58 protein-coding genes (2 of these 58 cut by a window edge) are annotated in these 55,345 nt (G+C 72.4%); 15 read left to right on the top strand and 43 right to left on the bottom strand.

Translation table 11 applies throughout. The features are described 5' to 3' along the window. The 3 genes from ACTG9Q_RS08115 to ACTG9Q_RS08105 form a co-directional block, all read right to left on the bottom strand. Positions 1-580 carry the 5' portion of a SigB/SigF/SigG family RNA polymerase sigma factor gene (locus ACTG9Q_RS08115; protein ID WP_455571997.1) on the bottom strand. The gene continues 173 nt to the left of window position 1, outside the view, so the window shows 580 of its 753 coding nt (coding positions 1-580); the start codon lies at positions 578-580; its stop codon lies off the left edge, out of view. Further along, complete coding sequence (locus ACTG9Q_RS08110; RefSeq protein ID WP_455571996.1) at positions 577-996, bottom strand: ATP-binding protein; 420 nt, start codon at positions 994-996, stop codon at positions 577-579. Before ACTG9Q_RS08110 ends, ACTG9Q_RS08115 begins: the two co-directional genes overlap by 4 nt. A 181-nt stretch (positions 997-1,177) precedes the next feature. Further along, positions 1,178-2,125: a hypothetical protein gene (locus ACTG9Q_RS08105; RefSeq protein WP_455571995.1), complete on the bottom strand. Its 948-nt coding sequence runs from the start codon at positions 2,123-2,125 to the stop codon at positions 1,178-1,180. A 138-nt stretch (positions 2,126-2,263) separates the two neighbouring features. Here ACTG9Q_RS08105 and ACTG9Q_RS08100 point away from each other — a divergent pair, with 138 nt between their 5' ends. Further along, positions 2,264-2,779: an isochorismatase family protein gene (locus ACTG9Q_RS08100; RefSeq protein ID WP_455571994.1), complete on the top strand. Its 516-nt coding sequence runs from the start codon at positions 2,264-2,266 to the stop codon at positions 2,777-2,779. Positions 2,780-2,787: 8 nt separating this feature from the next. On the opposite strand, the gene ACTG9Q_RS08095 is transcribed toward ACTG9Q_RS08100, so the two are convergent. After that, positions 2,788-4,059 carry a DNA polymerase IV gene (locus ACTG9Q_RS08095; RefSeq protein WP_455571993.1) on the bottom strand — a complete coding sequence of 424 codons (1,272 nt, stop codon included), beginning with the start codon at positions 4,057-4,059 and terminating at the stop codon, positions 2,788-2,790. A gap of 210 nt (positions 4,060-4,269) precedes the next feature. Further along, positions 4,270-4,965, bottom strand: a complete 696-nt coding sequence (locus ACTG9Q_RS08090) for a class I SAM-dependent methyltransferase (protein ID WP_455571992.1) — start codon at positions 4,963-4,965, stop codon at positions 4,270-4,272. A gap of 32 nt (positions 4,966-4,997) precedes the next feature. Here ACTG9Q_RS08090 and ACTG9Q_RS08085 point away from each other — a divergent pair, with 32 nt between their 5' ends. Beyond that, entirely contained in the window at positions 4,998-5,846 is an 849-nt protein-coding gene (locus ACTG9Q_RS08085) for a ParA family protein (RefSeq protein ID WP_455571991.1), read from the top strand. Continuing rightward, positions 5,846-6,622, top strand: a complete 777-nt coding sequence (locus tag ACTG9Q_RS08080) for a DNA-formamidopyrimidine glycosylase family protein (protein ID WP_455571990.1) — start codon at positions 5,846-5,848, stop codon at positions 6,620-6,622. Before ACTG9Q_RS08085 ends, ACTG9Q_RS08080 begins: the two co-directional genes overlap by 1 nt. 26 nt (positions 6,623-6,648) lie before the next feature. On the opposite strand, the gene ACTG9Q_RS08075 is transcribed toward ACTG9Q_RS08080, so the two are convergent. Continuing rightward, positions 6,649-7,089: a hypothetical protein gene (locus tag ACTG9Q_RS08075; RefSeq protein WP_455571989.1), complete on the bottom strand. Its 441-nt coding sequence runs from the start codon at positions 7,087-7,089 to the stop codon at positions 6,649-6,651. Between the two features lie 308 nt (positions 7,090-7,397). Then, positions 7,398-8,201 (bottom strand): hypothetical protein, encoded by an 804-nt coding sequence (locus ACTG9Q_RS08070; protein WP_455571988.1) that lies wholly within the window; start codon positions 8,199-8,201, stop codon positions 7,398-7,400. A gap of 37 nt (positions 8,202-8,238) precedes the next feature. Between ACTG9Q_RS08070 and ACTG9Q_RS08065 the strand changes: the two genes are divergently transcribed. Then, on the top strand, positions 8,239-9,252 hold the full coding sequence (locus ACTG9Q_RS08065) for a quinone-dependent dihydroorotate dehydrogenase (protein WP_455571987.1): 1,014 nt from the start codon (positions 8,239-8,241) through the stop codon (positions 9,250-9,252). Here ACTG9Q_RS08065 and ACTG9Q_RS08060 read toward each other — a convergent pair. The 9 genes from ACTG9Q_RS08060 to ACTG9Q_RS08020 all read right to left on the bottom strand — a co-directional run bounded on the left by ACTG9Q_RS08060 (position 9,227) and on the right by ACTG9Q_RS08020 (position 17,746). Beyond that, positions 9,227-10,576 (bottom strand): uracil-xanthine permease family protein, encoded by a 1,350-nt coding sequence (locus tag ACTG9Q_RS08060; protein WP_455571986.1) that lies wholly within the window; start codon positions 10,574-10,576, stop codon positions 9,227-9,229. The genes ACTG9Q_RS08065 and ACTG9Q_RS08060 overlap by 26 nt on opposite strands. A gap of 72 nt (positions 10,577-10,648) precedes the next feature. Continuing rightward, entirely contained in the window at positions 10,649-10,870 is a 222-nt protein-coding gene (locus tag ACTG9Q_RS08055) for a hypothetical protein (RefSeq protein ID WP_455571985.1), read from the bottom strand. Positions 10,871-10,977: 107 nt separating this feature from the next. Continuing rightward, positions 10,978-11,760 (bottom strand): phage shock envelope stress response protein PspM, encoded by a 783-nt coding sequence (pspM, locus tag ACTG9Q_RS08050; protein ID WP_455571984.1) that lies wholly within the window; start codon positions 11,758-11,760, stop codon positions 10,978-10,980. Positions 11,761-11,788: 28 nt separating this feature from the next. Then, on the bottom strand, positions 11,789-12,631 hold the full coding sequence (locus ACTG9Q_RS08045; protein ID WP_455571983.1) for a PspA/IM30 family protein: 843 nt from the start codon (positions 12,629-12,631) through the stop codon (positions 11,789-11,791). Between the two features lie 401 nt (positions 12,632-13,032). Continuing rightward, entirely contained in the window at positions 13,033-13,485 is a 453-nt protein-coding gene (locus tag ACTG9Q_RS08040; RefSeq protein ID WP_455571982.1) for a helix-turn-helix domain-containing protein, read from the bottom strand. A 170-nt stretch (positions 13,486-13,655) separates the two neighbouring features. After that, a complete protein-coding gene (locus tag ACTG9Q_RS08035; RefSeq protein ID WP_455571981.1) occupies positions 13,656-14,165 on the bottom strand; it encodes a CinA family protein in 510 nt (169 codons plus the stop codon). Then, on the bottom strand, positions 14,162-14,800 hold the full coding sequence (gene pgsA / locus ACTG9Q_RS08030; protein ID WP_455571980.1) for a CDP-diacylglycerol--glycerol-3-phosphate 3-phosphatidyltransferase: 639 nt from the start codon (positions 14,798-14,800) through the stop codon (positions 14,162-14,164). The genes ACTG9Q_RS08035 and pgsA overlap by 4 nt, the downstream gene beginning before the upstream one ends. Then, complete coding sequence (gene rimO, locus ACTG9Q_RS08025) at positions 14,797-16,215, bottom strand: 30S ribosomal protein S12 methylthiotransferase RimO (RefSeq protein ID WP_455571979.1); 1,419 nt, start codon at positions 16,213-16,215, stop codon at positions 14,797-14,799. The genes pgsA and rimO overlap by 4 nt, the downstream gene beginning before the upstream one ends. Positions 16,216-16,537: 322 nt before the next feature. Beyond that, positions 16,538-17,746: an acetyl-CoA C-acetyltransferase gene (locus ACTG9Q_RS08020; RefSeq protein WP_455571978.1), complete on the bottom strand. Its 1,209-nt coding sequence runs from the start codon at positions 17,744-17,746 to the stop codon at positions 16,538-16,540. 123 nt (positions 17,747-17,869) lie between these two features. Here ACTG9Q_RS08020 and ACTG9Q_RS08015 point away from each other — a divergent pair, with 123 nt between their 5' ends. Beyond that, positions 17,870-18,364 (top strand): amino-acid N-acetyltransferase, encoded by a 495-nt coding sequence (locus ACTG9Q_RS08015; RefSeq protein WP_455571977.1) that lies wholly within the window; start codon positions 17,870-17,872, stop codon positions 18,362-18,364. Between the two features lie 171 nt (positions 18,365-18,535). Next, entirely contained in the window at positions 18,536-18,982 is a 447-nt protein-coding gene (locus ACTG9Q_RS08010; RefSeq protein WP_455571976.1) for a phospholipase, read from the top strand. A gap of 46 nt (positions 18,983-19,028) precedes the next feature. Here ACTG9Q_RS08010 and ACTG9Q_RS08005 read toward each other — a convergent pair whose 3' ends face one another. Both ACTG9Q_RS08005 and ACTG9Q_RS08000 read right to left on the bottom strand, forming a co-directional pair. Then, positions 19,029-19,706 carry a DUF5684 domain-containing protein gene (locus tag ACTG9Q_RS08005; protein ID WP_455571975.1) on the bottom strand — a complete coding sequence of 226 codons (678 nt, stop codon included), beginning with the start codon at positions 19,704-19,706 and terminating at the stop codon, positions 19,029-19,031. A gap of 124 nt (positions 19,707-19,830) precedes the next feature. Next, positions 19,831-22,254: a DNA translocase FtsK gene (locus tag ACTG9Q_RS08000; RefSeq protein ID WP_455571974.1), complete on the bottom strand. Its 2,424-nt coding sequence runs from the start codon at positions 22,252-22,254 to the stop codon at positions 19,831-19,833. Between the two features lie 100 nt (positions 22,255-22,354). Between ACTG9Q_RS08000 and ACTG9Q_RS07995 the strand changes: the two genes are divergently transcribed. The 4 genes from ACTG9Q_RS07995 (at position 22,355) to ACTG9Q_RS07980 (ending at position 28,448) form a co-directional block, all read left to right on the top strand. After that, complete coding sequence (locus ACTG9Q_RS07995) at positions 22,355-23,182, top strand: lysophospholipid acyltransferase family protein (protein ID WP_455571973.1); 828 nt, start codon at positions 22,355-22,357, stop codon at positions 23,180-23,182. A gap of 20 nt (positions 23,183-23,202) precedes the next feature. After that, a complete protein-coding gene (locus ACTG9Q_RS07990; RefSeq protein ID WP_455571972.1) occupies positions 23,203-24,846 on the top strand; it encodes a glycoside hydrolase family 13 protein in 1,644 nt (547 codons plus the stop codon). A gap of 196 nt (positions 24,847-25,042) precedes the next feature. Continuing rightward, positions 25,043-26,002 (top strand): EamA family transporter, encoded by a 960-nt coding sequence (locus ACTG9Q_RS07985; protein WP_455571971.1) that lies wholly within the window; start codon positions 25,043-25,045, stop codon positions 26,000-26,002. 190 nt (positions 26,003-26,192) lie between these two features. Next, positions 26,193-28,448, top strand: a complete 2,256-nt coding sequence (locus ACTG9Q_RS07980; RefSeq protein WP_455571970.1) for a SulP family inorganic anion transporter — start codon at positions 26,193-26,195, stop codon at positions 28,446-28,448. An 83-nt stretch (positions 28,449-28,531) separates the two neighbouring features. Here ACTG9Q_RS07980 and ACTG9Q_RS07975 read toward each other — a convergent pair whose 3' ends face one another. The 7 genes from ACTG9Q_RS07975 to thyX form a co-directional block, all read right to left on the bottom strand. Then, positions 28,532-28,771, bottom strand: a complete 240-nt coding sequence (locus ACTG9Q_RS07975; protein ID WP_455571969.1) for a DUF6480 family protein — start codon at positions 28,769-28,771, stop codon at positions 28,532-28,534. A gap of 82 nt (positions 28,772-28,853) precedes the next feature. Further along, entirely contained in the window at positions 28,854-30,545 is a 1,692-nt protein-coding gene (locus ACTG9Q_RS07970) for a ribonuclease J (protein ID WP_455571968.1), read from the bottom strand. Next, the gene (gene dapA, locus ACTG9Q_RS07965; protein ID WP_455571967.1) at positions 30,542-31,555 is read right to left on the bottom strand and encodes a 4-hydroxy-tetrahydrodipicolinate synthase; all 1,014 of its coding nucleotides are present in this window, start codon (positions 31,553-31,555) and stop codon (positions 30,542-30,544) included. Before dapA ends, ACTG9Q_RS07970 begins: the two co-directional genes overlap by 4 nt. An 84-nt stretch (positions 31,556-31,639) precedes the next feature. Next, positions 31,640-32,260, bottom strand: coding sequence for a TIGR03085 family metal-binding protein (locus ACTG9Q_RS07960; protein ID WP_455571966.1), 621 nt, complete (start codon positions 32,258-32,260; stop codon positions 31,640-31,642). Between the two features lie 27 nt (positions 32,261-32,287). Then, positions 32,288-33,787 carry a serine/threonine-protein kinase gene (locus ACTG9Q_RS07955; RefSeq protein WP_455571965.1) on the bottom strand — a complete coding sequence of 500 codons (1,500 nt, stop codon included), beginning with the start codon at positions 33,785-33,787 and terminating at the stop codon, positions 32,288-32,290. Positions 33,788-33,854: 67 nt separating this feature from the next. Further along, complete coding sequence (locus ACTG9Q_RS07950) at positions 33,855-34,238, bottom strand: ACT domain-containing protein (RefSeq protein WP_455571964.1); 384 nt, start codon at positions 34,236-34,238, stop codon at positions 33,855-33,857. Then, positions 34,235-34,987: an FAD-dependent thymidylate synthase gene (gene thyX / locus ACTG9Q_RS07945; RefSeq protein ID WP_455571963.1), complete on the bottom strand. Its 753-nt coding sequence runs from the start codon at positions 34,985-34,987 to the stop codon at positions 34,235-34,237. The genes ACTG9Q_RS07950 and thyX overlap by 4 nt, the downstream gene beginning before the upstream one ends. A gap of 125 nt (positions 34,988-35,112) precedes the next feature. On the opposite strand from thyX, the gene ACTG9Q_RS07940 reads away from it, so the two are divergent. Together ACTG9Q_RS07940 and ACTG9Q_RS07935 are read left to right on the top strand one after the other, a co-directional pair. Further along, positions 35,113-35,625, top strand: a complete 513-nt coding sequence (locus tag ACTG9Q_RS07940; protein ID WP_455571962.1) for a toxin-antitoxin system HicB family antitoxin — start codon at positions 35,113-35,115, stop codon at positions 35,623-35,625. A gap of 43 nt (positions 35,626-35,668) precedes the next feature. Then, positions 35,669-36,544, top strand: coding sequence for a DUF4097 family beta strand repeat-containing protein (locus ACTG9Q_RS07935; protein ID WP_455571961.1), 876 nt, complete (start codon positions 35,669-35,671; stop codon positions 36,542-36,544). Between the two features lie 19 nt (positions 36,545-36,563). On the opposite strand, the gene ACTG9Q_RS07930 is transcribed toward ACTG9Q_RS07935, so the two are convergent. Together ACTG9Q_RS07930 and ACTG9Q_RS07925 are read right to left on the bottom strand one after the other, a co-directional pair. Further along, complete coding sequence (locus ACTG9Q_RS07930) at positions 36,564-37,781, bottom strand: winged helix-turn-helix domain-containing protein (RefSeq protein ID WP_455571960.1); 1,218 nt, start codon at positions 37,779-37,781, stop codon at positions 36,564-36,566. Continuing rightward, positions 37,778-38,725 carry an EamA family transporter gene (locus ACTG9Q_RS07925; protein WP_455571959.1) on the bottom strand — a complete coding sequence of 316 codons (948 nt, stop codon included), beginning with the start codon at positions 38,723-38,725 and terminating at the stop codon, positions 37,778-37,780. The genes ACTG9Q_RS07930 and ACTG9Q_RS07925 overlap by 4 nt, the downstream gene beginning before the upstream one ends. Before the next feature lie 72 nt (positions 38,726-38,797). Here ACTG9Q_RS07925 and ACTG9Q_RS07920 point away from each other — a divergent pair, with 72 nt between their 5' ends. Further along, positions 38,798-39,355: an N-acetyltransferase family protein gene (locus ACTG9Q_RS07920; RefSeq protein WP_455571958.1), complete on the top strand. Its 558-nt coding sequence runs from the start codon at positions 38,798-38,800 to the stop codon at positions 39,353-39,355. Positions 39,356-39,441: 86 nt separating this feature from the next. Continuing rightward, on the top strand, positions 39,442-39,957 hold the full coding sequence (locus tag ACTG9Q_RS07915; RefSeq protein ID WP_455571957.1) for a hypothetical protein: 516 nt from the start codon (positions 39,442-39,444) through the stop codon (positions 39,955-39,957). Here ACTG9Q_RS07915 and ACTG9Q_RS07910 read toward each other — a convergent pair. The 13 genes from ACTG9Q_RS07910 to ACTG9Q_RS07850 form a co-directional block, all read right to left on the bottom strand. Next, positions 39,951-40,625, bottom strand: coding sequence for a DNA alkylation repair protein (locus ACTG9Q_RS07910; protein WP_455571956.1), 675 nt, complete (start codon positions 40,623-40,625; stop codon positions 39,951-39,953). The genes ACTG9Q_RS07915 and ACTG9Q_RS07910 overlap by 7 nt on opposite strands. After that, positions 40,622-40,852 (bottom strand): DUF2277 domain-containing protein, encoded by a 231-nt coding sequence (locus ACTG9Q_RS07905; protein WP_455571955.1) that lies wholly within the window; start codon positions 40,850-40,852, stop codon positions 40,622-40,624. The genes ACTG9Q_RS07910 and ACTG9Q_RS07905 overlap by 4 nt, the downstream gene beginning before the upstream one ends. A gap of 38 nt (positions 40,853-40,890) precedes the next feature. Beyond that, positions 40,891-41,367 carry a GyrI-like domain-containing protein gene (locus ACTG9Q_RS07900; RefSeq protein ID WP_455571954.1) on the bottom strand — a complete coding sequence of 159 codons (477 nt, stop codon included), beginning with the start codon at positions 41,365-41,367 and terminating at the stop codon, positions 40,891-40,893. 81 nt (positions 41,368-41,448) lie between these two features. Further along, complete coding sequence (locus tag ACTG9Q_RS07895; protein WP_455571953.1) at positions 41,449-41,886, bottom strand: hypothetical protein; 438 nt, start codon at positions 41,884-41,886, stop codon at positions 41,449-41,451. Then, complete coding sequence (gene dapB / locus ACTG9Q_RS07890) at positions 41,887-42,594, bottom strand: 4-hydroxy-tetrahydrodipicolinate reductase (protein ID WP_455572041.1); 708 nt, start codon at positions 42,592-42,594, stop codon at positions 41,887-41,889. 53 nt (positions 42,595-42,647) lie between these two features. Next, a complete protein-coding gene (locus ACTG9Q_RS07885) occupies positions 42,648-44,039 on the bottom strand; it encodes a M16 family metallopeptidase (protein WP_455571952.1) in 1,392 nt (463 codons plus the stop codon). Beyond that, on the bottom strand, positions 44,036-46,297 hold the full coding sequence (locus tag ACTG9Q_RS07880) for a polyribonucleotide nucleotidyltransferase (RefSeq protein WP_455571951.1): 2,262 nt from the start codon (positions 46,295-46,297) through the stop codon (positions 44,036-44,038). The genes ACTG9Q_RS07885 and ACTG9Q_RS07880 overlap by 4 nt, the downstream gene beginning before the upstream one ends. Positions 46,298-46,498: 201 nt before the next feature. Next, positions 46,499-46,768 (bottom strand): 30S ribosomal protein S15, encoded by a 270-nt coding sequence (gene rpsO / locus ACTG9Q_RS07875; protein WP_455571950.1) that lies wholly within the window; start codon positions 46,766-46,768, stop codon positions 46,499-46,501. A gap of 296 nt (positions 46,769-47,064) precedes the next feature. Continuing rightward, positions 47,065-47,538 carry an XRE family transcriptional regulator gene (locus tag ACTG9Q_RS07870; RefSeq protein WP_455571949.1) on the bottom strand — a complete coding sequence of 158 codons (474 nt, stop codon included), beginning with the start codon at positions 47,536-47,538 and terminating at the stop codon, positions 47,065-47,067. A gap of 71 nt (positions 47,539-47,609) precedes the next feature. Beyond that, positions 47,610-48,542: a bifunctional riboflavin kinase/FAD synthetase gene (locus ACTG9Q_RS07865; protein ID WP_455571948.1), complete on the bottom strand. Its 933-nt coding sequence runs from the start codon at positions 48,540-48,542 to the stop codon at positions 47,610-47,612. 172 nt (positions 48,543-48,714) lie between these two features. Further along, the gene (gene truB / locus ACTG9Q_RS07860) at positions 48,715-49,620 is read right to left on the bottom strand and encodes a tRNA pseudouridine(55) synthase TruB (RefSeq protein WP_455571947.1); all 906 of its coding nucleotides are present in this window, start codon (positions 49,618-49,620) and stop codon (positions 48,715-48,717) included. 2 nt (positions 49,621-49,622) lie between these two features. Continuing rightward, positions 49,623-50,933, bottom strand: a complete 1,311-nt coding sequence (locus ACTG9Q_RS07855) for an MFS transporter (protein WP_455571946.1) — start codon at positions 50,931-50,933, stop codon at positions 49,623-49,625. An 84-nt stretch (positions 50,934-51,017) separates the two neighbouring features. Further along, positions 51,018-52,292 carry an MATE family efflux transporter gene (locus ACTG9Q_RS07850; RefSeq protein ID WP_455571945.1) on the bottom strand — a complete coding sequence of 425 codons (1,275 nt, stop codon included), beginning with the start codon at positions 52,290-52,292 and terminating at the stop codon, positions 51,018-51,020. 62 nt (positions 52,293-52,354) lie between these two features. Between ACTG9Q_RS07850 and ACTG9Q_RS07845 the strand changes: the two genes are divergently transcribed. Continuing rightward, positions 52,355-52,870, top strand: coding sequence for a CGNR zinc finger domain-containing protein (locus ACTG9Q_RS07845; RefSeq protein WP_455571944.1), 516 nt, complete (start codon positions 52,355-52,357; stop codon positions 52,868-52,870). A gap of 56 nt (positions 52,871-52,926) precedes the next feature. On the opposite strand, the gene ACTG9Q_RS07840 is transcribed toward ACTG9Q_RS07845, so the two are convergent. The 3 genes in view from ACTG9Q_RS07840 to ACTG9Q_RS07830 are tightly spaced (at most 22 nt apart) and all read right to left on the bottom strand, a layout consistent with a single transcriptional unit that may run on beyond the window. Beyond that, positions 52,927-54,042: an ABC transporter ATP-binding protein gene (locus tag ACTG9Q_RS07840; RefSeq protein ID WP_455571943.1), complete on the bottom strand. Its 1,116-nt coding sequence runs from the start codon at positions 54,040-54,042 to the stop codon at positions 52,927-52,929. A gap of 22 nt (positions 54,043-54,064) precedes the next feature. Next, positions 54,065-54,994: a carbohydrate ABC transporter permease gene (locus tag ACTG9Q_RS07835; RefSeq protein ID WP_455571942.1), complete on the bottom strand. Its 930-nt coding sequence runs from the start codon at positions 54,992-54,994 to the stop codon at positions 54,065-54,067. Between the two features lie 10 nt (positions 54,995-55,004). After that, positions 55,005-55,345 carry the end of a carbohydrate ABC transporter permease gene (locus tag ACTG9Q_RS07830; RefSeq protein ID WP_455571941.1) on the bottom strand. It continues 604 nt past the right edge of the window, so only the last 341 of its 945 coding nucleotides appear in the window; its start codon lies beyond the right edge, outside the window; the stop codon is at positions 55,005-55,007.

Below are 55,345 nucleotides of genomic sequence, written 5' to 3'. Positions count from 1 at the left end.
CTTCCAGGAGCGGAGCCAGGGCCCGGCGGTTGTCGACCTCGTCGAACTGCTCGTCCTCGTAGCCGAAGCGGTCCCCCGTCGGCTCGGCGAGCCGGGCGTCGAGGGACGTGCCCTGCTTCCCGGCGCCCGCGACCAGGGCCTCGTAGACCTGTTCGCGGTCCAGGCCGAGGTGGTCGGCGAGTTCTGAGGGCTTGGGCGCCCTGCCAAGTGCCTGGCTGAGTTCCGCGCTGGCGGAGGCGACCGTCACGTGGAGTTCCTTGAGCTGCCTCGGGACGCGGACGGCCCAGGCGGTGTCGCGGAAGTGGCGGCGGAGCTCACCCATGATCGTGGGGACGGCGAAGGCGTAGAAGTTGCCCCGGGTGACGTCGAAGCGGTCGATCGCCTTGATCAGCCCGATGGTGGCGACCTGCACGAGGTCCTCGAGGGCCTCGCCGCGGCGGTCGAACTTGCGGGCGAGGTTGTGGGCCAGGTCCAGGTAGGCCGCGACGGCCTCCGAGCGCAGGACGGCACGTCTGGGATCGCCCACCGGGAGGGTGGCCAGTTCGGCGAACCTCGGGTCGATGTCTGTGTTGTCGCTCACGGGTGGTCCGCAAGGGTTGGCCGGGCCACCAGTTCCACGGTGATCCGGTGCACGGCCACGTCCACGGCGGCCACCGGCTCGACGAGCTCGGTGACGGACTCGGCGAGGGCGGTCAGGATCTGCCAGGCCAGCGGGTCCATCGATGGGGGCCTGGAGTCCACGGCGTTGACCTGCACGCGCACGCGCAGGGCCTGCGGCTCCGGCTCGAAGACGCAGTGCAGGCGGCTCTCGGGCGCCGCGGCCCGGACCAGCAGCGAGCACGCCTCGTCAACCGCCATGCGCAGGTCCTCGATCGCGTCGAGGTCGAAGTCCAGTCGCATCGCTATGTCGGCGGCGAACGAGCGGACCAGTGGCACCTGGTCGGCGTCCGCTCCCACCTGCACGTCCACGGCCTTGACCCGAGTAGCTCTGGTCACCGTCTCGGTTTCCACCTCTGACACCCTGCTTCCTCCGCTTCTCTGGCTACCCCCCGCCAGACGTAAGTGTGGAGCGGGGTGGGATTCGCTGTCCAAGTTTGGACGCCATTCTCCACCCCGCCCCACGGCGGCGAAGTCCGCCAGGTCAGTACCCAGGACTTACCGGGTTCAAACCCCTCAATCAGCGAAAGTTGTTCCGGGTGTAGGCGAGGCTGAAGGCGCCCTCCCCCGCGAAGTACTGGGCGACCAGGTAGGCGGGATCGGTGGCCAGCGTCCCGCGCGGGATGTCGGAGCCGTCGTTGCCGTCGTCCCAACCCCACGGCGCGTTGGCGGAGTTGGCCTTGCCGTTGTCGCCGCGGAAGGTGCCATAGCCTGCGAACGTGGTCGCACTGTGCCGCCGGGCCCACATGCCATTCGCGTCGAACACGCTGACCAGGCGGTAGCCGACCGAGCTGTCGCTGCCCCCGGAGGGCACCTCGCTCGTCCCCGACGGGTAGTAGACGACGCCGTCGCCGCCGGGGAACGCCGCGCCGTTCCAGGCGTAGAGGCCGTGGCCCTTGGCCTCCTGGCGGGTGGTCGGGCGGGCGAAGCCGCCGTAGGACTGGGTGATCAGCGTGCCGTCGACGTTCTCCCGGCCCGCGGTGTACGGGCTGCCCGCGGGCACGTAGGAGTAGAAGTCGCTGTGGGCGACGGTGACCATCGCCTCCAGCCGCCCGTGCGACGAGCCGTCACGGCGCACGGTCAGGACCATGCCCTCCAGGTCGTTCTCGTGCGTGAACTGGCGAAACGGGTCAGGGAAATCTTCCCAGTCGCGCGGGTGGTAGAAGGAGTAGCCGATGAACCAGTGCGTCGAGGTCTCGACCACCGAGTAGTAGGCGGCGCCGGTGAGCCTGCCGGGGTTGTCGTCCTGGTGCTCCCAGTTGTTCAGCGTGTCCCACTCTCCGTCGTAGTCGACGGCGGTGACGTAGTCGGCGTCGTAGTCGCTGGAGTCGGTGTCCTGGTAGTGGATGGGCGCCCAGCGCGTGGCCAGTTCCAGGTCGGTCACCGCGGCGGCGGGGGCGCCCAGGGCAACGGTCGTCGTGGCGGTCAGGGCGGCCAGCAGAGCGGCGGCTCGGCGGGGAGTGGGCATCGACGGTCCTTTCCGGAAGTCGGTGATGTCTGACTACCGGAGGGGATCGACGCGCGGATGACATCTGCCGGAACCGGTACCGGGTCTTGGATGATCTTCAAGTGTCCGCGCTCGAACAGCCGTGCTAGCGTCGCGGATATGGCCGACGTGCTCGTACTCGTTGACGTACAACGAAACATGGTCCGGCCGCCCACCCCGGTGCCCGACGCCGAGGCTGTGGAGACCGCGGTGGCCGAACTGCTGACCCGCGCCCGGATCGCCGGGGTGCCGGTGGTGCACGTGCGCAACAACGGCGGCACCGGCGACCCCGACGAGACCGGCACCCCCGGCTGGGAGCTGATCCACGACGTGATCGGCGGCGAGCCGATCATCGACAAGAACGACAGCGACGCGTTCACGGGCACCCAGATGGCCGACGTCGTGCCCCCGGGCACGCGGCTGATCATCGCCGGGATGCAGAGCGAGTACTGCGTGCGCGCCACCGCCCTGTCCGCGCTGCGCCGGGGCCACCAGGTCGTCCTGGCCAGCGGCGCGCACGCCACCTACGACGGCGAGGCCGACGCGGCCACCATCTCCCTGGGCGTCGAGACCGACCTGGCCGCGGCCGGGGTCGCGGTGCAGGGCCACGCCGAGATCGTCTTCCGGCGCGACTGAGGCACGCCCTACTCCGGTTTGGGCTCCGTGGCGCCCGCGCGCTCGGGCCGCTCCCCCAGCAGCGCGGCGGGCCGGACCGCGGCCTTGCCGAACTTCAGGCGCGCCTTGTCCGCGGCCTGGTCCGCCTCGCGCCACCCGTGGTCCGGCGTGTCGATGGCGAGCTGGTCGCGGCCCGCCGGTCCGAGCTGCTCCATCCGCACCCCGATCAGGCGGACCGCGCCCGGCGGGGCGTGCTCGGTGAGCAGGCGCACGGCGGTGCGGTAGATCTCCTGGGTGACGTCGGTGGCCACCGGGACGGTGCGCGAGCGGCTGATGGTGGTGAAGTCGGCGTAGCGCACCTTGATCGACACCGTGCGCCCGGCGAGGCCGCGGGCGCGCAGGGTGGCGGCCGTGCGCTCGCAGAGGCGCAGCAGCTCGCGGGCGAGCAGGACGCGGTCGTGGTGGTCGACCTCGAAGGTCTCCTCCGCCCCGATGGACTTCTCCGCCGTCTCCGGGACCACCCCGCGCCCGTCATGCCCGCGGGCCAGGGCGTACAGGTGCTCGGCCACGGCGGCCCCGACCGCGCGGCGCAGGCGCGGCAGGGACGTGGCCGCCACGTCGGCGACCCGCTCGAGCCCGATCGCCGCCAGCCGGTCGGCGGTGGCCTTCCCCACGCCCCACAGCGCCGAGACGGGCAGCGGATACAGGAACTCGGTGATCTCCCCGCGCGGCACGACCAGCATGCCGTCGGGCTTGGCCAGCCCGGAGGCCAGCTTCGCGGTGAACTTCGTCGGCCCCACCCCCACCGAGCAGTCGATCCCGTACTCGGCCCGCACCCGGGCCCTGATCCGCTCCCCGATCTGCGCGGGCGTCGCCCGCATCCGCCGCAGGGCCCCCGCGACGTCCAGGAACGCCTCGTCCAGGCTCAGCGGCTCCACCAGCGGCGTGATGTCGCGGAAGATCGCGAGCACCCCGGCCGAGACCTGCTGGTAGAGCTCGAAGGTCGGCGGCAGGAACACCGCCTGCGGGCACAGCCGCCGCGCCTGCCCGGTGGGCATCGCCGAGCGCACCCCGTACTCCCGCGCCAGGTAGTTCGCCGAGGACACCACCCCCCGGACCCCCACCCCGCCCACCACGACCGGCCGCGGCGCCAGCTCCGGCCGCTCCCGGATCTCCACCGAGGCGTAGAAGGCGTCCATGTCCACGTGCAGGATCGGGCAGCCGGTGTCATCGGGCCAGACACCGTCACGAGCGCGGTACCGCTCCACCAACCCCCGCGGCAACTCCCCGCTGCGCCCCATGCCCGCCAGACAACCACAGCCGACCGACAACCGCCCCACCCGGCCGACCGGCTCCGGCAGACCAGGTCAGGACCTTCCAATCACCCAGGGCCGATCACCCCAGGGCCACTCACCTCAGCGGTCCGCCATCTCAGCGGCCAATCAGCTCGGCGGCCAATCAGCTCAGCGGCCGGCCACCTCAACGGCCAATCACCTCAGCGGTCGATCAGCTCAGCGGCGGGCCACCGCGTGCAGCCGGGTGGCGATGTCCCGCAGCGGAGCCATCGTCGCCGCCGCTGCCTCCAGCTCGGCGAGGGCGTCGACCGCGCCGGGGCTGTTCTCCAGCACCGACCCCGGCACCAGGTCCGCCAGCACGCCCAGGCCCTGCATGACGTGCACGGTCAGGCCCGCGTCGTCCAGCAGCGCGCGCAGGCCCACCGTGTCGAACCGGCGGGATTCGCCCTCCATCGGGCCCGCCAGGAGCTTGCGCGCCTCGGCCAGCTTGCCCGACACCGCGCGCTGGATGACCGCGGCGAAGCGGTTCGCCACGACCACCGAGACCGCGCCGCCCGGGGCGACCGCGGCGGCCAGGGCGCTCATCGTGACCTTGGGGTCGTCCACGACCTCCAGCAGGCCGTGGGCCAGCACCAGGTCGAAGCCGGGCTCGACCAGCTGGTCAAGGGCATCGCTGTCACCCTGGACAGCGGTCACCCGCACCCCGGCGTCCTCGGCCCTGCGGTGCAGGGTGGCCAGGGCGTTGGGGCTGGGCTCGACGACGGTCACCTCGGCGCCCGCGGCGGCCAGGGGGACGGCGAGGACGCCACTGCCGCCCCCGACGTCGAGCAGCCGCGGCGGCTGCCCGCCCCGGCGCTCCCGGGCGGCGGTCAGCTCGGCGTCCAGCACGCGGCGAACAGGATCGGGGCGCATGAATCGAAGCGTAGAGACCTTAAGGTGGCAGCGTGCAGACGGTGGCAGTGCTCAGCCTCAAGGGCGGCGTCGGCAAGACCACGGTGGTGCTCGGGCTGGCCTCGGCCGCGCTGCGCCGCGGGGCCCGCACCCTGGTGGTCGACCTGGACCCGCAGTGCAACGCCACGACGACGCTGGACCCCGCCGAGACCGAGTCCACCCTGGCCGACGTGCTGGAGACCCCGCACCCGGCGGTGATCAGGAAGGCCATCGCCCCCAGCGCCTGGAGTGACGAGGTCGACGTCCTGGTCGGCTCCGAGGACGTCGAGTCGCTCAACGACCCGGACCCCGGCCCGCGCAGGCTGGAGAAGCTGGGCCGGGCCCTCTCGGAGCTGAAGACGATGCTCACCGAGGACGAGCTGCCCTACCAGCTGGTGCTGATGGACTGCCCGCCGTCGCTGGGCAGGCTGACCCGCTCGGCGCTGGTCGCCGCGCAGGGCGCGCTGCTGGTGACCGAGCCCACGGTGTACGCGGTCTCCGGCGCGCAGCGGGCCTTCGAGGCGGTCTCGGACACCCGCGAGGAGCACAACCTGAACCTGGTCACGCTGGGGGTCGTGGTGAACAAGGTGCGCTCGCACTCCTACGAGCACCAGTTCCGCATAGCCGAGCTGCGGGAGAGCTTCGGCTCGCTGGTGATGCCGGTCGCCCTGCCCGACCGGCTGGCCGTGCAGCAGGCCCAGGGCGCGTGCATGCCGATCCACCAGTGGCACACCCCCGGCGCGCGGGAGGTGGCGCTGGCGTTCAACCTGCTGCTGGCGCGGGTGCTGCGCAGCGGCCGCCGGGGCAGGCACCAGGCCATCGACTGGCCGGATGACGACGACGCCGAGGCAGCCGAGGTCTGATGCCCGAGGGTGACACCGTCTTCCGCGCCGCCGCGGCCCTGACCGCGGCGCTGGATGGCCAGCGCCTGGTCCGCGGCGAACTGCGCCACCCCCGGCTGTCCACAGTGGATCTCGCGGGCCGGGTCGTGGTCGGGGTGCGGCCGGTGGGCAAACACCTGTTCGTGCGCTTCGACCGGGACCTGAGCCTGCGCAGCCACCTGGGCATGGACGGCGCGTGGCAGGTCGGCGGCCGGTGGCGGCGCCCGGCGCACCAGGTCCGCGCGATCCTGGCGACGGCGACGACCCAGGCGGTGGGCTTCTCGCTGCACGAGATGGCGCTGGTGCCCACCGGCCAGGAGGACACGCTGGTCGGACACCTGGGCCCGGACCTGCTCGACCCGCGGTGGGGTCCCGACCTGGCCGAGCAGGCGGCCCGGCGGCTGGGCGCCGAACCGGGGCGCGCGCTCGGCGAGGCGCTGCTGGACCAGCGCGTCATGGCCGGGCTGGGCAACGTGTACAAGTCCGAGGTGTGCGCGGTGCTCGGCGTGACGCCGTGGACGCCGGTCTCGGAGGTGGACACCGCCCGCGTCGTGGAGGTCGGCCGGGACCTGATCTACCGCAACCGCTTGCGCGTCACGCGGTGCACGACAGGCGACCCGCGTCGGCCCACCTGGGTGTACAACCGGACCCGTTACCCCTGCCTGCGCTGCGGCGGGCCGATCCGGCGCGCGGACCAGGCGGAACGGGTGTCCTACTACTGCCCGGCCTGCCAGTCAGGACCAAAGCCCGAGGCTTAGGCCGTGTTCCAGATGTGGAGCACGGCCTAGGGGCACCAGAGGATGCCGCACGGCCTGCGGGTCGTGGTGGTGGTCCGTCGAGTCGTCGTGGTGGTGGTCGTGACGGGCGGCGGCGGGGGCGTCGTCGTGGTGACGACGGTCGTGGTGGGGGGCTGCTCCCCGGGCACGGTCGTGGTCGTCGTCGTTGTGGTGCTGGTCATGGTGGTCGTCGTGCTGGTCCCCGACGTCGACGTGGCGCCGGGGAGCGGCATGCCCGCCGAGGTGGCCGAGACGAGCGTGCCGGAGATCTCGACGACCTGTTGGCCCACCTCAGCAGGGTCTTGACCGGGCTCGGCGGGGGTGTCCACGCCGGGCTGGGGCGTGGGGAGCCCGCGGAGCTGCGGTCCCCCGCTCAGGCCCTCGAAGAACAGCGCCGCGGTCGCCGCTCCGATCAGGGCGCCTACGGCGACACGTCCGACCCCGGCCACCAGGAGTCCCTCCGACCTGTCAAGTGAGTAAGTTTCCGCATACGCTGTGTATTCGGGGAACGACCCTAGCATCCCCCATAAGTGTGGTGCCGAAAATACGTTGAACTGGACCGCGACCTCGACATAGCTTGTGCGTACACAGGAGAGGAGGTGGTCCAGAAGTGAATTCCCTTCGGACTCGTGAGGTGGCTGTCCGCTAAGGACATCCACGGCGAATACCAGGCAGTCACCCGGCCCTCGGGCTCTCGGGGCACAGTCCACCCCGAGCCTTCGCGCGTCAGCGCGGGGGAAGCAGCCCGGGGGCTGCCCTATTCCTCCAGCTGCTGCCTGCGCCGCCACGCCGCGGCCGTGGCCCGCTCGGTCTCCTTGGCCTCCCGGCGGGCCAGCTGCAGCCCCCGGCGCGCGTCCAGCTCCGCGGCTTCGGCGGCGTCGAGCTGGGCGTTGACCTCCCGGACCCGCGCCTCGGCCTTGGCCACGGCCTTCTCCGCGTCGGCGACCTTCCGGTCGGCCTTGGTGCGCTCGGCCTCCGCGGCCTTGACCGCCGCCTTGGCCTCGGCGATCTCCGCCCGCCGCGCCTCGGCGGCGGACTTGCGCGGCTCCTCCGCCCGCGTCTTCTGAGCCTTCTCCGGCCGGGGCCCCGGCGTGACCTCCAGGCCCGGCCACGCCGGGGCGCCGGAGAGGTCGCGCACCGAGGCGATCCGTCCGGTCCGCAGCCGCTCCCCCGCCGACTCGTCCAGCAGCGCGGTCGTGAACATCTCCTCCAGCTCGCGCGTGATGGACTCGCTCAGCTGCTCCCCGCGGCCCGCCCGGCCGACGAGGCCGCGGAGGACCTCGGTGCGCTTGCCGGTCAGCTCGCGCAGGGCGGGACCGTCGGCGGCGGAGTGCGCCGCGCGCAGGTCGGTGCCCAGATCGGTGAGGCCGGCGACCGCGTCGGGGTCCTCGCGGACCAGCTGGTTGAGCAGCCAGGCCGCCGTCGTCGGCTTGGCGAGCTTGTCGATCTGGGCCGCCGCCGCCGCGTCCCCGGCGTCGCGGGCGCTCTTGGCCAGGGCCTTGCGGGCCGCGGTGAACTCCTCGCGGGGCAACGCGTACAGCTCGTCCGGATCACGGGTCACCCGACCATCATCTCGCCCGGATGACACGATGGGCCACGTGGTCTACCAGCAGCTGATCCGTCGCGCCCTGTTCTCCCTCGGCGGCGGCGATCCCGAGATCGCCCACGAGCGCACGCTGGCGGCGCTGTCCCGCCTGGCCCCCGCGCTGGGCCCGCTGCGCCGCGCGTTCGGCCCGCACACCGAGACCACGGCGTTCGGCCTGCGCTTCCCCGGGCAGGTCGGGCTGGCCGCGGGCATGGACAAGGACGGCAGGGCCCTGCGCGCCTGGCCCGCGCTGGGCTTCGGCTTCGTCGAGGCGGGCACCGTCACCCGCCACGCGCAGCCGGGCAACCCGAGGCCGCGGCTGTACCGCCTGCCGGACACCTCGGCGATCATCAACCGCATGGGCTTCAACAACGCGGGCGCCGAGGCCCTCGCCGCGCGGCTGCGCGCGACCGGGCCCATCGGGGTCCCGATCGGGGTCAGCATCGGCAAGTCCAAGGCCACCCCGGTCGAGCGCGCCGTGGAGGACTACCTGCACTCGCTGCGCGTGCTCAAGCCGCACGCGGACTACTTCGCCGTCAACGTCAGCTCCCCCAACACCCCGGGCCTGCGCGGCCTGCAGGACCGCGGCGCGCTCGACGAGCTGGTCGGCGCGCTGGCCGCGGAGGCCGACGGCACCCCGCTGCTGGTCAAGATCGCCCCCGACCTGGCCGACGCCGCCGTCGGCGAGGTCCTGCAGGTCTGCGCCGACCACGACGTCGACGGCCTGATCGCCACCAACACCACGCTCTCGCGGGAGGGCGTCGCCGCCGCCGACGCCGGTGTCGGCGCCCAGGCGGGCGGCCTGAGCGGGCGCCCGCTGACCGAGCGCGCCCGCGAGATCGTCGCCCTGGTGACCAAGGAGACCGGCGGCGACCTGCCGGTCATCGGCGTCGGCGGGATCATGGCCCCCGACGACGCGCTGCGCCTGTTCGACGCGGGCGCGCGGCTGGTCCAGCTCTACACCGGGTTCGTCTACTCGGGACCGGGCCTGGTCCGCGCGGTCAATCGCGCGATCGCCGCCCGCTGACCTCGCGCAGCTTGCGCAGCAGCGGGTACATCACCACGACGAACATCGAGCCCCACGCGATGCCCTCCAGCCGCATCCCGCCGATGTCCAGCGTCAGGTTGCCGATCCCGGCGACGATGGCCGCGCCGACGACCATCAGCGCGACCGGGTCGGCGAAGTCGACCTGGTTGTCCTGCCAGATCCGCACGCCGAGCAGGCCGATCATCCCGTAGAGCAGGATCGTCGCGCCGCCGAGCACGCCCTCGGGCACGGTGTTGACCAGCGCGCCGAACTTCGGGACCAGCGAGAGCACCAGCGCCACCAGCGCGGCGACGGCGTAAGCGGCGGTGGAGTAGACCTTCGTGGCCGCCATGACGCCGATGTTCTCGGCGTAGGTCGTGGTGCCGGAGCCGCCGCCCGCGCCCGCGAGCGAGGTGGCCAGCCCGTCGGCGATCAGCGCGTCGCCGACGCTGCCGTCCAGGTTGCGCCCGGTGACCGCGCCGACGGCCTTGACGTGCCCGACGTTCTCCGCGACCAGCACGATCACCACCGGGATGACCAGCAGCATCTCCGAGGGACGCAGGATCGGCGCGCTGAACTGGGGCAGGCCGAACCAGGGCGCGGCGGCGAGCGCGGCCAGCCGCTCGTCGTCCAGGCCCCCGCTCAGCGCCGCGGCGACCCAGCCCGCCAGCACACCGGCCAGGATGGACATCCGCGAGAGCAGCCCGCGCGAGGCCACCGCGCAGACCAGCACCACCGACAGGGTCAGCAGCGCGATCAGCGGCTGGCGGGCGAAGGACGCGGTGGCCACCGGGGCCAGGTTCAGCCCGATCAGCAGCACCACGGCGCCGGTCACCACCGGCGGCATGACCGAGTCGAGCAGCCGCACGCCCAGCGCCTTGACCGCCACGCCGACGCCGATGAGCAGCAGCCCGGCGGTGAGCACGATGCCCAGCTGCACCGCGATCCCGTCCTGCTTGGCGGCCAGCAGCGGCGCGATGAACGCGAACGACGAGCCGAGGTAGCTGGGCACGCGGTTGCGGGTGATGACGAGGAAGAGCAGTGTGCCCACGCCGGAGAACAGCAGCGTGGTCGTGACCGGGAACCCGGTGAGCGCGGGCACGAGCACGGTGGCGCTGAACATCGCGGCGACGTGCTGCAGCCCCAGCCCGATCGTCAGCGGCCAGCTCAGCCGCTCGTTCGGGGCGACGACCTCACCGTCACGGACACGCCGACCGTCTCCGTGCACGGACCACAAAGTCAACGTCGACCCTCCACCGCCCATGGTGCCCGACCAGTTCGGAGCATGGTGCCACAGCACGTAGTCGACGGGTCGATACGACACCGTGATATTCATACGAATGCGCCAGTAGAAGCCGGGGAGAGTGCCGGATTGCGGCATTCCGGCTACCTGTGGTCACGGGCAGGCCCAGGACAAGGCCAGCCGGTACGGGTCGTGGTCGTCGGCCAGCCCCGATCCGATCCACTCGACGGCCGTGTCCAGCAGCCGGGCCGCCCACCCCCTGTCCACCAGGGCGGCGTCGACGGCGGCCCAGTAGCGGTCCTCGCGCTCGGGCATGGTGACGACGCGGGCGCGCACGACCTGGCGCAGCTCGACGGGGTTGGTGCCTGCGATCATGGCGGCGTCCTCTCCGGTGGGGTCCTGGAGTGAGACGCGCGGGGGCGGTGGCCGTGACGACCCCGGCCTGTGAGCCGTGCCTCAGCGGATGTCCCCAGCGGGTGTCTTCAGCGGGTGTGGGGGGACAGCTCCCGCAGGGCGACCGCGAGCGCGGCCAGGTGGTCGGTGGCGTCGGCCAGGTCGTGCCGGGGGCCCGCGGCGCTCGACGCGGCGAGGACGCGGCCCGCGGCGGCGACGAGGGCGCAGTAGCCCTCCAGACCTTCGTTCAGCTGCGTCCGCAACCCGCCCACGCCCGCAGTCAGCGCGCCGCGGTCGGCGGCGGGCGCGTGGTCGCGGGCCCGCTCGACGGCCTGCAGCTGCGCCGAGACCTCCCGCAGCGCGGCCGCGGCCTCCGCTCCCGTGCGGCGCGAGTGCTCCACCGAGTCCGGCGGCACCAGCGCGCCCCTGGCCAGCTGGGTGAGCAGCTCGCGCAGCGTGTCCTCGGCGTCGGCCAGCCGTCGCATCGGCTCGCGGGCCTGGGAGTCGGCGGGCGGCAGCGCCGTGGGCACCCTGACCGCCTCGGGCAGGGGTTCGCGATGCAGGCGCCAGGTGCGCACCCCGGAGGCGATGGCCGAGACCCCGGTCACCACGGCGGCGCCGATCAGGATCGGCACCGAGGCGCCCGGGCTGACCATGGCCGCGTCCACCACGACCGCGCCGGTGCCGGAGGCCACCCCGGCCCCCGTCCACACGGTGGTGGAGCGGACCGCGCGCTTGCGCTTGCGCAGGGCGCGGGCGCGGGGGTCGCGCCACTGGGCGATGCGGCCGCGGATCTGGGTGACCGCGTCCGAGCGCAGGTGGCGAGTGGCGAGGTCGGCCATGCGGATCAGCTCGTCGCGCCGGGAACTCATGACCGCCTCCCCCTCAGCCGTGCGCGGCTTAGTTGTTGGACTGCGGGTTCGCCTGGCGGTCCTGGGCGACCCGCTGGGCGATCTCGGCCTCGATGTTGCCCGGCGTCGGCGCGGGCGCCGCCTGGCCGCTGGTCACCTGGGGGGCCTTGCCGCCCGCCATCGACGCGCGGATCTGGTCCAGCCGGGACTGGCCCGCCATCTCGGTGGTGCTGGCCTGGACCTCCATCATCCGGCCCTGCACCGAGTTCTGCGCCAGCTCGGCCGAGCCGAGGGCGGTGGCGTAGCGCTTCTCGATCTTGTCCCGGACCTCCTCCAGCGACGGGGTGTTGCCCGGCGCGGCGAGTTCGCTCATCTGGTTGAGCGAGCGGGAGACCTGCTCCTGCATCTTGGCCTGCTCGAGCTGGCTGAGCAGCTTGGTGCGCTCGGCGAGCTTGTTCTGCAGGACCATGGCGTTGCGCTCGACGGCCTGCTTGGCCTGGGCCGCTGCCTGCAGGGCCTGGTCGTGCAGCGTCTTGAGGTCCTCGATGCCCTGCTCGGCGGTGACCAGCTGGGTGGCGAAGGACTGGGCGGCGTTCTCGAACTGGGTCGCCTTCTGCTCGTCGCCCTTGGCGCGGGCCTCGTCGGCGAGCACCAGCGCCTGGCGGGCGGAGGCCTGGAGCTTCTCCACGTCGCCGAGCTGGCGGTTGAGCTTCATCTCCAGCTGCCGCTGGTTGCCGATCACGGCCGCGGCCTGCTGGGACAGGGCCTGGTGCTGACGCTGGGCGTCCTCGATGGCCTGCTGGATCTGCACCTTCGGGTCCGCGTGCTCGTCGATCTTCGACGAGAACGAGGCCATCAGGTACTTCCAGAACTTCACGAACGGGTTGGCCATCTCCTCCGCCTGCCTTCTTGGGAACTGTCGGTTCACTCGGACCGATCGCCGCCTGACCTTGGTGATGAAACGGCAACGTCCAGGCACCCTGCTGGGTTCCATCGTGTCAGGTGGTCCGGGGCCGTTCCACCGGACCCGGACAATTTCCGGGTTGATCCCGGGGGCACCCTGGCCCCGACCCGGGTCATCCCTTACTCCTCACCCACGGTAACCGACGGCGGCCCCGAATGCGCGCGTCCGCCGGAAGCGGCGGGTCGCTCCGGCGGAGGCAAGTGCGCAAGGAGAGAGGGGGAACAGGCAGCTTCGTTCGGCCAGGACGGATCGCGGCGTGACGGTCGAGGTGGTGCGACGGCCGGATCAGCGCGCGCCAAGGGCGCCTGGGACCGCGCAGGGCTTCGCCGTCAGGCGGCGACGAAGGCCCCGGCTCGGGCGCCGCCGAGGGCGGTCTCGATGCGGTGCGCCAGCGCGGGCTGCAGGCGCAGGTCGGCCAGGTTGTCGCCGACGACGGCGGGCACCAGCCTGCCGCCCTCCATCGAGGCGTGCGCGCCGGTCTCGGCGGGCTCGACCTCGGGGAGCGCCTCGTGCGGCACCCGCTCGGGCACGCCGTGGTCCACCGAGCTGAACGCGCCGATATCGGAGGCGACGTGGTGCAGCAGCTCGGCCAGCGGCAGGTCCAGCGCACCGCAGATGGCGGCGAGCAGCTCGCTCGACGCCTCCTTGCGGCCGCGTTCGACCTCGGAGAGGTACCCGAGGCTGACCCGCGCCGATTTGGACACTTCTCGCAGCGTACGGCGCTGGTTGGTGCGTGCGTGCCGGAGCCGGTCACCGATGGCCTCGCGCAGTAGCACGGTCATCGCACACCTCCCTTCCTCCGACGGATACTGACAACGTTACCCAGAGGCACTGACATGACGCACTGTCTTCTCGGGCCGTCCGCCAAGAGCGAACGACGGGGCCTGCTCCGATGTTCCCAGTTCGGGGGCTTGACCGGCCCACAGGCTCGACACCCAGAGTGACAACAACCTCACTCGATGAGCGTACCCAAGTCGTGGCGAATCAACTCAAGCGCCGCGCGAACTGCCGCGCATCTCACCGCCTCCCGGTCCCCCCGGTCCCGCAGCGTCGCCGCCAGGGGCCCGCGCGGGCCGTCCAGCGCGACGTGCACCGTGCCCGCCGCGACCCCGTCCTGCGGTCCCGGGCCCGCCACCCCGGTCAGCCCGATCCCGATGGTCGACCCGCACCGCCGCCGCGCCCCGGCCGCCAGCGCCGCGGCCACGTCCGGGTCCACCGCACCCCGCTCGGCCAGCAGCCCGGCGTCCACCCCGGCCAGCTCGGCCTTCAGGTCCGTCGCGTACACCACCAGCCCGCCGCGCACCACGGCACTGGACCCCGGCACGCTGGTCAGCACGGCGGTGAACAGCCCCGCCGTCAGCGACTCGGCCGCGGCCACGGTCTCCCCCCGCGCGCGGAGCAGGTCGACCACCTCTGTCACCGCGTCCGCGCACAGGCCGGGAGCCAGCCGCAGCGGCCTCACGCGACCGCGCGCTTGCCGCGGGCCCGCAGCTTGACCGCCCGCACCGCGTAGTCGACCCCGGTGACGACGGTCAGCACCACCGCGGCGCCCATCACCACCCACGCCACGACGAGCAGCCAGCCCGGCAGCGGCAGCAGGAACAGCCCGATGGCCACCACCTGCAGCAGCGTCTTGAGCTTGCCGCCGCGGCTGGCCGGGATCACCCCGTGGCGGATGACCCAGAACCGCAGCAGCGTCACCGCGACCTCGCGCACCGCGATGACCACGGTGACCCACCACGGCAGCTCGCCGAGCACGCTGAGCCCGACCAGCGCGGCCCCGGTGAGGGCCTTGTCCGCGATCGGGTCGGCGATCTTGCCGAAGTCGGTGATCAGGCCGTGGCGGCGGGCGAGCTTGCCGTCGATGTGGTCGGTGATCGAGGCGACGGCGAAGACGAAGGCGCTCGTCCAGCGCCAGAACACCTCGGTCCCGTCCCCGGCGAACAGGGCCAGCAGGAACACCGGCACGAGGGCCAGCCTGCTCATCGTGAGCAGGTTGGCGATGTTGAGCAGGGGGACGTGCGTCGGCACCGGCGTGGGCACCGGGCGCGGGGGGACCACCGCGGGCTCGTCGTCCTCGGTGGGCACGGCACTCACCGTCGGGGTACCAGCGCGCGGGCGCGCACGATCAGGTCGACGCCCTCGCTGTCGATGACCTCGCCGACGACGAGGTCGCCGACGGCCAGGTCGGTGGCGCCGAGCTCGCCGTCGACCAGCACGCACTCGCCGTCGACCTCGGGGGCCTGGTGCGCGGCGCGCCCGGCGCAGTCGTCCTCGTCGGACTCGGCGCGCTCGACCAGCACCACGACCTCGTCGCCGAGGCGGTCCTCCGCGCGCTGGGCGGTCAGCTCCTCGGCCAGGACGCTGATGCGGGCGACCCGCTCGGTGATGACGTCGGCGGGCAGCTTGCCGTCGAGGTCGGCGGCCTCGGTGCCGTCCTCGTCGGAGTAGCCGAAGACGCCGACGGCGTCGAGCCGGGCCTCGGTGAGGAAGCGGGCCAGCTCGTCGACGTCGGCGTCGGTCTCGCCGGGGAAGCCGACGATGACGTTGCTGCGGATGCCCGCGTCGGGCGCGTGCTGCCGGATGCGCGCGACGAGGTCGAGGAAGGACTCGGTGTTGCCGAAGCGGCGCATCCGGCGCAGCACGCGCTCGCTGGAGTGCTGGAAGGACATGTCGAAGTAGGGGGCGACGCCCGGGGTGGTGGCGATCGCGCTGACCAGGCTCGGCTTGGTCTCGGCGGGCTGCAGGTAGGACACGCGGACGCGGTCGATGCCCGCGATGGCGCCCAGCCGCGCCAGCACCGACTCCAGGGTGTGTTCGCGGCCGAGGTCCTTGCCGTAGGAGGTGGAGTTCTCGCTGACCAGGACCAGCTCGCGCACGCCCTGCTCGGCCAGCCAGAGGCCCTCGGCGACGATCTCGTCCGGCCGCCGGGACACGAACGAGCCGCGGAAGCTCGGGATCGCGCAGAAGGAGCACCGCCGGTCGCAGCCGGAGGCGATCTTCACCGAGGCCACCGGGGCGTCGTCCAGCCGCCTGCGCCGCACCCGCGGGCCCCAGGCGTGGCCGGGGACGGCGATGTCGGAGTCCTGGCGGTCGACCGGGCTGATGGGCAGCAGCGTGCGCCGGTCGACGGGGGTGTGGGAGGCGATCGCGTGGCCCGCGACGACCTCGCCGAGGCGCTCGGCCAGGTCGGGGTAGTGGTCGAAGCCGAGCACGGCGCTGGCCTCGGGCAGGTTCTCGGCCAGCTCGGCGCCGTAGCGCTCGGCCATGCAGCCCACGGCCACCACCTTCGCGCCGGTGTCGGCGGCGGCGAGCAGGGTGTCGATCGAGTCCTTCTTCGCCGACTCGACGAACCCGCAGGTGTTGACCACGATGACCTCGGCCCCGTCGGTCTCGGTCAGCTCCCACCCGCCGTCGGCGAGGCGGCCCGCCAGTTCCTCGGAGTCGACCTCGTTCCGGGCACAGCCGAGGGTGAGCAGGGCGACACGACGCGACGCGGGCGGAGTGGACACGGCTCAAAGGGTAACCGCGCGCCCGCGCGGGCAACCCGTCGGCGGCACGATGCCCCTGGGAGGATGCGGCCCGCGCGGGGTGACAACCCGGAGGTCACCGGGTGCGCGGGTCCCCGGGCGCCGGGTTCCCGTGCTGTGACGACATCGTGAACAACGTTGTGGCGCAAGGCATCGCGCTCAGGGCAAACCTCGCCGTCAGTGCGCGCGGGCCCCGCTCGTCGCCGTGCCGCTGAGCCGTGCCGCTGGGAACGTGCCCGTCGCCGCGGCCCTGGCAGATGTGGGTGAGGACACTCCGCGCCCACACCGACCACCGGCCCCCGGCTCAGACCCGCTCGAAGACCGCCGCCAGGCCCTGGCCGCCGCCGATGCACATGGTCTCCAGGCCGTAGCGCCCGGAGCGCCGGTCCAGTTCGCGCAGCAGCGTCGCCAGGACGCGCCCGCCGGTCGCGCCGAGCGGGTGGCCCAGCGAGATCCCCGAGCCGTTGACGTTGACCCGCTCCCAGTCCGCGTCGGCGAGCCGCCACTCCCGCGCCACGGCCAGCACCTGGGCGGCGAACGCCTCGTTCAGCTCGATCAGGTCCATGTCCGCCAGCGTCAGCCCGGCCCGGTCCAGGGCGCGCGCGACGGCGGGCACCGGGCCGATGCCCATGGTCGACGGCGCGGTGCCCGCGACCGCCCACGAGACCAGCCGGGCCAGCGGGCGCAGGCCCAGCGCCGCGGCCCGCTCGGGGGTCGTGACCACGCACGCCGCCGCCCCGTCGTTCTGCCCGCTGGCGTTGCCCGCGGTCACGGTGGCCCCGGCGTCGGTCCGGCCCATGATCGGCTTCAGCGCCGCGAGGCTGTCCAGGTCGGCGTCCGGGCGGGGGTGCTCGTCGCGGTCGACGACGGTGTCGCCGCGCCTGCCGGGCACGGTCACCGGGACGATCTCCTCGGCGAAGCGCCCGGACTCGATGGCGGCGACGGCGCGCTGGTGCGAGCGCAGGGACAGCTCGTCCTGCTCCGCGCGCCCGATGCCGTAGGACCGGCGCAGGTTCTCCGCGGTCTCCACCATCCCGCCCGGCACCGGGTGGTTCACCCCGCCCGCGGTCACCCTGGCCCTGGCGAGGCGGTCGTGCAGCTCCACGCCGGTGCCCTTCACGCCCCAGCGCATGGCGGTGGAGTAGAACTCGACCTGGCTCATGTTCTCGGCGCCACCGGCGATGACGACGTCGTTCACCCCGGTCTGCACCCGCATCGCGGCGTCGAGGACGGCCTGCAGCCCGGAGCCGCAGCGCCGGTCGACCTGCAGCCCCGGCACGGTCACCGGCAGCCCGGCGTCCAGCGCGGCGACCCGGCCCAGCGCGGGCGCGTCCCCGTTGGGGTGGCACTGCCCGAACACGACGTCCTCCACCAGGGCGGGGTCCAGCCCGGTGCGCTCCAGCAGCGCGCGCAGCACCGTCGCGGCCAGCGAGGTGACCGGCACGGTGGCGAACACGCCGCCGAAACGCCCCACCGGGGTGCGGACCGGTTCGCAGATGACCGCCTCGCGCATGGCACTCCTCGCCCTCGTCGACCTGATGTCCGCCTGCTCCGCCCCGGGCGATTAAACCGGGGCGCGCGCCCGAGCCGGGTATCGAGATGACCGGGATCTCACCGCGGACTAGGTTTTGGTGCTGTGACACCGCTGGTACGCCGTGCGCGCACGGCAGACGTCCGGCCGATGAAGGCCATAGTCGACCAGTACGTCGGCAAGGTGCTGCTCGCCAAGGAACTGGTGACGCTCTACGAAGACGTGCAGGAGTTCTGGGTGGCCGAGGTCGACGGCCGCATCGTGGGCTGCGGGGCCCTGCACGTGCTGTGGGAGGACATCGCCGAGATCCGCACGATCGCCGTGGCCCCCGAGGCCGTGGGCACCGGGGTCGGGCACCTGCTGGTCGCCAGGCTCATCGAGGTGGCCCGCGAGCTGGGCCTGGCCCGCATCTTCGTGCTGACCTTCGAGACCGCGTTCTTCGGCCGCCACGGCTTCGTGGAGATCGACGGCACCCCGGTCTCCCCCGAGGTCTACGCCGAGATGCGCCGCTCGGCCGACGAGGGCGTGGCCGAGTTCCTCGACCTGCCCTACGCCAAGCCCAACACGCTGGGCAACACGCGCATGCTCCTGGAGCTCTGAGCGTTCCTCTGTGGACTCGACGCTCGGGGTTCCCCGCGGCGTCGGTCAAGCATCATTGTCCGTTTTACACGGACTGGTCCGAATGGTGGTTTCGGAGAAAGCACTGGTCAGGGCGTAATGATGCGGCCGGAGTCCGGAGGTTGGACTCCACTCACCGCTCCTGGAGGAGTCGTGTCAGCCCTGCGCAGCGCTGTCCGCGGTGTCGTCGCCTCGATCGCAACCGCCACCGTCGTAGTCCTGGGCGCGGGAACCGCGTCCGCGGACCTGAGCCCCACCCAGCTGCGGTCGACCACCGACAGCTACCTGTTCAGCCAGTCCCTGAGCCAGTTCACCTCGACCCGCGCCGCCCGCCCGTACTCCAGCCAGCTGGACTGGTCCACCGACGGCTGCTCGAACTCCCCCGACAACCCCTTCGGCTTCAACTTCGTGCGCGCCTGCCACCGCCACGACTTCGGCTACCGCAACTACAAGCGGCAGAGCCGGTTCACCGAGTCCACCCGGCTGACGATCGACAACAAGTTCAAGAGCGACCTCTACACGATCTGCGGCACGAACTGGTCCTGCAAGCGCACCGCGGACGTCTACTACTCCGCCGTGCGCCAGTTCGGCAACAGCTAGGGAACACGAAGGGGGCCGCGGTCGTCCGCGGCCCCCTTCGACTGTCTCACTGCCCGTGCGGGGGCGGGTAGGCGCCCTGCTGCGGATAGCCGCCCTGCTGGGGATAACCGCCCTGCTGCGGGAACCCGCCCGACTGCGGGTATCCCTGCTGCGGGTACCCCTGCGGGGGATAACCCTGCGGGTAGCCCTGCTGGGGGTAGCCCTGTTGCGGATAGCCAGCCGGCTGGGCATAACCCTGCTGGGGGTAGCCCTGCTGGGGATAGCCGCCCTGCTGCGCATAACCCTGCTGCGGGAACCCGCCAGACGGGGGGTAGCCGCCGCCGTAGCCGCCCGCCTGGAAGGCCGGGTCGGCGACCGGTCCGATGTAGCGCGCGCTGCCGAAGCCGAGGATGCAGTAGCCGATGAAACTGAAGAAGATCAGTACCAGCGCGAAGGCGCCGCTCTTGCCGAACGCCTTGGACAGATCGATCATCACCAGGATGAGGATGACCAGGTTGACCAGCGGGATGAACAGGAGCACCAGCCACCACCCCGGCCTGCCCACGATCTTGAGCAGCACGTACATGTTGTAGAACGGGACGATCGACGCCCAGCCCGGCTGGCCCGCCTTGGTGAAGACCTTCCACATGGCCGCGAAGACGAGGACGAGGACCGCCAGCCCGAAGATCGCGGGGACCACGGCCACGGCCGGAGAGATTTCCGTTGTGGTGTATTGCGTCGGCACTTGCGTCCTCCCTCATGCGCGCGCCTGCCGCGCGCGCCTGCCGGAGGTATCGATCCCTACTGGGACCGCCCGCGCCAGCCGATCACCGATCTCGTTAGTCTTTCGTGACCAAAGCGGACCGCGGTCACTCCTCGGCCCCCGGACCTCCACGAATCGTCCACAGGACGTTCTCCAGCTCGTCGGGCTTGATCAGGACGTCCCGCGCCTTGGAGCCCTCCGACGGGCCGACGACGCCGCGGGACTCCAGCAGGTCCATCAGCCGCCCGGCCTTGGCGAACCCGACCCGCAGCTTGCGCTGGAGCATCGAGGTCGAGCCGAACTGCGAGGTGACGATCAGCTCGGTGGCCTGCAGCAGCAGGTCGAGGTCGTCGCCGATGTCCGCGTCGATCTCGCGGGCCTCGCCCTGCTTGGCCGCGGTGACCCCGTCGGTGTACTCCGGCTGCGCCTGCTCCTTGGTGAACGCCACGATCGCGGCGATCTCCTCGTCGCTGACGTAGGAGCCCTGGATGCGCACCGGCTTGGAGGCGCCCATCGGCAGGTACAGCGCGTCGCCCATGCCGATCAGCTTCTCCGCGCCCGGCTGGTCGAGGATGACCCGCGAGTCGGTCAGCGACGAGGTGGCGAACGCCAGCCGCGAGGGCACGTTGGTCTTGATCAGGCCGGTCACCACGTCCACCGACGGCCGCTGGGTGGCCAGCACCAGGTGGATACCGGCGGCGCGGGCCTTCTGCGTGATGCGGACGATGGCGTCCTCGACGTCGCGCGGCGCGGTCATCATCAGGTCGGCCAGCTCGTCGACGATGGCCAGGATGTAGGGGTACGGGCGGTACACCCGCTCGCTGCCCGGCGGCGCGGTGATCTCCCCGGACTTCACCTTGCGGTTGAAGTCGTCGATGTGGCGGACCCGGCTGGCCTGCATGTCCTGGTAGCGCTGCTCCATCTCCTCCACCAGCCAGGTCAGCGCGGCCGCGGCCTTCTTCGGCTGGGTGATGATGGGCGTGATCAGGTGCGGGATGCCCTCGTACGGGGTCAGCTCGACCATCTTCGGGTCGATCAGGATCATCCTGACCTCGTCCGGGGTGGCCCTGGCCAGCAGCGAGACCAGCATCGAGTTGACGAAGCTCGACTTGCCGGAGCCGGTCGAGCCCGCGCACAGCAGGTGCGGCATCTTGGCCAGGTTCGCGGTGATCATGTGGCCCTCGATGTCCTTGCCGAGGCCGACCACCATGGGGTGCTCGTTGGTGACCGCCGTGCCCGAGCGCAGCACGTCGCCGAGGCGGACCATCTCGCGGTCGCTGTTGGGCACCTCGATGCCCACCGCCGACTTGCCCGGGATGGGCGCGAGCAGGCGCACGTTGTCGGTGGCCACGGCGTAGGCGATGTTCTTGGTCAGCGCGGTGATCTTCTCGACCTTGACGCCCGGCCCCAGCTCCACCTCGTAGCGGGTGACCGTCGGGCCGCGGGTGAAGCCGGTGACCTGGGCGTCGATGGAGAACTGGTCCAGCACGCCGCTGATCGCCTCGATCATCGCGTCGTTGGCCTGGCTGCGTGCCTTGGGCACGTCGCCGACCATCAGCAGGTTCGGGTCGGGGAGCTTGTAGTCGCCGTCGACCACGCGGGTGACGGCCATCTTCTCGACCCGCTTCTCGCTGACCTGCGGGGTCTCCTTGACCTCCGGGCGCGGGCGCCTCGGGGTCGGCTCGTCGATGGGCAGTTCGGGCTGCTCCGCCTGGTTCGCGGCCTCGGGCGCCTTGCGCGGGCGCCGTTTGCGGACCGGCTCGGACTCGGCGGGCGCCGGGTCGTGGGCGTCGGCGGCGCCGAGGATGTCGGCGGTGTCCTCGGTGTCGTCAATGGGTTCCAGGCCCAGTTCGCGCAACCGCGTCGGGATCTCGCGGATGCGGGTGCCGGTGAAGACGAGCACGCCGAAACCCAGCAGCAGCACCAGCACCGGGATGGCGACCCACGCGGTGACGCCCTTGGCGAGCAGGCCGCCGGAGAGGTAGCCGATCGCGCCCCCGGCGTACATCCGGCCGTCGTTGTCGGTCGGCATGTCGCTGAACAAATGCAGAACGCCCAACAGCGCCAAGAGCATCAGCAGCGCGCCGACGGCGAACCGCGGCCGCTTCTCCGGAGCGGCGTCCGAGCGCATCAGCGCCACGCCGACGACGAACAGCAGCAGCGGCAGCGCCGTGGTCAGCGCGCCGACGACCGTCCGGACGCCGATCTCCAGCCAGTTGCCCACCGGGCCCGCCGCGCTCCACCACACCGCGGCGCCGAGCACGACACCCATCGCGATCAGCGCGAAACCCAGACCGTCGCGGCGGTGTGCCGGGTCGAGCTCCTTCGTGCGCCCGAGCGCGCGCGCCACCGACCCGACCCCGCGGGCCACCAGCCCCCACCCCGCGGCCAGCACGCCCTTCTTCTTGGGCGGCGGGGCCTTCCTCGCAGCCGGTTTCACGGCCGGTTTCGAGGCGGGCTTTCGGGTGACGGGCTTGCGCGCCGCGGGCTTGCGCGCGCCGCCCCTGCTGGATGTCGTCTTGCCGGCCATACCCGACACGGTAGTCCGACCCGCCCCTCCCGCCCCATCAGTCACTCACGCCGCGGAACCCGGGACGGGTGGGCGGACCACGGCGTGCGATGCTCCGCCCATGGTTGCGCTACGCGGCGGGGCTGACGAGCCGACACGCCGATCAGGGGGCCAGGTGGAGGCCCCCCGGCTGTGGCGGGCGCTGGTCAAGGTCGACCGCGCGCTCGTGCGGATGCTGGGCCGGGTGGAGATCACCGGGCAGTTCCCCGCGCACCTGCGCGGCAGGCCGGTGCTGGTGGCGGCCAACCACATCGGCATGTTCGACCCGTTCGTCCTGGTGGCCGCGTGCGACCGGATCGGGCTGCCGTCGAAGTTCATGCTCACCGCGGGCCTGCTGGACGCGCCGGTGCTGGGGTACCTGCTGCGCAACAGCGGCCATCTGCGCGTCGACCGCGGCAAGGCGAACGTCGCCGAGGCGTTCGGGCGCGCGGTGGAGTCGCTGCGCACCGCGCGGTCGCCGCTGCTGGTGTACCCCGAGGGGCGGGTCAGCCGGGAGCCGGGGCTGTGGCCCGAGCGCGGCAAGACCGGCGTGGCGCGGATGGCGCTCGCGGGCGACGTGCCGGTGGTGACGATCAGCCAGTGGGGCGCGCACGAGGCGGTGTACTGGGGCACCGAGGTCGTCTCCGGGTGGGCGGACGTCAAGCCGCTGCTGGTCTCGGTGCTGAGGTCTCTGTGCTCGCGCCGGGTCTTCCGCGTGCACTTCGGCGCGGAGGTCGACCTGTCGGACCTGGTCTCGGGCAAGCCGGGCGACGCCGTCCGCGCGCACGCGCGCATCATGCGCGCCATCACCGCGGACCTGGTGAAACTGCGCGTGGACGAGCCGCGGGCGCCTGCCTTCCACGACCCGACCCGCCCGACGGACTCCACCAGCCCGTGGCGCCCGTCCTGACCATGTGATGGCATATCCGGGTGACCGATGCCTGGTGGAAGTCCGCCGTCGTCTACCAGATCTACCCGCGCAGCTTCTCCGACTCCGACGCCGACGGGGTCGGCGACCTGCGCGGCATGGAGGAACGCCTCGACTACCTGGCCGCGCTGGGCGTGGACGTGCTGTGGCTGTCCCCGGTGTACCCCTCCCCGCAGGACGACGCCGGGTACGACATCAGCGACTACCAGGACGTCGACCCGGTCTTCGGGAATCTGGCCGACTTCGACCGCCTGCTGGCGGGTGTGCACGCCCGCGGCATGAAGCTGATCATGGACCTGGTCGTCAACCACACCTCCGACGAGCACCCGTGGTTCGTCGACTCCCGCGCGGGCGGCGACAAGCGCGACTGGTACTGGTGGCGCCCCGCGCGCGCGGGCATGGAGCCGGGCTCGCCGGGCGCGGAGCCGACCAACTGGCGCTCGTTCTTCTCCGGCTCGACGTGGGAGTACGACCCGGGCTCGGGCGAGTACTACCTGCACCTGTTCTCCCGCAAGCAGCCCGACCTGAACTGGGAGAACCCGGCCGTGCGCGCCGCGGTGCACGAGATGATGCGCTGGTGGCTCGACCGCGGGGTGGACGGGTTCCGGATGGACGTCATCAACATGATCTCCAAGGACACCGCGCTGCCGGACGGCCCCGAGGGCAACGGCTCGGCGTCCTACCTGCACGGGCCGCGGCTGCACGAGTTCCTGCAGGAGATGCACCGGGAGGTCTTCGCCGGGGACCCGAGGCAGCTCCTGACGGTGGGCGAGATGCCCGGGGTGACCGTGGACGAGGCCGTGCTGTTCACCGACCCGGCGCGCGGCGAGGTCGACATGGTGTTCCAGTTCGAGCACGTCGGGCTCGACCACGGTCCGTCCAAGTGGGACACCCACGCGCTGGACCTGCGCGACCTCAAGGCATGCCTGAACCGGTGGCAGGCCGGGCTGGCCGACGTCGGCTGGAACAGCCTGTACTGGAACAACCACGACCAGCCCAGGGTCGTGTCCCGCTTCGGCGACGACGGCGAGTACCGGGTGGCGTCGGCGAAGGCGCTGGCCACCGTGCTGCACCTGCACCGGGGAACGCCGTACATCTACCAGGGCGAGGAACTGGGGATGACCAACGCCCCGTTCGAGTCCATTTCGGACTTCCGGGACATCGAGTCGATCAACCACCACGCCGAGGCCGGTCCGGCGTCGCTGCCCGCCCTGCGCGCGCGGGGCCGGGACAACGCGCGCACGCCGATGCAGTGGGACGCCTCGCCCCATGCCGGGTTCACCACCGGGACGCCGTGGATTCCGGTCAACCCCAACCACCGCGCCATCAACGCCGCGGCCGCCGTCGCCGACCAGGACTCGGTGTTCCACCACTACCGGCGGCTGATCGACCTGCGCCACTCCGAGCCAGCCGTGGTCCACGGCGACTTCACCCTGCTGATGCCCGACGACCCGCAGGTGTACGCGTTCACCCGGTCCTATGAGGGCGTCGAACTGCTGGTGCTGGCCAACCTCGGCGGCACGCCCGCCACCGCCGAGGTCGACCCGTCGTGGCTGGAGGCCGAGCTGGTGATCGCCAACGAGACCGCCGAGCCCTCGCTCACCCTGCGGCCGTGGGAAGCCCGCGTCCACCGAATCGTTCGCTGACCCTGGGGCAGACCGCCCCCGCTCGGCCGGTGCGCCCTTCGGGGTTCATTGACACGTCGACCTCCCGCCATGCCCCGTTGTGCTCACAAGAGCACGGAAAGTGATGGGGCAGGCGGTCGCGTGCCCGAGTCCTGGACGATCCCGGAGGACAGTGGCGTCCTACCATCCGATGACTCATCTGAACGAGGGATCGCGCATGACCATCGACCTGAGACCGGCCGTGCGGCACCGTGCCCGCGGAACGGCGTTCATCCTGCTGGCGTCGGTGGCCTTCGGCAGCTCGGGGCCGCTGGCCAAGCCCGCCATGCAGGCCGGGTTCACGCCCATGCAGGTCGCGGCGCTGCGGGCCGGGCTGGCGGCGCTGGTGCTGCTGGCCGTGGTCGGCGCGGTGATGCCCGGGGTGCTGCGGGTGCGCCGCGAGCAGTGGCCGCTGCTGCTCGCCTACGGGCTCACCGGGGTCGCGGCCGTGCAGGCGCTGTTCTTCATCGCGGTGTCCCGGCTGCCCATCGGCGTGGCGATGCTGCTGGAGTACACCTCGCCGGTGCTCGTGGCGCTGTGGGTGCGGTTCGTGCGCAAGACGCGGCTCCCGGCGCTGTCGTGGGTCGGCACCGGGCTCGCGCTGGCCGGGCTGACGCTCGTCGCCCAGGTGTGGTCGGGGCTGTCGCTGGACCTGCTCGGCTTCCTCGCCGGGATCGGCGCGGCGGTGTGCTCGGCCGGGTACTACCTGCTGGGCGAGAAGGGCGCGGGCGAACATCACCCGATCGGGATGGTCACCTGGGGGATGGTGGTGGGCGCCGTGGGCCTGCTGGTGGTCGCGCCGCCGTGGACGATGCCCGTCGCGGCGTTCACCGCGACCGTCGAGTTCGGACCGTGGATGCCGCCGGTCTGGGTGCTGCTGGTGGCCGTCGCGGTGCTGAGCACGGCGCTGGCGTACTCGCTGAGCCTCAGCTCGCTGCGCCATCTCCCGTCCACCGTGGCCAGCGTGCTGGCGCTGACCGAGCCGGTGGTGGCCACTTTGCTCGCCTGGCTGCTGCTCAGCGAAGTGCTGAGCGTGACCCAGATCCTGGGCATGGCGGTGCTGCTCTCCGGCGCCGCGCTGGTGCAGCTGGCCGCCCGCGGTCCCGTCACACCCGCTGAACCACTACCCACCGACTGAGTCCACAGTCACCTCGGAAACCCCCCGATGGAGTGAAGGTCGGGATCTCTTCTGCGTCACCGGAACCCGGAGTCGGTAAAGGAACGTTTACCCGACGGACGCGACAGCCCGTGGTCGATCGGTCACCATGTGGCTATCGGTCCGTGTGCGACGGCGCACCCCGATTCCGTTGACATATCAGGAGGTTCTCATGGGTGCACCCCGCACCAGCGGCCCTGCCCACGCTCCACCACCGCGGCGCGGCCCGTTCCGCCACTGGCTGGTCGCCAACGCCCGCTACGACGTCCCCGCGTCCCTCATCGTCTTCCTCGTCGCCGTGCCGCTGTCGCTGGGCATCGCCGCCGCGTCCGGCGCGCCCGTGCTCGCCGGGCTCATCGCGGCGGTGATCGGCGGGGTCGTGGCCGGTCTGCTGGGCGGCGCGCCGCTGCAGGTGAGCGGGCCCGCCGCCGGGCTGACGGTGGTGGTCGCCGAGCTGATCAGCCACTTCGGCTGGTTCGCCACGTGCGCCATCACCGTGCTCGCGGGCGTGCTGCAGGTCGTGCTGGGCGCCTGCCGCGTCGGGCGGGCCGCGCTGGCGGTCTCGCCGACGGTGGTGCACGCGATGCTCGCGGGCATCGGCGCCACGATCGTGCTGAGCCAGGCGCACGTGCTGGTCGGCGGCACTCCCGGCGGGTCGACGTGGGAGAACGTGACGTCGCTGCCGGAAGCCGTGCTCACGCCGCACGTGCCCTCGGCCCTGCTGGGCCTGGGCGTGGTGGCGCTCCTGCTGCTCTGGCCGAGGACGCCCACCGCGGTGCGCCGGGTTCCCGGGCCATTGGTGGCGATCGCGCTGGCCACGGTGGCGGCGCTGGCGCTGGCCGTCGACCGGGTCTCGCTGCCCTCCGCGCCGCTGTCCGCGCTGCACCTGCCCGCGCTGCCGGAGGGCCAGTGGGGCGCGTTCGCGGCGGGAGTGCTGACGATGACGCTGATCGCCAGCGTGGAGAGCCTGCTCTCGGCGGTGGCGGTGAGCAAGCTGCGGCCCGGCGCGCGCACGGACCTGAACCGCGAGCTGGTCGGGCAGGGGGTCGCCAACATCGCCTCGGGCATGGTCGGCGGCCTGCCCGTCACCGGGGTGATCGTGCGGAGTTCGACGAACGTGCGGGCCGGGGCGCGCACGCGCGTGTCCGCCGTGCTGCACGGGGTGTGGGTGTTGCTGTTCACGGTGTTGTTGGTGGGGTTGGTGGAGCAGATCCCGATGGCCGCTCTGGCCGGGCTGCTGGTGGTGGTGGGCGCGCAGCTGGTCGACAGGGAGCACATCCGGTCGGCGCTGCGCCACGGTGAGTTGGCGGTGTACCTAGTGACGCTGTCGTGCGTGGTGTTCCTGGACTTGTTGCAGGGGGTGCTGATCGGGCTGGCGTGCGCGCTGCTGGCGACACTGCGCCGCATCGTGCCTGCCAGGGTGCGCGTCGAGGCGGGCGAGTCCGACGCCGAGGGCAGGCCGACGTGCTCCGTGGTGGTGGAGGGCACGCTGAGCTTCCTGTCCGTCCCGCGCCTGTCGCGGGTGCTGGCGCAGGTCCCCGAGGGCAGCGCGGTGCACCTGGAGCTGGTGGTGGACTACCTCGACCACGCCGCGTACGACCACATCGCGGCGTGGCGGCGGGCGCACGAGGGCAACGGCGGCACGGTGGCCGTCGACGAGATCGGCGGCCCGAGCCCGCGGTCGCGGCGCGCGATCGCCGGGCCGACCCCGCGCTGGTTCTCCCCCTGGTCGCACTGGCAGCGCGCGCAGCCGGCCATCCCCCGGCAGCTCCGCGCCGACGACCACCTCCTGCGGCCCCTGGTCACCGGGGCCCGCGAGTACCACCGCCGCGGCGCGCCGATGCTGCGCCCGCACCTGCGCCGCCTTGCCGACACCCAGAACCCGCACGCGATGTTCCTGACCTGCGCGGACTCGCGCATCATGCCCAACGTGATCACCGCGTCCGGGCCGGGGGACCTGTTCACCGTCCGCAACATCGGCAACCTGGTCCCCGACCCGCGCGCCTCCGGCGACCTGTCGGTGCACGCGGGCGTGCAGTACGCCGTGGAGAACCTCGCGGTCCCGGTGGTGATGGTGTGCGGGCACTCCCGCTGCGGTGCCATGACCGCGGTGCACTCCGGACCCGCTGACGACCCGATCGGCCACTGGCTGCGCTGGGCGGACAAGAGCCTCGCCGCTTGGCGGGACGGCCACCCGCTCGGCCTGCGGGCCGCGGCGGAAGGGTGGTCCGAAGTGGACCAGCTGGCCATGGTCAACGTCGCCGTCCAGCTCGACACCCTGCGCTCGCTGCCGGTCGTGGCGCGCTCCGGTGTCCGCCTGGTCGGGCTGTTCTTCGACATCCCCAGCGGCACCCTGCTGATGCTCGACGAGGCCCGCGGCCGGTTCGACCCGCTCCCGGGCAAGAACGCCGTGCTCACCGCGCGCTAGTGCGGTGATCTGGGGGGCTGCGCGTGTCGCTTTGGACGGGGTGGGCGGGCGGACAGCGGGAAGTGGGCGCTGCGGGGGCAGCGTCACATCACGCGGATCAATCCCGTCACCTGGGCGATGACCAGCGCCACCACGGCCAGCGTCACCAGCGCCACCAGGACGAGCGTGATCACCGGCAGGGCGCGCGAGGGGTAGCGCTGCTTCTGGGACAGCCCCTCGGTCGTGCTCCCCGAGTCCGGCGGCGTGTCCCCGACCCGGACCCCACCCCCGGCCTCAAGGCCGGGCGTGCGGTCCGGGTCGGGGTCCGGCGGCATGGCCGTCATCGCGGTGTCCGATCCATGCCTGCGGGTGCCCGCCGAGCGGGCGGGCGAACCCCGCTGGACGGGCCTGGCTGGACGGGCCCCGCTAGACGGGGATGACCGTCGGAATGATCATCGGTCGGCGCCGGTAGGTGTCGGCCACCCAGCGGCCCACGACGCGGCGGACGGACTGGGCGATGCGGTGGGTGTCGGTGATGCCCTCGGCCTCGGTGTGGGCCAGTTCCTTCTCCACCAGGGACACGACCTCGTCCAGCGCCTTCGGGTCGTCGGAGAAGCCGCGGCCGGAGATGGTCGGGGAGGACATCGCCCGGCCCGTGGTCGAGTCGACGGCGACGGTGATGGAGATGAAGCCGCCCTCGCCCAGGACCAGGCGGTCGGACAGGGTGGACTCGCCCACGTCGCCGACGGACAGGCCGTCGACGTACACGTGGCCCACCTCGACGCGGCCGGAGATGGCCGCGCGGCCGTCGATGAGGTCGACGACGACGCCGTCCTCGGCGATGACCACCCGCTCGGGCGGGACGCCGGTCTGCACCGCCAGCGCGGCGTTGGCGCGCAGGTGCCGCCACTCGCCGTGCACGGGCATGACGTTCGACGGGCGGACGGCGTTGTACAGGAACAGCAGCTCGCCCGCGGCCGCGTGGCCGGAGACGTGCACCTTCGCGTTGCCCTGGTGCACCACGTGCGCGCCCAGCCGGACCAGGCCGTTGACCACGCCGAAGACGGCGGTCTCGTTGCCCGGGATCATGGAGCTGGCCAGGATGACGGTGTCCCCCGGCCGAATCCCGATCTGGCGGTGCTCACCGCGCGCCATGCGGGACAGCGCCGAGAGCGGTTCGCCCTGGGAGCCGGTGGAGACGAAGACGACCTGGCTCTCCGGCATGGCCATGGCCTCGTCGAGGTTGACGAGCAGCCCCGGCGGCACCGTCAGCAGGCCGAGGTCGGCGGCGATGCCCATGTTGCGCACCATCGAGCGCCCCACGAGCGCGACCCGGCGCCCGTGGGCGGCGGCGATGTCGTAGATCTGCTGCACGCGGTGCACGTGGCTGGCGAAGCAGGCGACGATGACGCGCTGCTCGGCGCGGGAGATGACGCCCTCGATCACCGGGCCGATCTCGCGCTCCGGGGTGACGAACCCGGGCACCTCGGCGTTGGTGGAGTCGACCAGGAACAGGTCGACGCCGTCGTCGCCGAGGCGGGAGAAGCCCGCGAGGTCGGTCAGCCGCCCGTCGAGCGGGAGCTGGTCGAGCTTGATGTCGCCGGTGTGCAGGACCAGCCCCGCCGGGGTGCGGATGCCGACGGCGAGCGCGTCGGGGATGGAGTGGTTGACGGCGAAGAACTCGCAGGCGAACTCGCCGTAGCTGACGTGGTCGCCCGCGCTGACCTCGCGCATCTTCGGGTCGAGCCGGTGCTCGCGGCACTTGGCCGCCAGCAGCGCCAGGGTGAACCGCGAGCCGATGATCGGCAGGTCGGGCCGCAGCCGCAGCAGGAACGGCACGGCGCCGATGTGGTCCTCGTGGCCGTGGGTGAGCACGAGGGCGTCGATGTCGGACAGCCTGTCCTCGATGGCCCGGAAGTCCGGCAGGATCAGGTCGACGCCGGGCTGCTGGTCCTCGGGGAACAGCACCCCGCAGTCGACGATGAGCAGCCGCCCGCCGTACTCGAAGACGGTCATGTTCCGACCGATCTCCCCGATGCCGCCCAAGGCGACCACGCGCAGTCCGCCCTCAGGCAGTGCGGGTGGAGGATTGGTGGGCCACTTGTGTGTTGCCGTCACTTGCGAACCGTCCCGGCGCTGGTGTGTGTGGTGGTGGCGATGTAGGCGGCGGCCGCGTCGACGTGGGCGACCCTGGCCGCGGCTTGGTGCGACGGCGGCGCGTCGGCCAGCGGGACCCCGCCCTCGGCGAGGTCACCGGCGATGGCGGCGTACTCCTCCGGCGTGGCCGGGGGCAGCGGCAGGCGCGGGTCGCCCGCGTTCTCCCCGCGCAGGCGCAGCGCGGCCTTGCTGAAGATGACCCCGCCGACCCGGCTGAACGCGCGCAGCACCGGCAGGAGTCCATTGTGGATCGTGCGGGCGGCGGCCACGTCGCCGCGCTCGTAGCTGTCCGCCATCGAGCGCAGCCGTCCGGCCACGACGTGCCCGACGACGCTGACCATGCCCACGCCGCCGATGGCCAGCCACGGCAGGTTCAGGGCGTCGTCGCCGGAGTAGTAGGCGAGGTTGGTGGAGGCGATGACCTCGCTGCCCGCGAGCAGGTCGCCCTTGGCGTCCTTGACCGCCTGGATGCGCGGGTGCTCCGCCAGCCTGCGCAGCGTGTCGACCTCGATGGGCACGACCGAGCGCGGCGGGATGTCGTAGAGCATGACGCCCAGCCCGGTGGCGTCGGCCACGGCGGTGAAGTGCGCCAGCAGGCCCGCCTGCGGGGGCCGGGAGTAGTACGGGGTGACCACGAGCAGCCCGTGGGCGCCCGCCTTCTCCGCCTCGCGTGCCAGGTGGACCGAGTGCGCCGTGTCGTAGGTGCCGACCGAGCCCACCACGGTCGCGCGGTGCCCCACCGCTTCGACCACCGCGCGCAGGAGGTCGCTCTTCTCCGCGTCGCTGGTGGTCGGCGACTCGCCGGTGGTGCCGCTGACGACCAGGCCGTCGTTGCCGAGGTCGACCAGGTGCTGGGCGAGGTGCTGGGCGCGGTCGAGGTCCACCGCGCCGTCGGCGTCGAACGGGGTGACCATGGCGGTGAGCACCCGGCCGAACGGTCTGCCGGGAGCGGCGGTGGGACATGTGGTCATGGGGTGTGACGCTACCTGGTTGTTATGGCGGCGACTCGGGCCACCGGGGGCGGTGTCGGTATTTCGCGGGCGGGTGTGTCGCTTTTAGATGCCCCGCGACAGACCCCGCACGGCGTCGATGGCCGACTGCTCGCCGTCGAAGTCGATCCGCGCGTGGTCGCGGCCGAACGCGAAGAGCAGCACCTCGCCGGGAGCGCCGACGACCGACACCGGGTTGGGGCCTCGCTTGACCATCGTCTCGCGGCCGTCGGGAGTCCGCAGCGCGACGCCGACGGGGCTGCGGCGGAACATCATCCGGCCCACCCTGCCCACCGCGGTCCACAGCGCCGCGTCGCGCCGGGGGTCGGCGGGGCGCGGTTCCCATCCGGGCCGGGCGCGGCGGACGTCCTCGTGGTGGACGAAGAACTCGGTGGTGTTGAGGAGGCCGTCCAGCAGCACGTACGGCGAGAGGACCGGCGGCCCGGTGCGGACCAGCCGGACCAGCTCGTCCCAGGGTTTCGCCGCGACCCCGCGCTGGACGCGCTCGAGGTACCCGGCCAGCGGTTTGAGGAGGATGCCGCCCGCGGCGTCCGGCCTGCGCTCGCGCACGACGAGGTGCGCGGCGAGGTCCCGCGTGGTCCACCCCCCGCACAGGGTGGGGTGGTCCGGCCCGACCTCGGCGAACAGGTCGCACAGCAGCACTCGTTCGTCCCTGGCGACGCTCATGGCCCCACCCTACCGGCGGTAGGTTCCTCAGTTCTCCTCGACCACGTGCGAGCTGCCCAGCGCCCGGCCGGGCTGCTTGCTGCTCAGCAGGCACACCAGGGTCCTGGCAGCGCCGTCGGCGTCGCTCTCGGCCTCCCAGGCGTCGCGGGAGGGGACCAGGACCGAGGGCGTCAGCTCGGGCAGCTTCGCCGGGTCGACCCGGCCGGACTTGAACAGCCAGAGGCAGTAGCCCTTGCCCAGCTCGGTCAGCTCGGCGGAGACGTAGTCGCGCTCACCGTTGATCGTGAGGTGGCCGAAGACCTGGACGTCGTGGTCCTTGTCGCAGGCGGTGTAGCCGGAGAACGCCGACCCCTCCTGGATGGCGCCCTGGCCGCAGTAGCCGTCGCTGAGGGTGAACTCGCGGATCTGGCCGTTGGGGCCGTAGGTCAGGGAGCTGATGAGCACCGCGCCCTCGACCGGCGCGTTGACGGCGTTGTTGAGGAAGTAGCCGCCGACCACGCCCGCGAGCGCCATGACCAGCGTCAGGGCCAGCGCGACCTGCCAGGGCAGGCCGCCTCGCCTGCTCCGCTGCGAGGCGGGGGCGGCGATGGTGGGGACCGCGCCCGCGTACATGTTCGTCTGGCCCATCCCCGCAGGCCCCATTCCCGCCGGGCCCATCCCCATCTGGCCCATCACCGTCGGGCCGGTGTGGGGGCCGGTCTGCACGTGGCTGAGCAGGCCGCGGACCTGGCTCGCGGTCAGCCGCGCCTGCGGGTGGCCGTTGAGCAGGCCGGTGATGACCGAGGCGAGCGCGCCGGAGCCGCGGGTGAGGTACGGCACCTCGTTGAGGATGGCGTGCATGGTCGCGGCGGTGTTGGACCGCTCGAAGGGCGAGTAGCCCTCCACGGCGAAGAACAGCACCGCGCCGAGCGCCCAGAGGTCCGAGGCGGCGCTGGCGGCCTCGCCGCGCAGCTGCTCGGGCGCCAGGTAGGCCGGTGAGCCGATCAGCAGGCCGCTGGTCGTGAGCCTCGGGTCGTCGACGGACTGGGCGATGCCGAAGTCGGTCAGCTTCACGCGGCTGTTGGCGCTCAGCATGATGTTGCTCGGCTTGACGTCGCGGTGCACGACTCCGGCCCGGTGCGCGGCCTCCAGCGCGGAGAGCAGCTGCTCGGCCAGGTGGGCCACGGCGGACTGGGGCAGCGGCCCCCGGTCGCGCACCACGTCGGCCAGGGTGGGGGACTGGATCAGCTCCATGACGATGTAGGTCGCGCCGGACTCCTGCACCACGTCGTACACCGTGACGACGGCGGGGTCGTTGAGCCGCCCCGCCGTGCGCGCCTCACGAAGGACGCGCTCCTCGAAGACCAGGCGCTCGGCGGCGGGGACGCCCTCGGGCAGGTGCAGCTCCTTGATGGCCACATGCCTGCCGATGGTGGTGTCCTCGGCGAGCCAGACCACGCCCATGCCGCCGCGGCCGAGCTCGTTGAGCACCACGTAACGGCCCGCGATCATCCGCTGGTTCACCACGGGACCTGACTGTTGGGACACGTCTACCTCCTGCTGATGCGAGGCATCGTAGGTCAGACCCCGGCCCCCGGTGGACGGTTCCCCTGGTTCAGTTGATCTCGTGGCCGCCCTCGCGCAGGGCGGCCACCGCCCGGTCCAGGTCAACGGCGCGGACCAGCAGGTGGTCAGTGTCGAAGGTGGACACCGCGAACAGGGGCACGCCCGCGGCGGCCAGCACGCCCGCGAGCGCGGCCATGATGCCGGTGAGGCTGAACGCCAGCGGCCCGCGCACGGTCAGCAGCCGCCAGCCCGGCTCCGCGCGCCCGCCGTCGGGCGCGTGCGCGCTCGGGGCGACCACGGAGACCTCGGTGGCGGTGCTGGTCACCGACACCAGGCCCGGCGCGGTGAACAACTCGGTGGGGACCGGTGTGCCCGCGGGGAGGCGGGCGACGGTGTAGTCACCGTCCACAACGTCGATGACGAGTCGGTTCATCCCTCGGTGACCATCGGGCTGGAGGCGACCTCGGTGCCGTCGGCCAGCGCGGAGATGGTGAAGTCGGCGAACACGTTCGGCGCGGCCTTGTGCAGCTGGCGCAGGCACTCGACGGCCAGCGCGCGGATCTCGACGTCGGCGTGCTCGGTGGCGCGCATCGCGACGAAGTGGCGCCAGGCGCGGTAGTTGCCGGTGACCACGATGCGGGTCTCGGTGGCGTTGGGCAGGATCGCGCGGGCGGCCTGGCGGGCCTGCTTGCGGCGCAGGGTGGCGCTCGGGGCGTCGGCGAACTTCGACTCCAGGCCCTTGAGCAGCTCGTTGTAGGCGTCGAGGCTGGCCTGGGCCGCGTCGAGGAACAGGGCGTGCAGCTCGGGGTCCTCGGCGATGACGTCCGGCTCGACCATCGCGGCGTTCTTCTCCGGGACGTAGCGCTGGGAGAGCTGCGAGTAGGAGAAGTGGCGGTGGCGGATCAGCTCGTGGGTCAGCGAGCGCGAGATGCCGCTGAGGTAGAAGGTCACGCTGCCGTGCTCCAGCACGGACAGGTGGCCGACCTCGATGATGTGGCTGATGTAGCCGGAGTTGGTGGCCGTGGCCGGGTTCGGCTTGGTCCACGACTGGTAGCAGGCGCGGCCCGCGAACTCCACGAGCGCCTGGCCGCCGTCGGTGTCGGTCGTCCACGGCACGTCCGACGGGGGGAAGAACTCCGTCTTCGCGATGAGCTGCACCTTCGGCGACACCGTCTCGGCCACTGACCCGCCCCTTCTCCGTGATTCCGCCGGTCAGCCTAGGCGTTGGGGCCGAGCGAGTTGATTTGCCGTCACCGCGACACCAGATCTCGGTGGCACGGTGTCGTGAATGGTGTCATAGTGGTGTCATGGACCTGACGCCGTACATCACCTCGCTGCGCGACGACCTGACCGCGGCGGCCTCCGTCGGCGACGAGAGCACCCGCCGCGCCGCGAGCGCGCTGGCCGCCGCGCTGGAGCCCGCCGCCCGCCTGGCGATCATGAACGCCCTGGCCGACCTGGCCGCCGAGGTCACCGCCTCCCTGTCCGAGCAGGTGGTCGACGTCCGCCTGGTGGGCCGCGACGTGCGGGTGGTCGTCTCGGGGACCGCGCACGAACAGGCCCCCGCCGATCCGCCCCCGACCGAGGGCGACATGAGCCGCATGACGTTACGGCTGTTCGAGGAGCTGAAGTCCAAGGCCGAGCAGGCCGCCGCGTCGCAGGGCGTGTCGCTGAACACGTTCGTCCAGCAGGCCCTGCACGGCGCGCTCTCCGGCCGCAAGGGCTGGGGCGGCGGTTCCGGCTGGGCGGGCGGGCAGGGCTGGTCCGGCGGCACCGGAGCCAAGGGTGGCTCCCGCGTGCAGGGCTGGTACGAGGGATGACCGCCCGAGTCGACCTGTCCGCACCCACGCTTGGGGGAAGCCGATGACCGCCGCTGACACCGTCCGCCGGGTCTCGTTCGAGGCCGACGGCCCGGTCGAGGTCTCCATCGCCATCGGTTCGGGCAGCGTCGAGGTGCGCCTGCGGGACGAGCCGGGCGTGGACGTCGAGATCCGCCCCGCGCCCGGCGAGGCCAACCCGTGGGCCGAGAGCATCACGACCCTGATGTCGTGGGTCGGTTCCCAATTGGGCGAGCAGGGTCCGGTCGACCTGGCCGCCGAGGCCGTCGCCCAGGCCCGCGTCGACTTCGCCGCCGTCGTCCTGTCGGTCCGCTCGGCCAAGGGCAAGCACCTCACCGCCATGCCCGTCGGCGTGGTGGTCCACGCCCCCGCCGGGTCGACCGTGAACACCAGGACCGGCGCCGCGAACGTCACCGTGACCGGCCGCGCCGACCGCGTGGAGATCGGCACCGGCGACGGCGAGATCTCCGTCGAGGACACCACCGGCGCCGTCCGCGCCACCACCGGGACCGGCGCCATCCGCCTCGGCCCCACCCCGGCGGGCGGCCACCTGCGCTCCGGCAGCGGCGACGTCGAGGTCGCCGCCCTGGGCGGACCCACCACAGTGGCCACCAGCGGCGGCGAGATCCGCCTGGGCACCGTCTCCGCCGACCTCCAGATCCGCACCGGCACCGGCGACGTCACCATCACCAACGCCGTCTCTGGCCACCTGGAGCTCACCACCGGCTCCGGCAACCTCCGCGTCGCCGTGGCGGGCCCGGCGGAGTTCGACCTGACCTCCACCTCCGGCACCGCCCGCAGCGAGATCCCGGTGACCCAGAAACGCCCGGAAACCACCCCGCCCCTGCGCGTCACCGGCCGCACCGGCTCCGGCTCCGTCCTGGTGCACAAGGCGGGCTAGGGCCTGTCCTAGGCGCGGTTCAGATGTGGCGGGCGAGGGGGGCGATGAGGTCGCCGCGCTCGCCGAGGGTCACGGTGTCGAGGTGGAGCCAGTCGGCCATCTCGCGGAGTTCGGCGGCCAGTTCGGCGGTGACCGCCGTGGTGTCCACACCGGACTCGGAGAAGGCGCCGTTGACGCGTAACGCGCTCGCGGCGCGGTCGGCCTTGAGGTCCACGCGGCCGACCAGGGCGCCGTCGAGGAGGAAGGGGAAGACGTAGTAGCCGTACTGGCGCTTGGGTTCCGGGGTGTAGATCTCGATGCGGTAGTGGAAGCCGAACAGGCGCTCGGTGCGGTCGCGTTCCCAGACCAGCGGGTCGAACGGGCACAGCAGCGCGCGGCCGCGGACAGCGCGCGGGGTGCGGGCGTCGGCGTGGCGGTAGGCGGGGTGGCGCCAGCCCGGGATGGTGACCGGGACCAGCTCGCCCGCCTCGACCAGTTCCAGCAGGGCGGTGCGGGCCATCGTCGGGGGCAGGCGGTGGTAGTCGCGCAGGTCGAACTCGGTGCCCACGCCGTGGGCGATCGCGCCCTCGCGCATCAGGGCGCGGGCGGCGTCGGCGTCGGCGACCTCGGTGGCGATGACCTCGGCGGGGATGACGCGCTCGGTGAGGTCGTAGAGGCGCTGGAAGCCGCGGCGGGTGCCGGTGGTCAGGGCGCCGACGGCGAACAGGTACTCGCAGGCGTGTTTGACCTCCGAGCGGTTCCACCAGCCGCCGCGCGGGCGGGGCGCGCCGCCGCCGAGCACGGTCTCCAGGGTGCCCGCGCCGATCGGGCCCATCTCCTTGACGGCGGTGAGGATGTCGTCGAGCAGGCCGGAGGTGTCGATGCCGCTGGTGCGGAGGAAATCGGCGTAGCGGGTCTCGTAGTAGCGCATCCGCCAGCGCTGCAAGGGCCAGCCTTCGACCGGGATCAGGCTGGCCGCGTGCGCCCAGTACTCCACCAGGAGCCGGGGTTTGCGGGCCGACGGGTGCCACGCGGCGTCGTCCACGATGGCCTGGTCGTAGGACCCCAGGCGGGAGAACACCGGCATGTAGTGGGCGCGCACGGCGACGTTGACCGAGTCGAGCTGGAGCAGGCGGACCCGGGAGAGGACCTTCGCCAGGTGCCGCCGGGTGGGCGCGCCCGCGGGCCGGGCCTCGGCGAAGCCCTGGGCGGCCAGGGCGGTCCGCCGGGCCGCGGCGGAGGTCATGGTCTCGGTCATCTGCGCCCCTCACTGGTTTCCGGGATCGTGCCCGACGGCACCGACACTTCCGGCGCGGGCCTGCGTTCGGCCCGCACCACCAGCACGACCGCGACCAGCACGATGGCGCCGCCGACCAGCTGCCAGACCCCGAACTGCTCATCGGCCACCAAGTACCCCAGCACCACCGCGATGACCGGGTTGACGTAGGCGTAGGTCGCCACCGTCGACACCGGCAGCCGCCCCAGCACGAACACGAAGGCACTGAACGCGAACGCGCCGAACACCACCAGATAGGCCCACGCCGCCCACGCGGTCGGGGTGACGGCGTCGACGGAGAAGGTCTCCCCCGCGATCCAGCCACCTACTGTCAGCGCCGCCCCGCCGACGAGCATTTCCGCCGCGGCCAGCGAGAACGGGTTCGGCGGCGTCGGCAGCCGGGTGCTCAGGACCGTGCCGATCGACCAGCCCAGCGCCGCCAGCAGCACCAGCCACGGGCCGTACCAGGCCGAGCCGTGGGTGCCCGCCATCGGACCGCCCGAGAGCAGCACGGCGAGCCCGACCAGCCCGATGGCCACGCCCACCAGCGTCACCGCGGGCGGGCGCTCCCCCAGCATCCGCCGCAGCACGACGACGTACAGCGGGATCGCCGCGACCAGCAGGGCGGCCAGCCCGGACGCGACGTGCTGCTCGGCGACCACCACCAGCCCGTTGCCCCACGCGGGCAGCAGCAGGCCGACCAGGGCGGCGGTGCCGAACTGCGGCCACGTCATCCGCAGCGCCCGCGGTCCGGCGACCAGCACGACGATGACACCCAGCAGCAGACCCGCGGCGAGAAATCTGAACCCGGCCGACAGCAGCGGGGGCATCGACTCCAGGGTGAGCCGGATACCCAGGTAGGTGGACCCCCACACGACGTAGACGACGCCCAGCGCCGACCACGCCAACCAGTTCCTCGAAGGCATGACCGCAGCCTCGCACGAACCACCGACACTTGTATGCCGGTTATTCGACAGGCGTCCGATAGGTTCCCGCCCATGGCCGACGCCGCCGTCCGACCCGCCCTGCCCGCCGATGTCGTGGAAATCGCCCGGCTCCAGGTCCTGACCTGGCAGACCGGCTACGCAGACATCCTCTCACCCGATGTCATAGCCGGTCTCGACGCCGAGACCGCCGCCGCCCAGTGGCTCCAGACCATCGAGCAGGGCCCCGCCACGGTCCTGGTCGCCACCGAGGGCCCGTGGATCGTGGGCTTCTGCAGCGCGGGCCCGTCCCCGGAGTCGGAATCCGCGGCGGCGAACGGCATCCCCGCGCCGGACGCGGCCACCGTCGGCCTCATCGCCACCCTGATGGTCGAGCCCCGCTGGGGCCGCCGGGGCCACGGTGGCAGGCTCCTCGCCCACGCCACCGCCGCCCTGCGGGAGGCGGGCTCGACCAGGGCGATCGCGTGGACCCCCGAGCAGAACACACCCAGCAGGCGCTTCTTCGGGAAGGCGGGCTGGACCCCCGACGGCATCCTCCGCACCCTCGACGCGGGCGGGCGCCCGCTGCGGGAGATCAGGTTCACGGGCCCGGTGGCGCTCACCCTGGAGTAGCCGTCCCCCGGTCCGGATTCGCGCACGTCGGGCCACGGTGTCCGGTAGCGTTCGGGTGAGGGTAGCCGTCAGGGGGGACCGTCGAAGTGTGGCCGTGGCTGTGCGTGGCGCTCGCGGTCGCCATCGGGTCGGCATTGGTCCCATTTGTGAACATTGAGCTGTTCATCGTCGGGTTCGCGTTGCAGCGGCCGGACATCCCGTGGGCCGTGGTGGCGGCGGTCGTCGCCGTGGGCCACGTGTCCGGGAAGCTGTTCTACTACTACGCCGCCCAGGGCAAGATCCACCTGCCGAGGTTCCTGCACCGGGAACGCCGGGAGAGGGTGCTGACCGACCGCAGGCTCCGCTGGCAGCTGCGGACGAAGCGCGTGCGCGGATGGCTGACCTGGCTGCGCGAGAAGTGCGAGGCGCATCCACACTGGATGCTGGGGACCTACAGCGTCAGCGCGGTGGCGGGAATGCCGCCGTACATGGCGATGACGGTGCTGGCGGGCCTGGCCAGGATGAAGGTGGGCGCCTTCCTGAGCGCGGGGATCGCGGGCCGGTTCGTCCGGTTCAGCCTGCTGGCCGCCTCACCGGCGATGTTCCACGGCTGGATTCACTGATCCTCGCGCTGTCGGCGCACCATCTCGGCGATCCAGGCGGGCGCGAACGGGGACGTGCAGTTCGGCGGGGTCGGGTAGTCCTTGAGCACCTCGAGGCGCTCACCGATGTCGACCGCGCGGGCGCGGTGGGCGGCGTGCTCGATCCCGATTTGGGCCAGGCAGTGGTTCATCGCCCATTGCAGACGGTCCGGTGCGGCCTTCATCTCCGCCTCGATGACGTCGAGCAGGCCCGCGAGGTCGAGGCCGTCGGGCTTCCTGGCCACGCGGTCCGTGGTCAGCGCCCAGCCCGCGCTCGCGACCACCGGGTCCGGGTCGGCGAACCAGGCCAGGCGCAGCTCATCGGCGTGCGGGCTCTTCTTCACCACGTAGTTCACGAGCCAGTCGTGCACCTTGGGGACGCGCGCCTGGCGCAGCATGGTGTCCAGCTCGGCGCGCTCGAACGCCTTCGGGCGGCAGACCAGGATCGCCAGCAGCCTCGCCGCGGTGTCCGCCGTGTCCCACAGCTCGCGCGCGAGGTCCTGCCGCGTCTTCAACCGCTTGGCGAGCGCGCGCAGCGAGCCGAGGTTCACCCCGTGGTCGTCGCCGTGCTTCTCGTTCACCGCGCGGGCCCTCGGGTCCTCCAGCGCGGCCAGCTCGGCCAGCACCTCGGCCAGCGGTGTCTCGGTCACGGCTGGTCGGGGACGGCGCGCCCGCCCCGCACCACCAGGTTGTCCAGCAGCTCGGCGGTCGCGGCGGCCACCGCGTCCACCGCCCGCTCGAACACCTCGGCGTTGTGCGGCGCGGGCCGCTGGAAGCCGGAGATCTTGCGGACGTACTGCAGCGCGGCCGCGCGGACGTCGCCCTCCCCCGCGTCCTCGATGTACGGGGGCCTGAGGGTCTTGATGCTTCGACACATGCCCCCATGAAAGCACCGGCCCCCGTCAATCCCGCAAGTCAATCCCGCAAGCGATACGCGATCTCGGTCTCCCACCGCGCCGGGTCGGGCTCGGCCGCCGGGTCCGTCCGGTACGTCTCGTACCGGCAGCCCCACCGCCCGGCGTCCAGGTCCCACTCCTCGCCCGTGCGCTCCGACCAGGCCTCCATGGCCGCGAACGACTCGCCGATGCGGTCCGGGTGGCCGTGGTGGACCAGGACGGCGTAGCGGCCCGACGGCAGCGTCCCGGCCGACACCCGCCGCGACGGCGGCAGCGGCCCATCGACCGGCCAGCACACCTCGACCTCGATCGCGGAGCCCACGCCGCCGGAGTAGTACCGGTACATCGGCGGCCCGGACGGGCTGACCCCCTGCTCGGCCAACCAGCCCGCGATCTCCCCCACCAGCGCGTTGACCCGCCCCCACTCGGCCAGCGTGGCGGACTCGGTGATACCCGCGTACGCCCGCGCGGGTCGGTGTTCGATGATCGGTTCCACTTGGCAATCCCCTTCTGTCACCGCGGCAAGGCGCACGGTAGGGGAAGGGGACGACAATCGGCCTTGATCACCCGATGCGACTCAGCCTGCCAGTTCCAGCGCCTTGCGCATGGCCGCGCGGGCCCGGGTCCGGTCGCCCGCGACGTCGTAGGCCACGGCCAGGCGGTACCAGGCGCGCCAGTCGTCCGGGGCGGCCTCCACCTCGGCGCGGCGGTCCTCGAACCACGCGTCCGCCGCCGCCCGGTCCACCCGGCCCGACGGCGTCCTGGGCAGGTCGGACACGTCCGGCAGGCCGTCCTCGGCCGCCAGCCTGCGGCCCAGCTCCTGGGTGCGGAAGCCGAACCGCAGCGTCGACCACAGCACCCACGCGCCGACCAGCGGCAGCAGGAGCACCCCGACGCCGAAGGCCACCGCCAGCGGGCTCCCGTCGCGGAACAGCGCCACCGCGCGACCGCCGAGCAGCACGAAGTAGACCGCCACGACGGCGGCCAGGACCCACGAGACGGTGCGCGCGGACACCTACAGCTCCAGCACGTTCTCCAGGCCCACGACCAGACCGGGCCGCTCCAGCACCGCGCGCACGCCGTGCAGCACGCCGGGCATGAACGACGAGCGGTCCAGCGAGTCGTGGCGCAGCGTCAGCGTCTCGCCCGCGCCGCCGAAGAGCACCTCCTGGTGCGCCACCAGCCCGCCCAGGCGCACCGAGTGCACCCGGATGTCGTCCACCAGCGCCCCCCGCGCACCGTCCACTTCGGACGTCGTGGCGTCGGGGACCTCGCCGAGGCCCGCGGCGGAGCGCGCCTGCGCGATCAGCCGCGCGGTGTGCGCCGCGGTGCCCGACGGGGCGTCGGCCTTGCGGTTGTGGTGCAGCTCGATGATCTCGACGGTGTCGTAGTACTTGGCCGCCAGCTGCGCGAAGCGCATCGACAGCACCGCGCCGAGGGCGAAGTTGGGGGCGACCAGGATGCCGAGGTCCGGCTTGGGCTCCAGCCACTCCCGGAGGGTGGCGACCTTGGTGTCGTCGAAGCCGCTGGTGCCGACGACCGCGCGGATGTCCTGGTCGACGCAGAAGCGCAGGTTCTCCATCACCACGTCGGGGTGGGTGAAGTCGACCACGACCTCCGCGCCCGCGTCGGCGACGTCGAAGAGCCAGTCGCCGGTGTCGACCATGGCGACGACCTCCATGTCCGCGGCGGCCTCGACCGCGCGGCACACCTCGGCGCCCATCCGGCCGCGGGCACCGAGGACGCCGACCCGGATCGGATTGCTCTCGGTACGGCTCACTTGGTCACCTCGTGGAGTTCCAGCGGGACGTCGTCGGTGTGGGCGTAGGGGCCGACCACGGCGGCGGCGAGCGGCCGGGCCAGGATCTCGCGGGCGAGGCGCGCCACGTCCTCGGCGGTCACCGCGGCGATGCGGTCCAGGGTCTGCTCGACGGAGAGGTAGTCGCCGTAGGCCAGTTCACCCTTGCCGATGCGCGACATGCGCGAGCCGGTGTCCTCCAGGCCCAGCACGAGCCCGCCGCGCAGCTGCCCCTTGCCGCGCGCGACCTCGGCGTCGGTCAGGCCCTCGCGGGCGACCTGCCCGAGCACCTCGCGCACCACGCCCGCCACCTCACCGAGGCGGTCGGGCTGACATCCCGTGTAGACGGACAGGTGGCCGGTGTCGGCATAGGACGCGACCGAGGAGTACACCTGGTACGCCAGCCCGCGCCGCTCCCGGACCTCCTGGAACAGCCGCGAGCTCATCCCGCCGCCGAGGGCGGCGTTCAGCACGCCCAGGGTGAAGCGGCGCTCGTCGTGGCGGTCCAGCGCCCGCACGCCGAGCATCAGGTGCGCCTGCTCGGTGTCGTCGCTGTGCAGCACGAGCCGGGACTGGTTGCCGACCCTGGCCCGCCCGGTCCGCGGCGCGACGGGCGTCTTGTCACCGGTCAGCCGCGACCGCAAACCCTTGCGCACCAGCGAGAGCACCTGCCGGTGCTCGATGTTGCCCGCGACGGAGAGGACCATGCGCGGCATGGTGTAGCGGCGGCGGTAGAAGCCGTTCAGCGCGCCGCGGGTCATGCCGGTGATGGACTGCTCGCTGCCCAGCACCGGGCGGCCCAGCGGGTGGTCGGCCAGCAGCGCGCCGCAGAACGCGTCGTGCAGCAGGTCCTCGGGGTCGTCGTCGCGCATGGCGATCTCTTCCAGCACCACGCCGCGCTCGGTCTCCACATCGGACTCCGCGCACACCGCGTCGAAGACCACGTCGGCGACCAGGTCCAGCGCCAGCGCCAGGTCCTCGTCGAGGACGTGCGCGTAGTAGCAGGTGTGCTCCTTGGCGGTGAACGCGTTCAGCTCGCCGCCGACGGCGTCGATCTCCTCGGCGATCTGGGCCGCCGAGCGCTTCACCGTGCCCTTGAACAGCAGGTGCTCCAGGTAGTGCGCGGCGCCCGCGACCGACAGCGGCTCGTCGCGCGAGCCGACCGCCACCCAGATCCCGACCGCGGCCGAGCGCACGCCCGGCATCCGCTCGGTGACCACCCGCAGCCCACCGGGCAGCAGGGTGCGCTTGACCTCGGTGCCCTCGGCGGTGCGGTCGAGCACCACCGTGCTGCCCGGCTTCTGCCGGTGCCCTGGAGCACGGCCGCGGACACCGGTGGTGTCCGCGGCCGCGGTTGCCCGTGAGGTCACGACTGAGCGGTCGCCTCAGCCTTGTCGGAAGCGTGGTCCGAGTCCGAGGGAGCGCTGTCGTCCGCCGGGGCGGCGTCGCTGTCCTCGTTGACCAGCACCAGGCTGATCTTGCCGCGCTGGTCGATGTCGGCGATCTCCACGCGGAGCTTCTCGCCGACCTTGACCACGTCCTCGACCTTGTTGATCCGCTTGCCCGCGCCGAGCTTCGAGATGTGGATCAGGCCGTCCTTGCCCGGCAGCAGCGAGACGAACGCGCCGAACGCGGCCGTCTTCACCACGGTGCCCAGGAACCGCTCGCCGACCTTGGGCAGCTGCGGGTTCGCGATGGCGTTGATCAGCCCGATCGCGGCCTCGGCCGAGGGGCCGTCCGCCGCGCCGACGTAGATCGTGCCGTCGTCCTCGATGGAGATGTCGGCGCCGGTCTGCTCGGTGATCGAGTTGATCATCTTGCCCTTCGGGCCGATGACCTCGCCGATCTTGTCGACCGGGATCTTCACGCTGGTGACGCGCGGCGCGAAGTTGCTCATCTCGTCCGGGCGGTCGATGGCCTCGGCCATGACCTCCAGCAGCGTCAGCCGGGCGTCGCGGGCCTGGCTCAGCGCCTGGACGAGCACCGAGGACGGGATGCCGTCGAGCTTGGTGTCCAGCTGCAGCGCGGTCACGAACTCCTTCGTGCCCGCGACCTTGAAGTCCATGTCGCCGAAGGCGTCCTCGGCGCCGAGGATGTCGGTCAGCGCGACGTACTCGGTCTTGCCGTCGACCTGGTCGGAGATCAGGCCCATGGCGATGCCCGAGACCGGCGCCTTCAGCGGCACACCGGCGTTGAGCAGCGACATCGTGGACGCGCAGACCGAGCCCATCGAGGTGGAGCCGTTGGAGCTCAGCGCCTCGGAGACCTGGCGGATCGCGTAGGGGAACTCGTCGCGCTTGGGCAGCACGGGGATCAGCGCCCGCTCGGCGAGCGCGCCGTGGCCGATCTCGCGGCGCTTGGGCGAGCCCACGCGGCCGGTCTCACCGGTGGAGAACGGCGGGAAGTTGTAGTGGTGCAGGTAGCGCTTGGTCGTCTCCGGGGACAGCGAGTCGACCATCTGCTCCATGCGCAGCATGTTCAGCGTGGTGACACCCAGGATCTGGGTCTCGCCGCGCTCGAACAGCGCCGAGCCGTGCGCCCGCGGCACCACGGCCACCTCGGCGGCGAGCTGGCGGATGTCGCTGAGGCCGCGGCCGTCGATGCGCAGCTTCTCGCGCAGGATGCGCTGGCGGATCAGCTTCTTGTTCAGCGCGCGGAACGCCGCGCCGATCTCCTTCTCCCGACCCTCGAAGCCCTCGGAGCCGCCGACCTTCTCCAGGCACAGCGCCTTGACCTCGTCCAAACGCGACTCGCGCTCGGTCTTGCCCGCGATCGTCAGCGCCTGGGTCAGCTCGTCGGTGACGGCGGCGGCGACGGCATCGAGGGCGTCGGGCTGGTAGGCCGGGAACAGCGGGAAGTCACCGGTCGGCTTGGCCGCCAGCGAGGCCAGCTCGGCCTGGGCGTCGCACAGCACCTTGATGAACGGCTTGGCCGCCTCGAGGCCGGAGGCCACGACCTCCTCGGTCGGCGCCTGGGCGCCCGCGGCGATCATCGCGACGACGTCGTCGGTCGCCTCGGCCTCGACCATCATGATGGCGACGTCGTCGCCGTCGACCACGCGGCCCGCGACGACCATGTCGAACACGGCCTTCTCAAGCTGCTCGTAGGTGGGGAACGCCACCCACTGGCCCTCGATCAGCGCGATGCGGACGCCGCCGATCGGGCCGGAGAACGGCAGGCCCGCCAGCTGGGTCGACGCGGACGCGGCGTTGATGGCCACCACGTCGTAGAGGTCGGCCGGGTTCAGGCTCATCACCGTGATGACGACCTGGATCTCGTTGCGCAGGCCCTCGACGAAGGAGGGGCGCAGCGGCCGGTCGATCAGGCGGCAGGTCAGGATCGCGTCGGTGGAGGGGCGGCCCTCGCGGCGGAAGAACGAGCCGGGGATGCGGCCCGCGGCGTACATGCGCTCCTCGACGTCCACCGTCAGCGGGAAGAAGTCGAAGTGGTCCTTCGGGTGCTTCCCGGCGGTGGTCGCCGAGAGGAGCATCGTCTCCTCGTCGAGGTAGGCGACGACGCTGCCCGCGGCCTGGCGGGCGAGGCGGCCGGTCTCGAAGCGGATGGTGCGGGTGCCGTGGGCACCGTTGTCGATCGTCGCCGTGGTTTCGTGCACGGTCGGTTCGGTCATGATTCTCCTCGTTCGTGGCGCGCGCGAGGGCACTGCAGGTGCGCGGTTCGGACGAGGCCGGTCATCGATCGAAGCCACCGGGGTTTCCCCACCCGGAAGCCACTACCGAGGACCGGCGAACCTGTCCCGCGTGCGCGGCCATTGGTTGTGTGTGTTGTGGATGGGGGGAGTGACCTGGATGGTCACTCCCCCCTTGGCGACCTAGCGGCGCAGGCCGAGGCGCTGGATCAGCGCTCGGTAGCGCTCGATGTCCACCTTGGTCAGGTAGTTGAGCAGCCGCCTGCGGCGGCCCACCAGCAGCAGCAGACCGCGCCGCGAGTGGTGGTCGTGCTTGTGCGTGCGCAGGTGCTCGGTGAGGTCGCGGATGCGCTTGGTCAGCAGCGCGATCTGGGCCTCGGGGGACCCGGTGTCCGAGTCGTGCACGCCGTACTCGGCCAGGATTGACTTCTTCTCAGCGGTGGACAACGCCACTGGTTGTGCTCCTTGATCTTTGTGCCGTGCTGGTTTGCGTCGGTATCGGCCGCCACGGACCGCAGCCGGACCCAAAACGCAAGGTTAGCAGGTGGGCGTCAACGCCAGCCGGACGACACCCACACGGGTGTGGTGCCCCTGCTCACTGGAGTACAACTCCAGCTCGGGGCGATCCATTCCGGGCCCTGGAAATCAGGCAGGCCAGGTGTCCGTTCGCGGAGTCCTCGCGCAATGGTGACACGTGGACGCGGGCGCGGCACTCCTTTTTCCGCCAGGGGCAGGGGCGAAGCACGTCCTCACGCGCGCTGCCGCCCCGCGCGGCGCAGGAGGTCGGCCAGCTCGGGGTAGCGCGGGTCGAGCAGGTCGGCGGCCTTGGTGAGGTCGTCGGGCGGGATGAGCCTGCGCAGGGCCATGATCGCGCTGCGGCCGACGTCGACGGGCAGGCTGTCGCGGGTCACCGCGGGCTTGGAGCCGCGCACGTCCTCCAGGGCCTTCTGCAGGTGCTCCTTGGCGCCGGAGGCCACCTCGGGGGTGAGGATCTTGCGTTCGAGCATGATCAGCCGGGCGAGCACCGCGGGGTTGCCGATCTTGGCGCGCCGCCCGCTCATCACCTGGCTGAGCATGGGGGCGCTGATCCCCAGCACGTCGGCGAGGTTGGCCTGGGAGGTGTCGAAGGCGACCACCAGCCTGCGGACCCGATCGCCCAACGGCTCCCCGTACCACTCGCGCTGCAGCGCGATGTTGCGCTGGACGATCTTGTGGTCCTCCACGTTCGCGGCCTCTCTCCCTGCAACCCGGCAGTATCTTGCCAGGCCCGCAGACGGGCCCGTGGGGATTCGCCCTATTCCGGGGCGTCGAGCAGCTCCCGGGTGCGCGCGACGTCGGCGTGCATCTGCTCGACCAGCGCCTCGGTGGAATCGAACTTCTCCATGGCGCGCAGCCGTTCGTGGAAGTCCAGGGACACGCGCTGGCCGTAGAAGTCCTCGTCCACGTCGAGCACGTAGGCCTCCACCCTGCGCTCGCGCCCGGAGAAGGTCGGGTTGGTGCCGACGCTCACCGCGGCGGTCAGCGGGGGGCGGTTCGGGAGGGCGAACTTGCAGGCGTAGACGCCGTCGGCGGGGACGGCGGTGTAACGGGGGGTGGACAGGTTCGCGGTGGGGAAGCCGAGCTGGTGGCCGCGCCGGTCGCCGCGCACGACGATGCCCTCGAGGCGGTGCGGCCTGCCGAGCGCGCCGTCGGCCGCCTTGACGTCGCCCGCGTCGATGCAGGCGCGGATGTAGGTGGAGGAGAAGGTGATCTCCCCGCCGACCAGGCTGGCGCCCTCGGTGGCGAAGCCGAAGCGCTTGCCGTACTTGGTGAGCAGGCCGACGTCGCCCAGGGCGCGGTTGCCGAAGGTGAAGTTCTCCCCCACCACGACGGCGGCCACGTGCAGGCGGTCCACCAGGAACTCGTGGACGAACTCGTCGGCGGGCACTTTGGACAGCTCGGGGGTGAAGGGCAGCACGCAGAACACGTCCACGCCGAGCTGCTCGACCAACTCGGCCTTGCGGGCCAGGGTGGTCAGCTGCGCCGGGTGGCTGCCCGGGCGGACGACCTCGGCCGGGTGCGGGTCGAAGGTGACGACCACGCTCGGGACCGCCTTCTCCGCGGCGAGCTTCACCGCACGGGTGATGAGGGCCTGGTGGCCCCGGTGCACCCCGTCGAACACGCCGATGGTGGCGACACAGCGCCCCCACCCGCCCGGCAGGTCGTCAAGCCCACGCCATCGCTGCACAACTCGCAGCCTAGTGCCCCGACCCGGAACCTTCACCATGTCTCGACACGTCCACGACGCGCCTGGCCGCGTTGCCGGGACGCCTCCGTACAACCAGTACGACGACGTCCCGGCGCCCTGCCTGCCACACCGTGGACATGCCGATACCCGGCCAAGGCTCCGAATCGGGGCACTAGACCGCCAGGACCACGAGCGCCTTCGCCGTGTGGCCCTCGTCGACGCCCAGCGCCAGGGCCTTGCCCGCGGGGTCGAAGATGCCGTAGGTGCCCGTGATGCCCGCCGCGGGCAGCCGCTTGCCGTGGGACAGGGCCGTGCACTCCACGCGGTCCAGGTCGCGGCGGGGGAAGGCGGTGGCCACGGCGGCGTCGAGGTCGAGGGACAGGCCGGGGGACCCCTCCAGAGCCTCCAGGGTCTTGGCGACGCGGAGGTCGAACGGGCCCACGCGGGTGCGGCGCAGGTCGGCGAGGTGCCCGCCGGTGCCCACCGCGGCGCCGAGGTCCCTGGCCAGGGCGCGCACGTAGGTGCCCGACGAGCACTCGACCATGACGTCGAGGTCGATGGCCTTCTCCTCGCGCCGGGTGCCCAGCACGTCGAACCGGTACACGGTGACCGGGCGGGCCGGGATGACGACGTCCTCGCCCGCGCGGACCCGGGCGTAGGCGCGCTTGCCGTCGATCTTCACGGCGCTGACCGAGCTGGGGACCTGCGCGATGGGGCCGCTCAGGTCGGCGACCCCGGCGGCGACGGCGGCGTCGGTGACCGCGGCCAGGGCGGCCGGGTCGGGCTCGGCCAGGTGCTCGCCCTCGGCGTCGTCGGTGGTGGTGGAGCTGCCGAGGCGGATGGTGGCCAGGTACACCTTGCGGTCGAGGGCGAGGTGGCCCAGCAGCTTGGTGGCGCGCTCCACGCCCAGGACGAGGACGCCGGTGGCCATCGGGTCCAGGGTCCCGGCGTGGCCGACCTTGCGGGTGCCGAGAATCCTGCGCACGCGCGCGACGACGTCGTGGGAGGTCATGCCGGGCGCCTTGTCCACGACGACGAGACCGGGCGGCACTACGGGGCGAGAGGACACGGCGGGCAATCCTACGCGGCGCGGGCGATGTCCCAGGCACGGCGGCGGATCTGCACCGGGACGGTCTCCCCGCGCTCGGCCATGTCGAGCACGACCGCGCGGGTGCGGCGCCACCAGACCGCCGTGCGCCAGGCGCCGAGGACCAGCATGGCGAGCACGGCGGTGAACGCGGTGCGGAAGTCCGCGGCCGTGGCGGTGGCGGCGTCCCCGCCCAGGAGCAGGCCGACGGCGAGCGCGGCGATGGTCGTCGCGCCGAACCCGCCGACGTTGGCCACGCCGCTGGCCGTGCCGACGCGGCGGAGCGGGTTGTAGTCGCGGGCGAGGGCGAAGGCGACCATCGAGAGCGGACCGCCCGAGGCGAGCACGGCGAAGGCGGTCACGGCGACCGGGGTCGCCAGGGAGCCGGACAGGCCGACCAGGACGGCCCAGATCACCGTGGCCCCGGCGAGGTACCCGGCCACGACCGGCATACGCAGCTGCGGGCGGCGCCCGATCAGCTCGCCGAAGACGGGAGAGCACAGGGTGCCCACGACGACCATGACGCTGAGCACGGACGCCGCCTGCGCCTGGGTGAGCCCCTGGACCTGCACGAGGTACGGGACGCCCCACAGCAGGCCGAGCACGTTGGGGGCGAAGCAGGTGGACATGTGGACCCAGAAGCCGAGCCGGGTGCCGGGGGTCCGCCAGGCCTGGCGGACCTGGTCGAGGGTCTGCCGGACGCCGACGGCCTCGCTGCGCTGCGGCTCCTCGCCCTCGGGGGTGTCGCGGACCCGCACCGCGACGACGATCGCGTACGCGGCGGTGGCGACGCCGACCGCGGTGAAGGCGGCCGTCCAGCCGATGTGGGCCAGCAGCAGGGTCAGCGGGACGGTGGCGACGAGGTTGCCGACGGTGCCCAGGGCGCCGGTGGCCGCGGTCAGCGTGGGGTAGCGGCGCGGTGAGTAGTGCGCGGCGATCAGCCGCAGGACGCTGACGAACGCGAGCGCGTCGCCGACGCCGAGCACGCCGCGGGCCAGCAGCGCGGGGACGTAGCCCTCGGCGATGGCGAAGAGGACCTGGCCGGAGCCCATGAACAGCGCGGCGCCGCTGAGCGTCACCCGCGGGCCGAACCGGTCCACGAGCAGCCCCGCGGGGACCTGCATGAGGGCGTAGACGCCGATCTGCAGGACGGTGAAGCCGCCGAGCGCGGCAGCGCCGATCCCGAACCGGTCGGCGGCTTCGAGCCCGGCGACGCCGAGGGTGGTGCGGTGGAAGACGGCGAGGAAGTAGACCACCACCGCCGTAGCCCATATCGCCAGCGCACGGCGCTTGGCGGGAGTCACGTGAAACTCCAATCTCGGCGGGGTCTCACCCCATTAGACCGTCCTCGCCGCCGAGATAGTTAGCAATGCTCAGCGTGCCATTGGTCACAGGCTGGCGCCGACGACGGCCCAGGTGGCGGACCGGGCGCGGACCAGGAGCGCGATGAGGCGGATGACCATGAAGGCCGACAGCCCGGTCCAGATGCCGACCAGGCCCCAGCCCGCCAGGTGCGAGATCCAGATGAGGGGCAGGAAGCCGACCAGGGCGGCGAGCAGCGTCGTGGTGCGCAGGTAGCGGGTGTCGCCCGCGCCGAGCAGCACGCCGTCGAGGGCGAAGACCACGCCCGCGATCGGCTGCATGGCGACGAAGAACCACCAGGCGTTCGGGATCTCGTCCAGGACCGCGGCATCGCTGGTGAACACGTGCGGGAGGACGCCTGCGACCGCGGCGAAGGCGGCGGCGGAGACCAGCCCGCAGAACAGGCCGTAGCGGGTGATGCCGCGGGACAGGGCGCGGGCGCGGGTGGCGTCGCGCGCGCCGAGGGCGGCGCCGACGAGGGACTGCGCGGCGATGGCGAGGGAGTCCAGGACCATCGACAGGAACGTCCACAGTTGCAGGACGACCTGGTGGGCGCCCGCGGCGGCGACGGAGTGGCGGGCGGCGACGGCGATCGCCGAGACGAAGCACGCCTGGAAGGCCAGGCTGCGCAGGACGAGGTCGCGGCCGAGGACGAGCTGGCGGCGCATGATGGCCGGGCGCGGGCGCAGCGGCGCCTCGCGGAGGGCCTTGAGGAACAGCACCGCGGCGACGGTCTGGCCCGCGACGTTGGCGTAGGCCGAGCCGTTGAGACCCCAGGCGTGGACCAGGATCGGGCAGAGCACGGCGGAGACGCCGTTGCCCGCGAGGACGTAGCGCAGGGGCGAGCGGGTGTCCTGCACGCCGCGCATCCAGCCGTTGCCCGCCAGGGTGACCATGATCAGGGGTGCGCCGCAGATGGCGATGCGGACCCAGCCCGCCGCGGCGTCGGCCAGTTCCCCCTCCCCCGCCATGAGCTCCACGATCGGCCGTGCGAACAACTGTCCGATGAGGACGATGACGAGGCCGATGCCGAGCGCCAGCCAAGTGGCCTGCACCCCCTCGGCGACGGCGTCATCGCGCCGGCCTGCGCCGTAGAGGCGGGCGGCGCGGGCGGTGGTGCCGTAGGACAGGAAGGTGAACTGGGTGGACAGCTGGGCCAGGATGATCGCCCCGATCCCCAGCGCGCCCAGCTCCAGCCCGCCCAGCCTGCCCACGACGGCGGTGTCGACCAGCAGGTAGAGCGGCTCGGCGGCCAGCACTGGCAGGGCGGGCACGGCCAACGCGAGCACCTGACGGCGCATGTCCGACCCCCGTAAGATGCCTAGGACTGGATCGCCCCTTACAGTACGCGTAAGGACCGGGAATGGACAACGCCGATTACCTGGATGTCGCACTCCGACTGGCCAACGCCGAGCTGACCGACGTCCCCGCCCTCCGCGCCGCCCTGCACGACGAGCCCTGGTGGGCCGACCGCGTCACCCAGGACGACCTGAGCGCCCTGCGTCCCGTCGCCTCTGGCCTGCGCACCGCCTTCACCGCCGCGTCCGCGGGCGACCCAGAGGCCGTGCTCGCCGCCGTCAACGCCCTGCTCAGCGCCCACCCACCCCGCCCGAGGCTCTCCGGCCACGGCGGCGGGAGCGCCCCCGACTGGCACGTCCACGTCGCCTCCCCCGACGACCCACCGGCCACCGAGGTCGCCGCCGCCGCCGCGTGGGGCCTGGCCCAGGCCGTCGTCCGCCACGGCCTGGACCGCTGGGGCCGCTGCCCCTGCGGCAACCACTTCCTCGACGCCTCCACCAACCGCGCCAAGCGCTTCTGCTCCTCCCGCTGCGCCAACCGCGCCAACGTCGCCGCCTTCCGCGCCCGCAACCGCCCGTGACCACGAAGAAGGGGGCGCCCGGTGTCCCGGACGCCCCCTTCTGTCGTGAAACCCGGTCAGTCGGGCAGCCGCTCCCCCGTGGCGGCGTCGAACAGGTGCACGGAGCCGGGCTGGGGGGTCAGGCCCAGGCGGGTGCCGCGCTGCCAGCCGGACATGCCCGGGGCGCGGACGGTCAGGGAGTGCGGGGCCTCGCGCTGTTCGGGGTTCTCGGCGATCTCGATCTGCGGGGTGTCGGCGGAGCAGTACAGGTACTGGTCGCTGCCCAGTTCCTCGACCACCTCGACCAGGGCGGCGATGCCCGCGCCGTCCCGGGCGATGCTCCAGCCCTCGGGCCGGACGCCGACGACGACCTTCTCCGAGGTCAGGGCCGCGCGCTGGGCGGGGGTCAGCGGGATCGGCGCGCCGCCGACCGACGCCGTCTCGCCGCGGACCACCGTCGGGATGAGGTTCATGCCGGGGGAGCCGATGAACCCGGCGACGAAGATGTTGACCGGGCGGGCGAACAGGCCGATCGGGGTGTCGCACTGCTGCAGGACGCCGTCGCGCAGCACGGCGACGCGGTCGCCCATCGTCATGGCCTCGGTCTGGTCGTGGGTGACGTAGATCGTGGTCACGCCGAGGCGCCGTTGCAGGGAGGCGATCTGGGTGCGGGTCTGCACGCGCAGCTTGGCGTCCAAATTGGACAGCGGCTCGTCCATGCAGAACACCTGCGGGCGCCGCACGATCGCCCGGCCCATCGCCACCCGCTGGCGCTGGCCGCCGGAGAGCTTGGCGGGTTTGCGGTCCAGGTACGGCGTCAGGTCGAGCAGCTCGGCGGCCTCGCGGACGCGGGTGGCCCGCTCCTCCTTCGGCATCTTGGCGATCTTGAGGTGGAAGCCGATGTTGTCGGCGACCGTCATGTGCGGGTAGAGCGCGTAGTTCTGGAAGACCATCGCGATGTCGCGCTCCTTCGGCGGCAGGTTCGTGACATCCCGCTCGCCGATGCGGATCGCGCCGTCGTCGATGCCCTCAAGGCCCGCCAGCATGCGCAGGGTGGTCGACTTGCCGCAGCCGGAGGGCCCGACCAGGACCAGGAACTCGCCGTCGCGCACGGCCAGGTCCAGGGTGTCGACCGCCGGGGTCGGGTTTCCCGCGTAGTAGCGGGTGGTCCCGTCGAAGGTGACCGTTGCCATCAGTGCTTCCCTTCCGGACGGATCACTTGCCCGCGCCGAGGGTCAGGCCGGTGATGATCCGGCGGGCCAGCAGGGCGTAGAGGACGAGCATGGGCAGCACGACGATCGCCACACCGGCGATCAGCCCGCCGTACTCGGACTGGTAGCTCGCCGCGCCGTAGAAGGAGAACAGCGCGCGGGCGAGGGTGAAGTTGGCGTTGTCGCTGAGGAACACGATCGCCAGCAGCGTCTCGTTCCACAGCCCGATCGCGTTGAGGATCAGCGCGGTGATCAGGCCGCCGCGCGCCAGCGGCAGCATGATCGTGAAGAACGTGCGGAACGGGGAGGCGCCGTCGATCGCGGCGGCCTCCTCCAGCTCGTCGGGCAGCGACTTGAAGAAGCCGGTCAGCAGGAACACCGTGAACGGCAGCGACAGCGCGACGTAGACCAGGAACATGCCGAACAGGTTGTTGGTGAGCCCGAGGTCGGACATGCCGATGAACAGCGGGATCACCAGCGTCTGGAACGGCACGCCCATGCCGATGGCGATGAAGTTGGTCATCGGGTTGGACCCGCGCACCCCGAGCCGGGTCAGCGCGTACGCCGCGGGCGCGGCGACCAGGACGATGACCACCGACGAGACCGCCACCAGCAGCACGGTCACGAGGAACGCCGTGCCGAAACCGGCGTTCTCCCAGGCGTAGCGCAGGTTCCGGAACGGGTCGCCGCGCTCGAACCAGGTGTAGGGCAGCTGGAAGGGCTGGGTGAAGATCTCGATCGGCGTCTTGAACGCCGCGGTGACCAGCCAGTACAGCACCAGCACGTTCAGCGCGGTGAACAGCCACACGAACGCCATGCCGAGGAGCCGCAGTGGGCTGAACCCGCGGGCGGTCGGGGCGGGCTTCGGCCTGCGCGGCGGGGTGCGCTTCGCCGAACGGGCGCGAGCCGGGGCTTCCGGCGCGGACACGGTCATGTCCTCCCCTTCAGAACTGGACGGTCTCGCGGCGCATGAGCCTGCGCAGCGCGACGACGAGGACGGACACCAGGGCGATCATCACCACGGCCGCGGCGCAGGCCATGCCGTACTCCGGGGTGCCCTGCGTGCCGAAGGACCGGTCGAACACGTACAGGCCCAGCGTCCACGACTCGATCGGCGGGGAGTAGGTGCCCGGTCCGGCGAGGACGAACACCAGCTCGAAGATCTTGATGGCGCCGATCGTCCACAGCACCCCGGCCACCCCGATCACGTCCCACGTCAGCGGGAGCGTGACGTTGCGGAACTTCTGCCACGGCGACGCGCCCGCGATGTCGGCGTCCTCGTAGA

The sequence above is a fragment of the Actinokineospora lacus genome (assembly GCF_053813445.1).
This window is presented reverse-complemented; position numbering and strand designations above follow the sequence as displayed.

Excerpts from the sequence above, each read along its gene's own strand:
- ACTG9Q_RS08105 (WP_455571995.1), bottom strand. The coding sequence starts at position 2,125 with ATGCCCACTCCCCGCCGAGCCGCCGCTCTGCTGGCCGCCCTGACCGCC.
- ACTG9Q_RS07960 (WP_455571966.1), bottom strand. The coding sequence starts at position 32,260 with ATGAGCGTCGCCAGGGACGAACGAGTGCTGCTGTGCGACCTGTTCGCC.
- ACTG9Q_RS07920 (WP_455571958.1), top strand. The coding sequence starts at position 38,798 with ATGGCCGACGCCGCCGTCCGACCCGCCCTGCCCGCCGATGTCGTGGAA.
- pspM (WP_455571984.1), bottom strand. The coding sequence starts at position 11,760 with ATGAGTTCCCGGCGCGACGAGCTGATCCGCATGGCCGACCTCGCCACT.
- ACTG9Q_RS07980 (WP_455571970.1), top strand. The coding sequence starts at position 26,193 with ATGGGTGCACCCCGCACCAGCGGCCCTGCCCACGCTCCACCACCGCGG.
- ACTG9Q_RS08095 (WP_455571993.1), bottom strand. The coding sequence starts at position 4,059 with ATGGGGCGCAGCGGGGAGTTGCCGCGGGGGTTGGTGGAGCGGTACCGC.
- ACTG9Q_RS08040 (WP_455571982.1), bottom strand. The coding sequence starts at position 13,485 with ATGACCGTGCTACTGCGCGAGGCCATCGGTGACCGGCTCCGGCACGCA.
- ACTG9Q_RS07845 (WP_455571944.1), top strand. The coding sequence starts at position 52,355 with ATGGACAACGCCGATTACCTGGATGTCGCACTCCGACTGGCCAACGCC.
- ACTG9Q_RS08080 (WP_455571990.1), top strand. The coding sequence starts at position 5,846 with ATGCCCGAGGGTGACACCGTCTTCCGCGCCGCCGCGGCCCTGACCGCG.
- dapB (WP_455572041.1), bottom strand. The coding sequence starts at position 42,594 with ATGGGCGCCGAGGTGTGCCGCGCGGTCGAGGCCGCCGCGGACATGGAG.
- ACTG9Q_RS08090 (WP_455571992.1), bottom strand. The coding sequence starts at position 4,965 with ATGCGCCCCGATCCTGTTCGCCGCGTGCTGGACGCCGAGCTGACCGCC.
- ACTG9Q_RS07905 (WP_455571955.1), bottom strand. The coding sequence starts at position 40,852 with ATGTGTCGAAGCATCAAGACCCTCAGGCCCCCGTACATCGAGGACGCG.
- ACTG9Q_RS07925 (WP_455571959.1), bottom strand. The coding sequence starts at position 38,725 with ATGCCTTCGAGGAACTGGTTGGCGTGGTCGGCGCTGGGCGTCGTCTAC.
- ACTG9Q_RS08000 (WP_455571974.1), bottom strand. The coding sequence starts at position 22,254 with ATGGCCGGCAAGACGACATCCAGCAGGGGCGGCGCGCGCAAGCCCGCG.
- ACTG9Q_RS07880 (WP_455571951.1), bottom strand. The coding sequence starts at position 46,297 with ATGACCGAACCGACCGTGCACGAAACCACGGCGACGATCGACAACGGT.
- ACTG9Q_RS08100 (WP_455571994.1), top strand. The coding sequence starts at position 2,264 with ATGGCCGACGTGCTCGTACTCGTTGACGTACAACGAAACATGGTCCGG.
- dapA (WP_455571967.1), bottom strand. The coding sequence starts at position 31,555 with ATGACCACATGTCCCACCGCCGCTCCCGGCAGACCGTTCGGCCGGGTG.
- ACTG9Q_RS08020 (WP_455571978.1), bottom strand. The coding sequence starts at position 17,746 with ATGCGCGAGGCGGTCATCTGCGAACCGGTCCGCACCCCGGTGGGGCGT.
- ACTG9Q_RS07950 (WP_455571964.1), bottom strand. The coding sequence starts at position 34,238 with ATGAACCGACTCGTCATCGACGTTGTGGACGGTGACTACACCGTCGCC.
- ACTG9Q_RS07850 (WP_455571945.1), bottom strand. The coding sequence starts at position 52,292 with ATGCGCCGTCAGGTGCTCGCGTTGGCCGTGCCCGCCCTGCCAGTGCTG.
- ACTG9Q_RS07930 (WP_455571960.1), bottom strand. The coding sequence starts at position 37,781 with ATGACCGAGACCATGACCTCCGCCGCGGCCCGGCGGACCGCCCTGGCC.
- ACTG9Q_RS07975 (WP_455571969.1), bottom strand. The coding sequence starts at position 28,771 with ATGACGGCCATGCCGCCGGACCCCGACCCGGACCGCACGCCCGGCCTT.
- ACTG9Q_RS07940 (WP_455571962.1), top strand. The coding sequence starts at position 35,113 with ATGGACCTGACGCCGTACATCACCTCGCTGCGCGACGACCTGACCGCG.
- ACTG9Q_RS07985 (WP_455571971.1), top strand. The coding sequence starts at position 25,043 with ATGACCATCGACCTGAGACCGGCCGTGCGGCACCGTGCCCGCGGAACG.
- ACTG9Q_RS07935 (WP_455571961.1), top strand. The coding sequence starts at position 35,669 with ATGACCGCCGCTGACACCGTCCGCCGGGTCTCGTTCGAGGCCGACGGC.
- ACTG9Q_RS07840 (WP_455571943.1), bottom strand. The coding sequence starts at position 54,042 with ATGGCAACGGTCACCTTCGACGGGACCACCCGCTACTACGCGGGAAAC.
- ACTG9Q_RS07995 (WP_455571973.1), top strand. The coding sequence starts at position 22,355 with ATGGTTGCGCTACGCGGCGGGGCTGACGAGCCGACACGCCGATCAGGG.
- ACTG9Q_RS07835 (WP_455571942.1), bottom strand. The coding sequence starts at position 54,994 with ATGACCGTGTCCGCGCCGGAAGCCCCGGCTCGCGCCCGTTCGGCGAAG.
- ACTG9Q_RS08045 (WP_455571983.1), bottom strand. The coding sequence starts at position 12,631 with ATGGCCAACCCGTTCGTGAAGTTCTGGAAGTACCTGATGGCCTCGTTC.
- ACTG9Q_RS08055 (WP_455571985.1), bottom strand. The coding sequence starts at position 10,870 with ATGATCGCAGGCACCAACCCCGTCGAGCTGCGCCAGGTCGTGCGCGCC.